Below are 57,671 nucleotides of genomic sequence, written 5' to 3' on the forward strand. Positions count from 1 at the left end.
CCGCGGGCAGAGCTTCTGCATCCCGACCCGCACGGTCCTCGACGAGCTGCCGCAACTGGCCGAACTGCTCGCGCCCGACTCCCCGTTCCCGGGCCTGCGCCCGTACACCGAGGAGGACAGCGCGTACTTCTTCGGCCGGGACGAGGACGTCACCGCGGTCGTCGACCTGCTCTGCCCGCGCGGTGCGGCGCCCGACGGCTCCGCGACGCCCGAGGGCTGCGTCACCCTGACCGGCCCGTCCGGCTCCGGCAAGTCCTCCCTCCTCCTCGCCGGTGTGCTGCCCCGCCTGAAGGAACAGGACGTCGAGGTCGTCGCCCTGCGCGCGGAGGGCCGGCTGCCGGACGCCCCATCGGTCCGGGACGTCCTGCACACCCACAGGTCGGCACGCGGCCTCGTCCTGGCCATCGACCAGGCGGAGGCCCTGCTGCTGCGCCCCGAGGAGGAGCTGCGCGCCCTGGTGGACGCCCTCCTCGATGCCTGTCGCCACCCCGGCGTGGCGGTCCTGGTGGCGCTGCGCACCGACTTCCAGGACACGGCCCTGCGCCACCCGGAGCTGAGCCGGCTGGTCGGCGGGGCACCCGCGCACCAGCTGGGCCTGATGACCCGCGAGCAGCTCACCGAGGTGGTCCGGCTGCCGCTGCGGGCCTTCCCCGGCGTGGAGTACGACAGTGGACTGGCCGACCGCCTCATCGACGACGCGACGGGCCGCCCCGGAGCCCTCCCCCTCCTCGGGTTCGTCCTCACCACCCTGTGGGAACGCCAGGTCGGCGGCAGGCTCCGGCTCGCCACCTACGACGAACTCGGCGGCCTCGGCGGGGTGCTGAGCAGCAGGGCGGACTCGGCGTGGAAGCGGGCGGTGCGCGGTACCGCGCCGCAGGCCGCGACCGGGCTGCTCCGGGCACTGATCCAGCTCCCGCCCGGCAGCGGTACGGCCCTGCGCGCCCGGCTCGCCCGCCGGGACGCGGGCGAGGAGCAGTGGGCCGTCGCCCGTGAACTCGCCACCGCCCGGGTGCTCGTGCTCGGCGCGGATCCCGAGCGGGGCGAGACGGTCGAGCTGGCGCACGAGGCCCTCATCGAGCACTGGCAGCCGCTGGCCGACCAGTTGCGGGAGGACCGCGCGTTCCTCACCTGGCGCGGGGAGCTCCGCTACGACCGGGCCCGCTGGTGGCGGGCGGGGCGGCCGGACGGGCTGCTGCTGGAGGATCCGGCGCTGCCGGTCGCGGAGCGGTGGCTGGACGACCGTGGCGGTGAACTGACATCCGAGGACCGGGAGTTCATCGAGGCGAGTGTCGGGCTGCGGGCCCGCAAGGAGCAGGAGGCCGCGAGGTCCGAGCGCCGGAAGCGGTATCTGCGGGTGCTGTGGGCCGTGGTGACCGTCCTGGCCGTGGTGGCGGCGGCGGTGGTGTCCGTGCTGTATCTGAACCTGCTGACCGAGCAGCGGCGGCTGGCGTCCGACCGGTTGGCGCAGCAGGCCGCACGTATCGACGGTACGTCCCTGACCGTCTCCTCGCTGTACGCCGTCGGGGCGTATCGGGCGGAGTCCCGGGCGGCCGCGCGGTCCGCGCTGCTGGCGCAGTACCTGCGGTTGCAGGATGTGGAGCGGGTGGTGATGGAGGGGCGTCAGGACGTCGACGACGTCGCGCTCACGGGTGACGGCTCGGCAGCGTACGCGGTGCTGGCCAACGGCGACTTCGTGCGGATGGACCTGCGGGGGAAGAAGCGGCCGAAACCCAGCCTCTTCTCGACGCGGCACGACACCGAGCGGATCGCCGTCTCGGCCGACGGGAGGAGGGTGGCCCGGGCGAGCGACTGGGGTCTGGTCACCCTCGGCGTACCGGTCTCCTCGAACCTGGACAAGTTCCGGACCATCGGCCTGCGCAAGGTCGATGCCGCCAAGAAGCACCCACGCTCCCCCTACGATCTCCGCTTCGACGGGGACGGGAAACGGATTCTCGCCACGATCCCCGGTGAGGGCGTGCTCATGTGGGAGACGAACGACGGCCGGCGCACGGGCCGCCCCCTCGTCCCACCACGCGGCTGGGACGCCGCACAGGCCTGGTTCGGCGCGGACGACACGGTGGTGGCACGGATCGTGCCCTCCGGCGCGGCAGCGGACGACGCTCGGGGCCGGCTGGTCTCCTGGGACCTGGACGACGGTTCGCTGCACCGCCCCTGGGGCGAGCGCGCCACGGCCTCCGCGACCGTCAGCGGCAACGGCCGCACCCTGGTCACCTGCACCGGGCAGGGCGCACTCGAGGCATGGCGGCTGGGGACCACCCCGAAGCGCTTCCAGAGCTGGAACAACAGCACCTTCCAGGGACTGTGCCCGCTCTACACGCCCCGGCTCGACGCCACCGGCCGCTACCTGATCAACCCCACCGGGCGCATCGGCACCGACCTGGGCCGGATGCGGTTCCTCGTCATCGACCTGGAGAGCGGCTGGCCCGCCACCTTCGACACCCCGGCCGCCGCTCCCGAGGACCAGAACATCACCGGGCGGGGTTTCGCTCCCCCGGTCGCCCTGGCCGGCCCGCCCGGCGACCTGCGTGCCATCGTCGGGGTCGGCGGCAGCATCGTCACCGTCCGCGTCAAACCGCCCACGTCCTTCGACACCAACGCCCTGCTCAACCGCATCCGCACACCGGACGGGCAGAGCGGCAGGATGGCGGTCGTGGATTCCAAGGGCACGGGACTCCAGTTGTGGAACCTGGCCGACCACCGTCTCCTCGCGAGCGCGCGACCGTCCCGGGAGCTGGCGCGTATGTACGCGGCCTTCAGCCCGGACGGGCGGCGGATGCTGACCATCGCCGAGGACGGGCGGACGGTCCTCGTCTGGCGGATCGACGGCTCTTCCCTCCGGGAGGAGCACGTCCTCGAACTGCCCGCGCCCGAAGGCATCACGGCTTCCGGCCCGGACCCCATGACGGGGCTCGTCCCCTCCTGGATCAACCTGAGCTTCTCCGACAACGACCACGCCGTGATCTCGGGGCTGTCGTACGTCTCCCGCTGGGATCTGGAGAGCGGCGAGCCGGACGGCGAGATCTACCGGCCTCCCGTCCAGGACCGTGCCCAGCTCGCCAATGAGGCGGCCGGCACCTACGCCACCGCCCTGCCCGGGAAGCCGCAGGCGGTGGTGCGGACGGTGGCCGAGATCGGCGTCTGGGACTTCACCACCGGCGAGTTCAAGAGGTGGATCAAGAGAGATGACGGGGACCGGTCCATGCGGTCGTTCGTCCTCTCCCCCGACGGCAAGGTCCTTGCCATGCAGTTCGCCGGTGGCCAGGTAAGCCTGTGGGACGTCGAGAAGAAGAAGAAACTCCCCGACCTCACCTACAACGGCGTCTACTACCTCGGCCGTTTCCTCGGCGACCGCCTGCTCCACACGACCACCGCCACCGGCGAGCAGGTCGTCTGGGACGTGGACGACCGCCAGGACACCTACCGCTACTACGTGGGGTACGGCTCGGTCCTCTCACCGAGCACCGACGGCAAGAACCTCACGATCGTCGACGGCTCCCGCACCTCCACCATCCCACTCGATCCGGAACGCTGGACGGACCGGCTGTGCGCCCTGGCGGGGCGGGAACCGACCGAAGCCGAGAAGAAGCTGGCGGTCGACCCCGACCAGGTCGAGGACGTCTGCCCCGGCTTCTAGGAACTGGCCTTCGCGAGCTTCAGCGCGTAGTCCGCCCACCACTGCCCCGCCTTGGGCCCGCCCTTGCACTCACCGTCCGACTCGCCGGGCCGCTTCACCCACAGGTACGCGTCGACCAGCGGGTCCGCCGTCTTCGTCGTCGGCGTCTCCCCCAGCGCGCGTCCCGGCGGGTTGCACCAGCGCTCGTCGGGGTTGCCGCCGGTGTAGGGGCCCTTGCCGTTGCGGCTGGTGTCGACGACGAAGTGCTTGCCGCCGACCTTGGCGGAGAGCTGCTTGCCGTAGGCGACGGACTCCTCGGTGGAGTAGAAGTTGGAGACGTTGACGGCGAAGCCGTCGGCCTGGGCGATGCCGGCCCGGTTCAGCGGCTCGAAGATCTGGTCGGGGTGCTGCCAGCCGGCGTTGCCCGCGTCGAGGTACACCTTGGTGTCCTTCAGGGACTTCAGCTTGGCGACGGCGCCCTTGAGGAGGTCGTAGCGCTCCTCGTGGAACTGCTGCGGCGTGCAGCCGTCGACGAGGTGCAGCAGCGCGTCCGGTTCCAGCACGACCGTGGCCGACCGGTCGCCGATGCCCGCCGCCACGCCGTCGAGCCACGCGCGGTAGGCGTCGCCGTCGGCGGCGCCGCCCTGTGAGTACTGGCCGCAGTCGCGGTGCGGGATGTTGTAGAGGACGAGCAGTGCCGTCCGGCCGGCCTTGTCGGCGGCCTCGGTGAAGCCCCGGGTCTGCTCCTCGGGGTTGTCCGGGCCGATCCACTCGGCGACCGGCTGCTCCGCTATCTTCCGGATCTGCTCGGCGTCCTGCTTCTTGCCGGACTTCTCCAGGCCGGCGAGCTGCTGGGCCGCGGTGCCGTCCGGGTTGACCCAGAACGGGGTGGTCCCCTTGGGCCGCTGTGTGATTCCGGCGCCCGCGTCGGCGTCCTTGTCCGATCCGTCCCCTCCGCCGGACGAACATCCCGTGATCAGCAGTGCCGCCCCCAGCACCGCTGTGGACACCCGCCTCGCGACGGCCGCCCCGGCCCCCCTGCTGCCGTACATCCAACTCCCCCTTGGGTGCACCGTTCCAAGTCTCAATCCTGACATACGTCCCGCGACGCCCACGAGGCCGAAGCCGACCTGCGCGGATGACGCAGCGCCACCGTATCGGGACTTGGTGTCATCCAACCTCTAGGCCCGGGTGGCCCATTGGTTCTACAGTCTTCTCAGCAGCGCCCGGCTCCGGCCAGAGATTCACCCGCCGTGGCTCCCGCGGCCTCCCGCGCAGCTCGCCGGGTCACTCCCGCAGCCCGTGCGCGCGCGGTCGAGGACCAGCCCGGCCGGCGACTTCAGGGGGAGCGGGTCGCCGGCCGGGTCAGGTGGCCGTCCGTCCCGGGAGCGCTAGCGGCCGGTTCCCGTCAGGTATGCCGAGACGACCACGTTCGCCGTGTAGCTGCGGGTCGTGCGGTCGAAGCTGCCGCCGCAGGTGATCAGGCGCAGTTCGGCCCGGCCCGACTTGCGGGGCCCGTAGGCCTGGTGGGCGTCGAAACGGTCGCGGGTGAGGACCTGAACGGACTCGACGGTGAACTCGGCGACCTCGGTGTCGGCCCGGACCACCCGGATCGTCTGGCCGGGCCGCATGGCGCTGACCTTGTAGAAGACGGCGGGCCGGGACCGGGTGTCGACATGACCGACCATCAGCGCGGTTCCCGGCGCCCCGGGCGCCGCCCCGCCCGCGTACCAGCCGACGACGCCCGGCTGGTCGTACGGCGGCGGATCGAGTGCCCCGCGTGCGTCCAGGCCCCGCGCCACGACGGGTGCCTGGACCCCGAGTCCGGGGATGTCGACCCGCTGCGGCAGCGCGTCGCCCAGCGGCCGGTGCGCGGGGGGCAGTTTCACGTCCGGGGGCCTTCCGGCCGCCGCCATGTCACCCGTGGCGGGCGCGGAGACGCCGTGCCGTACGTCGGTCACCTCACGGCCCCACAGCCACAGCCCGAGCAGCAGCACCACCCAGGCCACACCGGCCAGCAGGCGGCCGGTGCCCGAGGAGCGCCCCTTGATCTGATCCTGGTAGGACATGGTCATCCCGTTCCACGGCCGCGACGGAGGCCGCCCAGCGCGACGACCAGCGCGGCGACACCCGCGAGCAGCAGGCCGGTCATGCCCTGGGCCGTGCCGGGGCTCACTGCCCGGGCGGTGCCGGGGCCGGTCCCGCGACCCGCCGCCGCGACGAGGTCCGCCGCACCACCGCCACCGGCGGCGACCGGGGCGACGGGCGAGGCGTGCGCACCCGGCCGCCGCGAGACGGACGACTGCCCGTCGCGTCCGGGCTCGGAGGGTTGCCCACCACCCTCGGGGAGAGGCGGTTGCCCGGCGATCCCGGGCGCGGGGGGCTGCCCGGCCGTCCCTGGTGTGAGCAACTGCCCAGCCGGGCCGAGGGCGGGGGGCTGACCGGCCGTCCCCGGCGCGGGAGGCCGGCCGGCGGTCCCGGGCGCGGGGGGCCGTCCGACCGGGCCCGAGGCGGCTCCGGGCGGGGGCGGCTGCTGTCCCGTGTGTCCCAGGTGTCCCGTGCGCTTGCGGACGGTGAACGTGCCGGTCCGTTCGGCGCCACCGCAGGTGACCCTCACCGTGTACGTGCCCGGCACGAGCGTGGAGCGGACGCGGCTCTCGCCAACGAGTTCACCCTCGGCGATGGTGACGAGCCGCGCGTCCGCGACGAACGCCGCCGACGCGGCGACGGCCGTCCGCTCCGCGCAGTGGGCCACGCGGAGCGTGACGTCACTGCCGGGCGTGGGGAACGCCGGGATCACCGAGACGCCCCCCGGGTCCGCCGCGGACGCCGCCGGGGTCAGGGCGGCCACGGCCAGGACGCTCGTACAGACAGTGACTCTCAGGGAACCCATCGTGAACCTCCAGACGACTGGAGCCTCCCCCGCACGATGGGTCATCGCATCCTCCGGGACGCGGTTTCTGCTCCGTACGGGTGACGACGGGTTTGGAGGCGGGCGGGCCCCTTTCGAAGGTCGGCCCAGGTCAGACCCGGTCGACGAGGTCCGCGATCGAGTCCACGACCTGCGACGGCCGGTACGGGAAGTCCTCGACCTGCTCGGGCCGGGTCAGGCCGGTGAGCACCAGGAACGTCTGCATCCCGGCCTCCATCCCGGCCAGCACGTCGGTGTCCATCCGGTCGCCGATCATCGCGCTGGACTCGGAGTGCGCCCCGATGGCGTTCAGCCCGGTCCGCATCATCAGCGGGTTCGGCTTGCCCGCGAAGTACGGCTTCTTGCCGCTCGCCTGGGTGATGAGCGCGGCCACCGCGCCGGTGGCGGGCAGCGGGCCCTCGGCGGACGGGCCCGTCTCGTCGGGGTTGGTGCAGATGAAGCGGGCGCCACCGAGGATGAGCCGCACCGCCTTCGTCATGGCCTCGAAGGAGTAGGTACGGGTCTCGCCGAGGACGACGTAGTCCGGCTCGTGGTCGGTCAGGACGTAGCCGATGTCGTGCAGCGCCGTGGTGAGGCCCGCCTCGCCGATGACGTACGCCGATCCGCCCGGCCGCTGGTCGTCCAGGAACTGGGCGGTGGCCAGGGCCGAGGTCCAGATGCTCTCGATCGGCACCTCAAGGCCCATGCGGGTCAGCCGGGCGTGCAGGTCGCGCGGGGTGTAGATCGAGTTGTTGGTGAGCACGAGGAAGGGCTTCCCGGACTCGCGCAGCTTCTTCAGGAAGGCGTCGGCGCCGGGGATCGGCACACCCTCGTGGATGAGCACACCGTCCATGTCGGTGAGCCACGACTCGATGGGCTTGCGGTCTGCCATGTGCGAGATCTCCTGCCGTGCGCGGTCCAGGCAGCCCAAGCCTAAACAGTGGCCGGATCTTGCGGAACGGTCGGCTCCCGGCGTCCCGAGGGACGGGACGCCGGTCCGTCGGCCCGTCGGCTCGTCGGTCCCTCTCAGCGGCGGCGGCGTGCGAGGAGCAGGACCCCACTTCCGGTGAGCAGCACGGCGGCGGCCGCGACGACCTTGAGGCCGGTTCCGGTACGGGCGAGCTCCTCGGCGAACGGGAACCGGTCCTCGCGGGGCGGGACGGTGCCCTCGGACTCCGGTGCGGTGGCCTCCGAATCCGGTGAGTCCGGTGTGTTCGGTGAATCCTGGGTGTTCGGTGAATCCGGGTGGGTGTCGGTCCCGCCGTCGTCACCCGTATCGCCGCCGTCGACCGGGTCGCCCCCGTCGATGCCGAAGCGGTAGTCGTTCGACTGTCCGACCCAGTCGCCGTCGTCGTCGTGCCGCTGGACGACGGCGGCGTTGGCGGTGACGTCGTTGGGTACGGCGTCCGAGGTGAGGGCGAGCCGCACCCGCACGGTGACGGTCTTCCCCGGGCCGACGGTGAACCCGGCGAACCGCGCCTCGTCGTCGGCCAGTGCCCCGACGAGTTCGTCCTCGCCGGTCTTCTCGAACCGCACGGTGTGGGACCGCGCCCCGTCGAAGAACTCCAGCCGGGGCTGGGACGGCTCCAGCGCCCGCTTGGCGTCGACGAGCACCACGACGGGATGGATGCCGGTGCAGGTCCGGTCGGTCGTGTTGGTCAGATCGAGGTACCAGGTCCCGAACCCGCCCCCGGCCGCGTAGGAGTCCGGCCCGCCGTGGAGGCGGGTGGTGAGCGGGAAGGTGTGGTCGTCGGGCGCGGCACAGGCGGGCGCCGGGTCGTCCGCGTACGCGGGGTGAGCACCAGGGAGCAGGACGGCGGCTGCCGCCGCCAGGCAGAGGTGAGCGGGCGTGCAGAGTCGCATGGAGATGTGACATTGCCGGTTGAGGACGACCGCAAGCGACAGGGCCCGCGTTGCCCCCCGAACGGCGGTGCGGATCCGCCCGCCCGGCGGACGCCCGGAGCCGGTGCGGAGCGCGCACGCGTCCGCCTCCTCGAACGTTCCCCTCGCCCTCTCCCGGGCATCGGCCCCTTCAGCCATCCCCCCGCCCGAACACCGGCCCCAACACCAGCTCAGCCGCCCCCGCCGCGACGACTCGCGCACCGCCCGCCGCGACGCGTACCGGTACCGCGTCCTGCCCCGTCCGCCGGGCCCTCGCCTCCAGTACCGCGCCGACCCCGCGCACGAAGGGCTCCGGCGCCGCGCCCACCGTGCGGCCGCCCAGCAGGACGATGTCGATGTCCAGGAGCCCCACCAGGTTCGCCGCACCGGCGCCCAGGACCCGTGCCGCCTCCTCCGTGTCGCCGCGTGCCACCGCGGCCAGGCACAGCGCCTCGACACAGCCGCGGTTGCCGCAGGTGCACGGCGGGCCGTCCAGCTGGATCACCTGGTGGCCGAACTCCCCCGCCCCGGTCCGGGCGCCCCGGTGCACGCTGCCCCCGATCACCAGACCGGCCCCCAGCCCCGTACCGAGGTGCAGATAGGCGAAGGAGCCGCCCTCTCCCCCGGCGGCCAGTCCGACTGCCGCCGCGTTGGTGTCCTTGTCGATCACCACCGGCACCCCGAGCCGCTCCGCCAGCGCCTCCCGCAGCGGAAAGCCGTCCCACTCGGGGAATCCGGTCACCCTGTGCAGCACGCCCCGGGTGTGGTCGAGCGGCCCGGGCAGCGCGACGCCCACGCCGAGCAGGGAGCCGGACCCGGTGAGCGCACCGGCCTCGGCGCCCGGGACGGCGGACAGCACCCCGGCCGCCGTCTCCCGCACCGCCGCTGTCACCGCCGCCAGCACGGCCCCCGCCCCGGCCCCCAGGTCCAGCGGGGCCCGCCGCTCCCCCGCCACGGCCCCGCGCAGATCCACCAGTACGACCCGCACCTCGTCCCGGTCCAGGTGCACCCCGACCGCGTGCCCCGCCTCGGGCACGAGCCGCAGCACGGTGCGCGGCTTGCCCCCGGTCGACGCCCGGCGCCCGGCCTCCGCCGCGAGACCGTCCTCCCGCAGCCGGGCCGTGATCTTGCTGACCGCCTGCGGGGTGAGCCCGGTCCGCTCGGCGAGTTCGAGCCGGCTGATGCCGTCGGGCCCGGCCGTCCGCAGCAGGTCGAGCACCAGCGCGGTGTTGTGGCTGCGCAGGGCGAGCAGGTTCACCCCGGCCCCGAGGCCGCGCACCCCTCCCGTCCCTCCTGCCCCGCGCATGCCGCTGACCCCGCCCGTCTGCTCGTCCGCCCTGTTCACGTCCCCATTGTCCCCGGGCGCTTGCACTTTGGAAACAGCGTTGCGAAAGTGGATGCCATGACTGGCACACCCCTGCGCGTCGGCCTCGTCGGCTACGGCCTCGCCGGCTCCGTCTTCCACGCCCCGCTGATCTCCGCCGCCGAGGGCCTGACCCTCGACACGGTGGTCACCTCGAACCCCGAGCGGCAGCAGCAGGCCCGCGCCGAGTTCCCGGACGTACGCCTCGCCGCGACACCGGACGAGCTGTTCGGCCGGGCCGCCGAGCTGGACCTGATCGTCGTGGCGTCCCCGAACAAGACGCACGTGCCGCTCGCGACCACCGCCCTCAAGGCCGGCCTGCCGGTCGTCGTCGACAAGCCCGTCGCCGGCACGGCGGCCGAGGCCCGGGAGCTCGCCGCCCTGGCCGAGGAGCGCGGACTGCTCCTCTCCGTCTTCCAGAACCGCCGCTGGGACAACGACTTCCTCACCCTGCGCAAGCTGCTGGCCGAGGGCGAGTTGGGCGACGTCTGGCGTTTTGAATCGCGCTTCGAGCGCTGGCGTCCGCAACTGAAGGGCGGCTGGCGGGAGTCCGGCGACCCCGCAGAGATCGGAGGTCTGCTCTACGATCTCGGCAGCCATGTCGTCGACCAGGCCCTGGTCCTGTTCGGCCCGGCGGCCACCGTGTACGCGGAGTCGGACGTGCGCCGCCCGGGCGCCGAGGCGGACGACGACACGTTCATCGCGATCACGCACACCAACGGCGTCCGCTCCCACCTCTACGTCTCCGCCACGACCGCCCAGCTCGGCCCCCGCTTCCGCGTCCTCGGCTCCACCGCCGGCTACGTCAAGCACGGCCTCGACCCCCAGGAGGCGGCCCTCCGGGACGGACTGCGCCCCGGCCCCGACTGGGGCGTCGAACCCGAGTCGCTGTGGGGCCGGGTGGGCTCCGGCGAGTCCCCGCTGACCGGCGGCGGCCGCCCCGAACCCACCCTCCCCGGCGACTACCCCGCCTACTATGCGGCCGTGGCGAAGGCCCTGCTGGAGGGCGCCCCGAACCCGGTGACCGCGCTGGAGGCGGCCGCCACCCTGGACGTACTGGAGGCCGCCCGACGTTCGGCCCGCGAGAAGGTGACGGTGACCCTGTGACGCACAAGAGCAACCCCTCCCACCACCAGGAGCTCGGCCCGAAGTTCCAGCCGGAGCTCACCCCGAGCCTGGAGGAACTGGAGAGGGAGGAACGCCGCCTGGTGTTCCGCCAGTTCACGTACGACGACGCCTGGGCGCTCGGCTCGCTCCTCGTGGAGACGGCCCGGCAGCGGCAGGCCCCGGTCGCCATCGACATCCACCGCGCCGGCCAGCAGCTCTTCCACGCGGCGCTGCCCGGCTCCACGCCCGACAACGACGCCTGGATCGCCCGCAAGCGCCGGGTGGTCGAGCGCTACGGCTCCGCGTCCTACCTGGTCGGCGCCCGCTTCCGCGCCAAGGGCACGACGTTCGAGGAGTCCTCGCGCCTCGACCCCGACACCTACGCCGCGCACGGCGGGTCGTTCCCCATCACCGTCGAGGGCGTGGGCGTGATCGGCGCGGTCACCGTGTCCGGACTGCCGCAGCTCCAGGACCACCGGTTCGTGGTGGAGGCGCTGGAGGAGTTCCTGAGCAGGTAGAGCAAGCGCAGTAAAGCAAGCGCAGTAAAGCAAGCGGCAAGCAGAGCAGGCAGGAGCGGTGGCGGCGGAATTACCGACGGGTCCCTCCGGTTGGCACCTGCGGTACGCATGATCGAACACGGCGCCCAACCGGAGGGACCCCACCGATGACCACCCCCCTGAAGGAGACCGTCGGCCGGTACGGCATCTGGAGCGTAGGACTGCGCTCGGAGGACCCGGACCGCCGCGGCGAACTCGCCGAGGCCGCCGCCGAACTGGAGGAGCTCGGCTACGGCGCCGTCTGGCTGGGCGGCAACACCTCCGCCGCCAACGCCGCTCCGCTGATCGAGGCGACCTCGCGACTCACCGTCGGCACCAGCATCCAGAGCATCTGGGAGCACGAGCCGGACGCCACCGCCGCGAGCTTCGCCGAGCTGGAGGCCAGCCACCCCGGCCGTTTCCTGCTCGGCCTCGGCGTCAGCCACGCCAAGCGGGCGGAGCAGTACCGCCGCCCGTACTCGGCCCTGGTCTCCTACCTGGACGGCCTGGACGCCGCCGGACTGCCCGCGCACCGCCGCGTCCTGGCCGCCCTCGGCCCGAAGAGCCTCCAGCTGACCCGCGACCGCTCCGCCGGGGCGATCCCCTACCTGGTCACCCCCGAGCACACCGCCCACGCCCGCGAACTCCTCGGCGAGGGCCCCCTGCTCGCCCCCGAACTGGCGGTGGTCCCGGAGACGGACCCGGCCCGGGCCCGCGCCCTCGCCCGCGAGTTCCTCGGCATCTACCTCCCGCTGCCGAACTACACCAACAACTTCCTCCGCCACGGCTTCACCGAGGACGACCTGGCGGACGGCGGCAGCGACCGCCTGGTCGACGCCCTGTTCGCCTGGGGCGACGAGACAGCGATCCGCGCCAAGATCGACACGTTCTTCGAGGCGGGCGCGGACCACATCGCCCTCCAGGTGGTCGACGACCAGCCACGGGACGCCCTCCCGAGGAAGGCCTGGCGCGACCTGGCGTCAGTACTGGACTGACCTTCCTTTCCCGGGGGCGCGGGGAACTGCGCGACAAGCCCCCCACGGCCCGCAGCCGCCGGGCGAAGCGCAGCTCCCCACCCCTCAGGCGTTTTTGAACTCCTGCCTCTGCCGCCCCAGCCCCTCGATCTCCAGCTCCACGACATCCCCGCCCCGAAGGAACGGCTTCGGCTCAGGCTCCCCCAGCGCCACCCCCGCCGGCGTCCCGGTGTTGATCACATCCCCGGGATACAGCGTCATGAAGTGACTGAGGTACCGCACGACCTCTCCCACCGGGAAGATCTGCTCGGCGGTCGTCCCGTCCTGCTTCAACTCCCCGTTGACCCACAGCCGTAGCGACAGCCGCTGCGGGTCCGGCACCTCGTCCGCCGTCACCAGCCATGGCCCGAGCGGGTTGAACGTCTCGCAGTTCTTTCCCTTGTCCCAGGTCCCGCCCCGCTCGATCTGGAACTCCCGCTCGGACACGTCGTGCGCCACCGCGTACCCGGCGACGTGCGCGAGCCCTTCCGCCGCGGACTCCAGATACCTGGCCGTACGCCCGATGACGACGGCCAGCTCGACTTCCCAGTCGGTCTTGCGGGACGCGCGCGGCACGAGCACCGTGTCGTTCGGCCCGACCACCGTGTCCGGTGCCTTCATGAAGAGCACGGGCTCGGAGGGCGGCTCGGCGCCGGTCTCGCGCGCGTGGTCGTGGTAGTTCAGCCCGATGCAGACGATCTTGCCGATCCGCCCCAGTGGCGGCCCGATCCGCAGCCCGGTGGCGTCCAGGACGGGCAGCTCACCGGCATCGGCGGCGGCACGGACCCGGCCCAGCGCCTCCTCGTCCGCGAGCAGCGCCCCGTCGATGTCCGCGACGACGCCCGACAGGTCCCGCAGGACCCCCTCGGCGTCGAGCAGCGCGGGCCGCTCCGCCCCCGCCGTACCGACTCGCAGCAGCTTCATGATCACGTCTCCCTCGATCGCGGGCGCCCGCCGGAGGCGTGCGGCCCGGATGCGGCGGGGCAGCCATCGGAGGACTGGTCGATCCTCCAAGCTGGGAGTCCACTCCGCAATACCGCGTTCACGGAGTGGACCGTCAGGCCGACGTTGATCAGGAGGGCGGCTCGGGGTGAATGAGGTCGGCGAGGTCGCCCGCTGCGGCCAGTGCCGGGGCGAGCCCGGCGAGCCTTCGGAGCCGGATCGCGTACGCGCGGTGCTGAGTGTCGGTGCCCTCCTCGGCGATGGCCTGGGCGAGTCGGCGTGCCCGATCGATGGCGCCACTGGATACCGAGGTCACGGTGAGGAAGAACGCCCCGGTGATGCCGGTGAGCAGGTCCTGGCGGATGGCCAGGACGCGATGCAGGAGCGGGAGATCTGCCTTGTCGACGGCGGTGAAGGCATGCTCGGCCGCGATGTCCGGGTCCGTGACGATCTCGTAGACCTGGTCGGTGGAGAGGGAGTCTGTGAGCTGGAGGATAGCCAGGTGCTGACCCGCCTGGGGTTCGTCTGGCCTGGCAAGCAGTGCCCGGGCTTCCGGTGTGCTCAGAGTGCTGCGGTGCTCATCCAGAAAGTCCTTGGACTCCGTCCAGGAGGGAGCCGCGATCCACTCGGAGAGCGTCTGTCGGATCTTGTGCTGGTGCCTCGCAGTGTCCAGGACTATGTCGAGTCCTTCGACATCGACGTGTCCGAGGATGTTGATGAGGAAGTCGATGGCCGGTGTCTCGGGGGCGAGCGCCGCTACCAGTTCCAGGTGGTGCCGGAAGCCCGGTTGCCGGAGCAGGCCGGCATGCGCGCGTAGGAAGGCTTCGCTGGTGGGCCAGTCGGTCGCTTGAGCCCATTCGTCGAGCAGGTCCAGGACGCTGTCGGGGAGGAGGTCCACGGCCCAGTCGGGAAGTCGCGGATCCTGGATGCCGAGGCTCGTTGCGACACCCCGTACCTGTTGCCTGGCTCGGCTCAGGGGCGATCGGTCGCCGGCGGCGCAGGCCTGCGCCGCCCGGACCAGCTCTTCGACGGCGAGACCGGAGTCATCGTGTGTGGCGAGGTACGCGGCGTAGTGGGCTCGGAGTTCCGCTTGGGCAAGTGGGTGGAGTCCCGGGTCGGTGAGGGCGTCCTCCCAGGCCGAAGACACTGTGCCCGTCTTGCTCTGCTGGTCGGAGAGATTGTTCAGGGAGTCGGCGAGGTCGCTGAGGTGGGCGGCGGGATTGGCCCGGGCAAGGGAACGGCGGATCTCGACGGCTTCGGTGATCGAAGCGAGCGCCGCCTCCTGATCCCCGACCTCACCCTGCCGGACAGAGAGATTGTTCAGAGACATGGCGAGATCAGGCAGGTGAGCAGCAGGGCTGGCCTCAGCAAGAGTGCGACGAATCTCCACGGCTTCAGTGATCGAAACCAGCGCCGCTCGCCGGTCCTCAGCCTCGTCCTGACAGTTGGAGAGGCTGTCCAGGTACATGACGAGGTCGAGCAGGTGAGCAGCAGAGCTGGCCTCAGCAAGGGTGCGGTGGATCTCCACGGCTTCAGTGATCGAGGCCAGCGCCAACTCCCGCTCCCCGACATCACCCTGCAGGACAGAGAGATTGCTCAGAGACATGACGAGATCAGGCAGGTGAGCAGCAGGGCTGGCCTCAGCAAGAGTGCGACGAATCTCCACGGCTTCAGTGATCGAGGCCAGCGCCAACTCCCGCTCCCCGACATCACCCTGCAGGACGGAGAGATTGTTCAGAGACATGGCGAGATCAGGGAGGTGAGCAGCAGGGCTGGCCTCAGCAAGAGTGCGACGAATCTCCACGGCTTCGGTGATCGAGGCCAGCGCCAGCTCCCGCTCCCCGACATCATCCTGTCGGTTGGAGAGGGTGTTCAAGGACGAGGCGAGGTCAGGCAGGTAAGCGGCAGGGTTGGCCTCAGCAAGAGTGCGGTAGTGGCCGACAGCTTCGGTGATCGAGGCCAGCGCCGCCCGCCGCTCCCCGAGATCACCCTGCCGGATGGAGAGATTGTTCAGGGACATGGCGAGGTCAGGCAGGTAAGCGGCAGGGTTGGCCTCAGCAAGAGTGCGGTAGTGGCCGACAGCTTCGGTGATCGAGGCCAGCGCCGCCCGCCGCTCCCCGAGCTCACCCTGCAGGATGGAGAGATTGTTCAGGGCCCCTGCGAGATTGGGGAGGTAGGCAGCGGGGTTGGCCTCAGCAAGGGTGCGACGGATCTTGACGGCTTCGGTGATCGAGGCCAATGCCGCCCGCCGGTCCCCGCTCTTGCTCTGATGGACGGAGAGATTGTTCAGGGCCCCTGCGAAATCGGGCAGATGGGCAACCTGACCGGCCCTGGCAAGGGCACGGTAGATCTCGACGGCTTCGGTGATCGAGGCCAGCGCCGCATGCCGGTCCCCGGCCTCACTCTGCTGGACGGAGAGGTTGTTCAGGGACGCAGCTAGATCGGGCAAGTACGGAGCAGGGCTCGCCTGAGCAAGGATGCGACGGATCTTGACGGCTTCGGTGATCGAGGCCAGCGCCGCCCGCCGGTCCCCGCTTTCACTCTGCCGGACGGAAAGGCCGTTCAGGGACATGGCGAGATCGGGCAGACAGGCGGCAGGGTCGGCCTGAGCGAGGGCGCGGCAGAGCTCGACGGCTTCGGTGAGGGAAGCGAGTGCCGCCTGCCGGTCCCCGACAGCGGCTTGACGATGGCTGGTGCGCTGGAGCTGTTCAGCGAGGGCAGCGGGTGGGGTCGTCCCATCGCTGCGCAGGATCGACAGACGCCGAAGGTCGGCCTGCAGACCGAGTTCGGGCAGGCCGATCGTGGTGAAGGGGATGGCCTCGGCAAGGTCGTCCAACCAGGGCACCGCCGGCTCGTCGTCGAGTAGCTGATGGAGCGCGGTCAGCGCGGTGCCGCCTTGTTCCGCGGCGACGTGGAGGACGGGTTCCCAGCGGTCCACACCAGCGCTGACCCAGGCCTTCACCATGCGTGTGGCGCTGTCGGGCGCGGCCATGGCGGCGCGGTTGAGCTGGAGCAGCGCGGCCTGGAGACGATCGTCGTCCAACCCGTCCAGGATGCCGGGGAGCAGGTCTTCGTCGTCGTGGAGCTGCTGGAGGGTGAGGTGGTCCGCGATGGGGTCCGGGCGCAGGACGAGAGGTTCGTCGGGGCCGGGTTGCAGACAGGTCGTCAGGGTGGTGCGGACGGTCTCGCGCCATTCGGCGGCGTCGGCAAGCTCCTCCACGGCCCGCAGTGCGACGTTGATCTCCTTACGCGTTGTGGGTGCGCGCAGGGTGAGGCTGGCGACGGCACGGTTGAGGACGTCGAGGGGCGCGTCCGCGTCGCGGCCCAGCCTCGCGTTCTTCCTGTAGGTCTGGGCCCAGTAGGTGTGTTCATGGGTGAGGACTTCTTCGTAGAGCTCCTCACGGGTGGTGGGCAGCCGGCCGGGGCTGCGTGCGGCGAGCAGGGCCAGCAGGACGTGGTCGAGGGTGGTCCAGTCGGTGGGGGCGGCCCGGTCGACGGCATCGAGGTCGAGGTCGTGATCGGGGCCGCGGTGGAAGACGCCGGCGGCTCGGCGGAAGAGGGCGGCGCCTGCGGGGTGTTCGGGCGGCAGGTGCAGAGGGGCGCTCTCGCGGACGAGGTGGCCGTCACGGTTCCACGCCTTCTGCAGGGCGGTGAGCCACTGGCCGTCGACGGCACGGGCGGTCATGACGACGATCGCGGGTGCGGCACCGCGGTCGGTGCGGCGTTTGAGGATGGTCAGGAGGTGTTCGGCGTCGGCGGTTCTGGCGTCGGCGTAGTCGAGGACGATGAGGGTCGGTGAGACCACGGTGCCGAGCCAGTCCCGCCCGGTCGGGCGCTCGCGCAGGTAGCCGGTGTACCAGCCGTGCTGGGTGGCCAGTTGGTCGGCGAGTTCCAAGGCGAGCCGGGTCTTGCCCGCGCCGCCGACGCCGTGGACGACGGTGACGCCGGTGTGAGGCCCCGCGGCCACCGTGTGGCACCAGTCGGTGAGGATGGTCAGCTCGTCCCGGGCCTGGAAAGGCACCACTCTGTGCTCGGCCCGCAGCGCCTGCAGGGGCCGGTGGACCTGCGGGTCCAGGTCCACGTACGGCGGGCGCAGCGGCTGGTCGTCGGGGCGGTCGGCCGGGGTGTGGGTGTCGCGTTCGCGCCAGGCGCGGCGGATGTCGACCGCCAGGCGCCAGGTCCAGTCACGGGCGTAGCGGGCGCCGGCGGCAGCCGCCTCGGCGAAAGCGGCACCGGTGCCGAGGACGGGTGAGGTGGGCAGGGCGCGCGCGACGCCGACCGGGTCGATCAGCAGCAGCGGCCTCGACGGTCCCGTCAGGTCGGTCTGGACGAGTTCGTCGAAGCCGTCGGGGCGACTGGCCCACACGTCCGCGTCCGGCAGCCGGATGCCGTCGTGGTCAGGGTCGTCGATCCACACCCCGAGCAGCGCGTGGGCTGCACGTCCCGGCTGAGGTGGGTCGAGGACGAGGACGAGGGGATGCAGACCGGAGTGGAGGCATGCCCCGGCCAGGATCAGGGCGAGGTCCAGGCAGGTGGCGTGCCTCGGGCACCACAGCACCTCGCCGGGCTGGCGGATGACCTGGCGGCCGGGATCGTCGGAGGGCGCTTCGTGGGAGTAGGTGATCCCGGCACCGGCCACCGCCTCGTAGACGGCCTGGGCCTGTCCGAGTCGGCTGTCGGCAGGGGGCCCGGGCAGGTGGAGCAGGGCGGCGACCTCGTCGGGCAGCACGTACTTGGCCAGCGCGGCCGGTTCCCCTTCGAGGGACCAGCGGGGCCACGAACCGGTGGACGTGAGGGCTCTCATGGGGCCACCACCGCGAAGGTGTCGGACGCCGACAGGTCACCGACGCCGGGCACGGCCCGCACACTCACCCGCACGTCGTACAGGCCGGGCTCCGGGCCGGGCAGTTCGGTGACGTAGCCCCCTCGGTCGCCATCCCATTCCAGCCGCCTCTCCGCGATCACGGCCCGGGGTCCGTGCGCCGGGCGCAGAGAGGCCCAGACCGCGAGCCCGCCTGGGCCGGTGGTGGCCTCCGGCGGCAGGCCGTCACCGCGCAGCCGCACCTGGAGCGGGATCGCGGAACCCTGCGCGTGGAGTTCGTCCAGGTCCAGGCCGAGGGCGGCCTCGCGTTCCTTGCCGCGGGCCGCGGACAGCCTCTGCCGTTCCTCATAGACCTGGACCAGGCCGGGGATCCAGTCGGCGCCGACGATCGGGCCGTGGCGGTCGCGGGCCCGCCAGCCGGAGGTGTCGTGGCCGTCCATCTCCACCGGGACGGCGGAGATCGCCGGTACGGTGCCGTCGCCGTGGTCCTCCTCCCAGCCCGCCAGCTCCAGCCAGTCCGGCAGCTTCTTGCTGACCTTCAGTGCGCGGCCGTCCCACACCGCCGAGCCCGCGGTGCGGTGGCTCCAGCCCAGCCGGGGCACCACCTGTGGCTCGGCGCCGCTGCGCGGCATCGCCTGCCACGCCTGCTCGATCTCCTCGTGCAGCGCGAAACCCTGCTTCGCCGGCGAGCGCAGGCCGCCCAGGGGCACATCGTGGGGGTAGAGGGGAGCCGCGGAGGCTGTGTCCCAGACCATCGGGTAGCGGGGCAGCAATTCGCTGACCGACGGCCACTGGCCCAGCAGGTCGCTCACCGAGGCCAGCCGGACCCCCGCCACCCGTACGCCGTTGGCCAGCAACTGCAAGGCCTTGGGGGCACCTCGGTGAGGTGTGCCCAGGGTGATCAGGGCCCGGCACAGCGGCCAGCCTTCCAGCGGGCCCAGCCAGTACCGGGCGACCAGACCGCCCATCGAGTGGGCGACCACCACGACCCGCCCCGCCCGCTCAGACGGGGCGAGATCCTTCAGCCGGTCATGGACGTCGGCCGCGAGCAGCTTCGCGGCATGCCTGACGCCGAGGCGGAAGTCGTACGGGAACAGCACCACGTTCGCGGCCGGGTTCCGCCGATCCGGATGCCCTGTGTCGACGACCGCACCGGGCAGGGCCTGGAGGTTCGCCACCAGCCGTTCGTAGCCGGGGACGACGGTCCAGCCCGGCAGCAGCCGCTTGGAGGCGATCAGCCCCACCGCCCGCAGCGGTTCGTCCACCGCCAGTCGGCCCGGCCGGGACAGCAGGCCGGCGATGTCGCCGAAGCCCGCGTCCCAGACCACCTTCGACCGCTCAGCACCTTCCTCGGGCCGTTCCAGCACGCTGCCACCGATTCCGGGCAGCACGTACACCAGATGCCTGCGTCCCATTTCCCCCCGCTTCCCACCCGGGCCATGCTCCACGGCCCGCGCCCTGCGGGTTCTTCTACCAGTAACAGGCATCCATACGCCGGAAGTTCCGGGAATATCATCCTTTCGAAACTCCTCGGCTTGCACTGTCTATGCAGACCTGGCCTATGCAGACCCGGCCGGCGACTACCGGTACCGGCGACTACCGGTAAAGGACAGCCCGCTCCACCACACTCCACGTCGTACTGGTCACCACGTACAGCGCGGCGGCCAGCGGCACCACCGCCACGGTGACGAGCGTGAAGAAGGACATGAACGGCATCACCTTGGTCACCGCCCCCACGCCCGGCATCTGCTCCCCGCCACTGACCTGCACGGCCGGGTTGGCCGCCATCATGCGCTTGCTCAGCCGGAAGCTGAACGCGGCGACCCCGGCGACGATCACGAACAGCCCGGCGTACACGAGCCCCGCACCACCGAAGGGGCCGGCCTGGAGCGCGTCCGCCCACCGTCCACCCAGCGGCGCGGCCAGCAACTGGTGACCGAGCAGCGCGTTGGCCTCCCCGCCGATCGTGTCGCTGGAGAACAGGTGGTAGAGCAGGAAGAACGCGGGCACCTGGAGCAGCCCGGGCAGGCAGCCGGCGAGCGGCGACACCTTCTCCTCGGCGTGCAGTTCCAGTACGGCCCGCTGGAGCTTCTCGGGGTTCTTCCCGTGCTTCTTCCGCAGCTCGGCGATCTTCGGCTGGAGCGCGGTCCGGGCCTTCTGGCCGCGTGCGGCGGCCCGGGACAAGGGGTGGACGAGGAGTCGTACGAGCGCGGTGAACAGGACGATCGCGGCGGCGGCAGCGGAGGCGCCGAACAGCGGCTGAAGGAGGTCGGCGAGCTGCTCGACCAGGTGGGCGAAGACGGACATGGGTGAGCCCTCCGGGGGTCTCGTCGTGCCGGAAGCAGTGCATGGCGGCATGACGACCCGCGCGGGGTCAGCTAGGTGGAAGCGCCCCTACGCGACGGTCGCCCGGAGGGCGTGACCGGGTGCCCGGGGCCGGGTGCGCCCCCTGGCGTCGGGGTCGCGTTGAGGCAGGAAGGCCGTACGGAGATCACGGTCGCGGATGGCCGTACGCACACGGGTGCGCGGCACGACGGGCGCGCAGCGCGAGCCGACGACGACACACACCGCGAGCGCGGCCGAGGCCGCGGCGGTGGCGGCGAGGGCGACGGTGGCGTAGAGGCTGCCGGTGTCGAGCAGGGCCACTTCCACGACCAGGAAGAGCAGCACGAGAGCGGGACGCAGACTCGCCCAGCTCCGGTTCATCGACTGCCCTCCCTCTCGTACGTCCGTATGCCCTGCTGTCGGTTATACAGGATCACTCTCCCGTGCGGGCCCGGGACTTCGTACATGGGATTGAGAAAGGGCTGTCACAACTCTCGACAACACACCTGCCACACCCGATGCTTCTCGATGCCATCAACGGGCCAACCCGCGACGCCGGACCGGGGGGACCGGCGCCTGCCCCGAATTCCCCTACGGAGGAGCCGTGATACGACGCAGAACCCTGCTGGCCGCAGCAGGGGGTACGTTCCTCGGCAGCGCCCTCGCGACGGGCACCGCGCACGCGGACGCCACGATCGCCGTCAACCCCTCGACCACGTACGGCACCTGGGAGGGCTGGGGCACCTCCCTCGCCTGGTGGGCCAACGTCTTCGGCGCCCGGGACGACTTCGCGGACCTCTTCTTCACCACCAAGTCGGTGACGTACAACGGCCGTTCCCTCCCCGGCCTGGGCCTCAACATCGCCCGCTACAACCTCGGCGCGTCCAGCTGGAACAGCGTGGGCGGCGAGACGATGGTCAAGTCGCCCAACATCCCCGGCTTCAAGCAGATCGAGGGCTTCTGGCAGGACTGGAACAACGAGGACCCCACCTCCTCGGCCTGGAAGTGGTCGGCGGACGCCAACCAGCGCGCGATGCTGATGAAGGCGACCCAGCGAGGCGCGATCACCGAACTCTTCGCCAACTCCCCCATGTGGTGGATGTGCGCGAACCACAACCCCTCGGGCGCCGCGAACGGCGGCAACAACCTCCAGACCTGGAACTACCGCCAGCACGCCTCCCACCTGGCGGCGACGGCCCTCTACGCCCGCAACAACTGGGGCGTGAACTTCGCGACGGTCGACCCCTTCAACGAGCCGGCCTCCACCTGGTGGACCGCGACCGGCACCCAGGAGGGCTGCCACATGGACCCGGCGGTCCAGGCGGCGGTACTCCCCTACATGCGCACCGAGTTGGACAAGCGCGGCCTGACGAACATCCGCATCGCCGCATCGGACGAGACGAACTACGACACCGCCCGCTCCACCTGGTCGTCCTTCGACTCCGCCACGAAAGCCCTGGTCTCGCAGGTCAACGTGCACGGCTACCAGGGCTCCGGCGGCCGCCGCGACCTCCTCTACACGGACGTGGTGACGACCTCCCGCAAGAAACTGTGGAACTCCGAGACGGGCGACAGCGACGGCACGGGCCTCACCCTGGCGTCGAACCTCTGCTACGACTTCCGCTGGCTGCACCCCACCGCGTGGTGCTACTGGCAGGTAATGGACCCGTCGACGGGCTGGGCGATGATCGCCTACGACGCGAACACGCTCCAGCCGACGACGGTCCAGACGAAGCACTACGTACTGGCCCAGTTCAGCCGCCACATCCGCCCCGGCATGACCATCCTGGACACGGGGGTGAGCTACGCAGTGGCGGCCTACGACGCGACAGCCCGCCGCCTGGTCCTGGTAGCGGTCAACACCTCCACCTCCGCCCAGACCCTCACCTTCGACCTCTCCCGCTTCTCCACGGTGACGGGCGGCTCGGGAGGCGCGGTCCCCCGCTGGAACACGGTGACGACGGGCGGCGGCGACCTCTACACACCGCACTCGGACCTCCGCCTGAACGGAAAGTCGGTAAGCGTCCCCTTCGCGGCGAAGTCGCTCCAGACACTCCAGATAGACGGAGTGACGTCGTAGGCCGGCGTCGGCGTAAGCCGGCATCGACGTAGACCGCATCGACGTAGACCGCATCGGCGTAGGCCGGCATCGGCACGGCAGCGCTTCGGGGCGAACCGTGAAGCCGGGGTGGGGCGAGCGGGGGAAATCGGGAGGCCGGATGGTCTGGCCTGCGCATCTCTCACGCTCGTCACCTCCCGGCAGTACGGTGTCCCCCATGCGCCCCGACACGCCTGCCGAGAACGTCGACCACACCGCCGAGGCGGCACGCCTGGAGCGGACCGCCGGCCTTTACCCCGAGGACGCCGAGGCCCTGCTGCTGCGCGCCGCGGCCCATCTGGAAGTCTCCGGCGACCGCCCCGAGGCCACGACTCTCTACGACCGCTTGCTGTCCTCCACCGACACCCTGGAGAACCCCCACCTGGTCCGTGCCCTGAAGGCCTCGAACCTCTGGGAGTACGGCCACGAGGCCGAGGCCAGAGCGATCATCGAGGGCGTCCGGGCGGCCTCCCCGAGAGACCCGGCCCCCTGGGTGATCGTCGCGGAGGCCCTGGAGCACCACGACGAGTTGGAAGCAGCGCACGACACGTTCACGGAGGCCGTCCGCCACCTCCTGACCGACGTCCCGCAGCCCCCGCAGCCGACCCACCCCCTCCTCTTCGGCCGCCACCGGGTCCGCCGCATGCTGGGCACGCCCCACGACGAGTGGGACGCCCTGGCCGACTCGGTCCACTCCCTCCCCGTCTCCCTCGACGAACTCCACGACCCGAAGCGCGTCTGGTCCCTGGGCTCGGAGAACCCGGCAGAACTGGAAGCGGAGATCCTCCGCCTCCGAGCGGAACTGGGCGCCTACCGCGAGGCCCTCTCCCGCCCGTTCCCGGTGGCGATCCTCCACTGGCCGGCGACGGAGCTCACGGAACTCCTGGAGGCCTATCCGACGCTCGCCTCGGAATACCCCTCCCACGAGATCCACCTCGCGACCATAGAGTCCGCCCTACGGGAACTGGCCTCCTCGGGCACCCCGAACCTGGGCATCGTCACCGGCACGGTCCCCTCCTACGAGGCCTTCGCCGCCTCGGAACTCTCCTCCCCGTCCGACCCCACCCTGCTCCCCCAGTACGCGACGACCCTGGCAGCCCGGGGCCGCGCGGTGGCCTGGCCCCCGCAGCAGGAATCGGCTTGCTGGTGCGGCTCGGGCCAGCCCTACGCCCAGTGCCACGGCACGGCCGCAGCCTGAGGAAGACCGGCGACCACGGCAGAATGCGCCACCCTCTCACGGGGCAAAATGGACGTATGACCACCAAAGCACTCCTGGACGGCGGACCGGACGATCTGACAGGCAAGATCGTCCCGGTCACCCCGCCCGGCCAAGAACTCAAGATCCCCCACCACGGCGGCTACGAGCACTACAAGGTCACGACCCGCCACGAGGAGACGGAGGAGGGCTCGGCAACGGTGTACCGCTGGTGGGAACGGACGGAGGTCGCGGAGTAGCGGGGCCGCACACCAAGACGGACCCCGGGGCGCACCGCCCGATACCCACAAGCCCCACCCGCCACCCCTAGCCACACCAGGCCCGCCAGCCGTCACCGCCAGTCACCGACAGCCACTCAGGCCCGACCACCACCGCCTGCCACCTGGCCTGCCCGCCAGCCGCCGAGACGACCCGGCGTGCGCCGAAAACCCGCCGCGAACCGTCTCCGCCCGGGCCGAACAGCCTCCAGCACCGCCACCCACCTCCGACCTCCGCTTCCCCGGGCCGCCCGCTCACTTCTCTCCCGTGCTGGAGCGGCCCGGGTCAAGGGAGAGCCCGAAGGGCAATCGGCGCAGCCGACGCGGAACGCAGCGCAGCGGAGTGAAGCGCCCTTGAGGCGGGCCGCGGAGGCACGACACTGGCCGGGAAGCGGGCGTTCTGACAGCTGGAAATGATCAGTTTTTGCAACGAGTCCCTCACGCGTCGATGCTTACTGTTAGAACAGATCGAGATCGCCATGAGTGATCGTGCGCGCACAGAATGATGGGGCAGGGGAAAGCAAATGTCGGGTCAGCCATCCACCGTCAGTGCCCTGTGTGATCAACTCGACCAAAGACGGCGGACAGCGGTGATCGACCATGACGACATGCATGCGTGAGGCTCGACGACAGTGAATGACATGACGCCTTCCTCTCCAGGCGTCTCGGCCCGCATGAGCAGGCAGGCGAGCAAGGACACAGCTGTCGAACTGGCCGTGCGGCGACTGCTGCACGCGGCCGGGCTGCGCTACCGCGTGGAGTATCCCGTGCCGGGCTTGCCCCGACGGCGTATCGATGTGGCCTTCCCCCGAGCGAAGGTCGCGGTCCTCATCGACGGTTGCTTCTGGCACGGCTGCCCTCAGCACGCCACCCATCCGAAGGCCAACGCGGAGTGGTGGCGCACCAAGCTGGCCCGGAACATGGCCCGCGACAAGGAGACGAACGAGCATCTCCTTGCCGCGGGATGGACGGTGCTGCGGTTCTGGGAGCACATGCCGGCAGAAGAGGTCGCGGCGACGGTACGTGCGGCCGTGGGCCAGGAGAAACAGGATCGGGACCAGCGGAAACAGAGGGCGCGAGAGCAAGGTCACAGGAGGAACTGAGGGGGATCGGATGAATGACCGACTTGATCTCGTGGACGTTTGTTCCGGCGCGGGCGGGTTGGCGTCAGGGCTGGAAAGTGCGGGCTTCTCACCGGTGCTCTTACTCGAGAACAAGCCCCAGGCCTGCCAAACACTTCTGGCCAACCGGCCTGACTGGAAGGTCGTTTGTGAGGACCTCGTCGACTTCCTCCCGGAGGAGCACCCGGAAAGCCTGGACGTCCATCTCCTGTCGGCCGGCCTGCCGCGAGTGAAGTCCTCCGCTGCGGTGGCACGTTCGGACAGCGACCAGGAACTTCGACTTCTCACCGCCACGGTTTATCTGGTCCACTCGATCCAGCCGCGGGCCCTGCTACTGGAAAACCTGCCTGCTCTCGTCGAGTCTCCGGCGTACGCCCGCGTCCGCGAATTCGTCGAGGCCGAACTGGAGCATCTCGGCTACCGGTTTTGCTGGTTTGTGCTTAACGCGGCGGATTTCGGGGTGCCACAGGAACGCAGACAGGGAATTCTCGTGGCTCTCAAGAAGCAATGGTTTCACGCCTTCACCCCACCCGAACCGACGGTGGGCGAGCATGTCCCGGTCGGTCGGGCGCTGCGCCGATCCATGGGAGCCCGGGGCTGGCGCGACGCCGACGTCTGGGCGTCCCAAGCGTCGGCCGTGGCACCCACTCTGGTCGGCGGCTCGGACAATCGTGGCGGCGCGGATCTCGGACCGTCCGGTACGAAACGGGCCTGGGCGCGGATGGGAGTGAACGCCGGCGCGCTGGCCGACGATGTGCCGGGGCCAGAGTACGTGTGGCCGCGCTCGGACGATCCGGCACAGATGGTGAAGCTCACGGTCGACCAGGCAGCCCTCCTGCAGTCGTTCCCCCCGGAATGGTGCTTCACGGGTCGAAAGACGGCCCGGTACCGGCAGATCGGTCATGCCACTCCTCCACCAGTGGGCAAGGCACTGGGTGCTTCCATCGCGACCGCTCTGCGTTCCTCCGACTCCGTGTAGGCAAGAGGTGCCGTACACACCCCTGCGCGCCGGCTACACTTCACGCCCATGAGCCACATCGAAAACGAACCCTGCTCACCTGCACGTTTCCGCATTATTGACCTGTTTGCGGGCCCGGGTGGGTTGGATGTGGCAGCAAAGGCTCTGGGGTACGAGGCGACCGGCATCGAATGGGACGCCGGAGCCTGCGCCACCCGCAGGGCGGCGGGGTTGGACACGTTCCAGGGCGATGTCCGACGCTATCGCGCAGCCTTCTTCCCACATGCCCAGGTACTGACCGGTGGGCCTCCTTGCCAGACATTCACCGTCGCCGGACACGGGGCGGGACGCAGGGCGCTGGACGAGGTGCTCCAGTACATCGAGCGCTTGCACCAGGCTGTACATCCCGCGAACGCCCAGGACTGGACACAGATTTTCCGAACCTGGCGAAAGATCTCCGAGAAACTCAGGCTGAGGGAACTCGAGGCGAAGGAGGTCAAGGCCGAGAAGCGGACGGTCGAGGAGCTCAGAGCTCTGAAGCGCAAGGCGTTGAAGAGCAGGCTGGAGCAGCTGGGGATCTCCGCAGTTGACATCAAAAGTGCGCTGAAGAAACTCAAGTCTCCGCAGAGTCTCGACGAGTTCTCGGATGACGAGCTCACAAATTTGCTGAGGGATTACGGCAGTCTGAACGACCAGCTCGACAAGTTGAAGGACAGGCTGGAGGACTTGGGTGACGAACGGACGGGACTCGTCCTGCAACCTCTTTGGTGGGTGATCGAGCGGAGCAAGCGCCCCGGCTCGAAGCCGTACGAGGCCGTCGTCCTGGAACAGGTGCCCGCGGTGATGCGGGTGTGGGAGGAGTACGCCAAGGTACTCGCCTCCCTCGGCTATCGAACCGGCACCCAGTTGATGCATACCGAGGCCTTCGGGGTTCCGCAAACCCGGCGGCGCGCGGTTCTGATGGCACGTCTCGATCCGGCTGCCGCCGGCAACGCGCTTCGTCCGGATTGCCTGCCGAAGGTGAAGGAGACCCACGAGCGCTACCAGCCAGGAGGCCGGCAGCCGAGGGCAGGTCAAGCGGACCCGCTTCCCTTCGACACCAAGAAGAAAGCCGACGATGAGCCGGAGACGTGGGTCTCCATGGAAAAAGCGCTCAAAAAAGCACGGGCGATCCAGCCCGCTCTGCCCCGTCGCCCCGCTTTCACCGTCATTTCGAACTACGGGACCGGCGGTGTCCCCGAGGCGCGCGGCCGACGCGATCATGACGTCCCGTCCGCCACGATCACCGGGAAGGTGTCACGTAACCGCGTGGTCGAGAAGGACACCGGCGAGGACCTCGACCGCTTCACCCCTGCCGAGGCAGGGGTGCTCCAGACGTTCCCCGTCAAGTACCCCTGGAGTGGCAACGACGTGTCGCAGCAGATCGGCAATGCTGTGCCACCCAGGCTCGCCCTGCACGTGTTGCGGCACGTGCTCGAACCCGATCTGAGCCAGGCCGAGGCCAAGACAAGGCTGAAGGAGGCTGCCGCGCGCCTGGAATCCTGGAAGAAACCCGAAAGGCCGTTGCAGATCCGTCAGCACGGTTGGTGGGAGGGCCACCCGCTCACGGGCAAGTGACCGCTCCCAGTCAGTCCTGCTGCTACCGGCCCCTGACCGGGGCCGTCTCGAAGAGATCGGCGAAGTAGTCGGTGAGTGCCGCCACCGACTCCTCCGGGACGGGCTCCTCGTCGGGCCCGTCAGGCAGGGAGTGTCGCGGTACAGGGGGCGCGGACTCGGCCTCCACGACCCACTGACGCAACACCTCGGGATCCCTTGGCTCGTCCGGGGCCAGCACGTCGTAGACCAAGGTCGCTCCGGCGGCGTTGACCGCCGTCATGAGTCCCTCGATGTCACGCCCGGTGGAGGCGACGCCGCGTTCCAAGACGCGTACCAGAGCCAGGGCAGTGGGACGGTGGTCGATCAGAGCCCGCTTCAGGGCGGAGTGGATCAGATCCTGGTTGGCACAGGCCGTCACAACCGGTGAATAGTCCTTGCCGTTACGGAACATCTCCGCCGCCCACCACAAACGCGAGAAGCACTGTCGGTCGGGTGCTCCGCTGAAGCGGGCGCGGCTGATGCGCGGCTCCCTCCGATCCGATGCGGGCGCCGACAGGTGCCGCCAGGCCACGTAGTCCGGAGCGACGGCCAGAGCGAGATGGTTCCAGATCCTGCGGTCCGCTGCCTCCCGCCGTGTGAGGCGAAGGGTGGCGTGCAACCTGGGTGCGAGCCAGGCGTCGGCCTTTGTTCGATCGTCCCGGAACTCGTGCATCGCGTCCTCCACGAGTTCCCTGACCGGTTCGACCTCCCACCGGGCATCGTCCTCCGGCAGTGGTTCGACGACTTTGGCGAGATCGACGCCTCCATGACCCAGGACCCCTTTGAGCAGGTCTTCCGTGAGGAACGGGTCGGCCGCCGTCGCGGACAACAGCGCGAGCTGCCGGGGAAGATGATGCGGCTTCTCGATCATGCTCCGTCCCCTCGGTTCATCTGCTGAAGTCCACGCAGGGCGTTGGCGAGCGCCTTGCTCGCTCCGGCCCGCCGCACTGCGGCGTAGTGGATGCGAGTCTGAAGTTCCACCCATCCCGCATCGCCGGTACGACGGCGGTGGACCTGCCCCAGTGCCTCCTCGACATGGACGCCCGGGATCACGTCGGGCAGCATCTCCCGAAGCACTTCGCCCTGCCAATCGGTCGGGAAAACCGGTGAGCCGTCGGATTCGACTTCCAGATCGCCCACAGAGCTGTGGAACACCGCGGTCCAGACATCGGTGGCCATCTGTGAGATCAGCATCTCGTGGACCTTGTTCTCGATGCCTCCGCTTGCGCTGCCCAACAGGTCGGAGAGGCCCTCGATGTCCGTGTTGACCAGCACCGTCGGCAGCCGGCCCGAGGCATCCACGATCCAGGGTGCGTCGGAGTAGGCGTGCAGCCACTCCCGTGCGCTCTTGGAGAAACTCAACTGCTTCACATCGAGGCGCAGGCCACCGAGCGGCTCCTCGGCAGCCACGTCGACGGTCCAGTCGTCATCGGTCTCGGCGATCGCTCGACCGGGCACGTCGTCGACGGTGGCGACGGCATGGACGGCCAGAGTGGCTCGGCCCACGTGATCGTCGCGGAACACCTCGATGCTGCCGGACCAGTCCTTGCTCCCCGGAGCGTCCTGTCGTAGTTCGACGGCGGTTCGCACATTGGTCTCGCCGTCGGTGAGCACGGCCAGGACGCGCAGGTCGCTCCAGGGGGCATCGGGCTCGTTGGCACCCGGAGGCAGAGTGGCGGACAGACCGATCCTGGCTGACACCCAGTCCTCGTGCTGCGCCACGCCGAGGGCCACGGTCCGCTGCGGGACGGAGTACGCCGATGTGTCGAGGTGGTCTCGGGAACCGTCGGGCAGTTTCAGGGAAGCTGAGGTCGCGCGGAGGGCGATCGGGCGATTGAGCCGCTTGTAAGCGTAGAACTTCATGCCTCATTCCCCCTTGCCGACGCGAAGTTCGAGAACCAGCCGTGTGAGCGCTGTACGGACCGGGTGACCGGCGACATCGGTGGAGCCCCGGAAGACGGCTCGCCGCGCCCGAGGCATGAAGCGGAGCACACCGTCGTCCACCTCACAGCCGTCCACGGCGACGAGTTCCGCCCAGTCGAGCTTCGGACGGGAGCCAGACCGTACGTCGAGCAGCACCACCGGTGTCATGGCGGGCAGTTCGCCAGCCCGTGGCAACTTCACTTCGGCGGTGATCTGCCATTCCCCGCCCGCGCCGATGGTGGCGTCGAGTCCGTCCAGCTCCGGGAGAGCGGGCCCGGAGTTGCGCCTGGATCCGGTCTTGCGAGGCACGGTGAGTGCCTTTCGCAGCTTCGTTCCCTCCTGGCTGCCGGACCGCTTCGGCCTGGCGACCAGTTCTTTCACGGCGGCGTTGACATCGGTGGTCAATCTGGCGATGCGATGGTGCGCGGTGTGCGACCAGCGGAGGGTCAACTCCTCGGTCTGCCCCCATCGATCGTGCTCGGGGGGCTCGGCCGCTCGCAGAAACTCTTCGGCCTCCTCGGAGAAGGGGACTGCCTCTCCCGCCGCCTGGCCCGCGAGGAGCACGGCTTGGAAGGCGTTGACCCCCAAGGGCAGGCCGGCGACTCCGGACTTCTTGATGGTCATTCGATTGCCGCGCAGCGAGTGGACCTGGTTCGAGATGCCGTCCGCGTCCTCTGCGTCCGTCACCAGAAGTACGGCGGGGTGCGTGCCGAGCGTGCCACGGCGGCCGCCGGAGAGCGGCAGCCGGAGGGGGACCGTGCGGAGAGCTACCTGACCGGACTCGGTGAGGCGGTCCACGGTCGTTCCGTCGTAGAAGGCACGCAGCGCTCGGGACCGAGAGGGCTGGTGAACGGTGGGGTCCACCTTCTCCTCCTCTATGAGGACCTCGCCGTTGCGCCGTGTCTCGACCGATGCCTCCAGGAGCGGAAGTCGACTCCCGCCACCGGTCATCGCTGCCCAGAAGTCCCGTCCCAGTGCCTCGACCAGCCGTCGGTGCATCGCTCGGATGTCTCGTGTTCCGTCGTCCCGCACGTCCTCGTCGTCGGCGTCCAGGTCGACTGGGCTCTGCTCGAGGCTTGCCACATCATGAGCACCGACGATGAGGAAGGACGTGCCCGGCTCGTCGCCGTCACGCGTCAGGTAGAGGCGATCGACCGTCTCCTCGTCGGCCCACCAGGAGCGAGCCACCTCCGCACCCTGGGAATCCGGGTCGGGGCGCCCCAGCCAGGCAGGCCCGGCGTACTGGCGGCCCTTCACGGAACGCCACGGAAGCTCGAGTCGTCCGATGACACGGTGCTCGGTTCGCCCCTCGTGGGGTACGGAAAGGGTGGAATTGATCAGGACCAAGCCGAGCGCGCTGGTGGCCCACAAGGTCGCCTTGCCGAGGCCATAGGAACCGCCCGCCGTCCGCCCCGACTTGAGGCTCTCGAGCTGGCGCCGGACCACAGCTGCGAACTTGCCGTCGTCGTAGTCGTCGCCCGTGAGACCCGAGGCGTTGTAGTCGTCGACCCGGAGGAGGACCAAGCGGCCCTTCTCGAACATGTCGCGAACACCGGCGTCCACGACGCGTCCGACCTTCTGCTGAGCAGCCGACTCCGAGACCGCCGTGTAATGCGGGTGGAGTTCGTCCCAGAGGATGGCCTGACGGAAAGCGTCCAGGTGCCCTCCGGTGAGCTCATGCAGGGTGTAACGCACGCGGACCGGGCGACCGTTTTCCGTGAGGCGCTCGTCGAGGCTGTTCTGGCAGGTCTCGCGCGCCAGCACGCCCACGTCGGCATCGAAGGCGAACGCCGCGGCGTTGCCCAACTCCCGCCCGCCGTCGGCGTGCCCCGGGCGGTGGTACCAACCCACGGGCAGGCCGGCCAAGGTGTCGGTGGTGCGTGTGTGCACCGTGGCGAGATCGGTGTTCAGAGCCTGGGCGATCCGTTCGATCGTCTCCGGCCTGGGTGTGGCTCGCCCGGTGATCCATGCGGAAACCGCCGCTCGCGTCACGTCCACCGTCTCGGCCAGCTGTGTCTGGGTCATCCGCGCCAGCTTCAACTGCCGTGACAACCACGGGCCGAAGTCCTCACCTGTTTCCACGGTCACGCTCCGGTTCCGGCTCGTTCCTACGACGTCGCCACCCTACCCCTGCGGTTGACACAACGAGCAACTGTCAAAGGGTGTTTGACTCCGACAGGGGCACACCCTGTGGATCATTCGTCACCTTGGACCGATCCACCCTCTACGCCCCTTTTGCTATGGCCAAAGATTCGAGTACTTGTCGTCGGAATGCGGACCGAAAAACTCCGCTTCCCACCTCAACAGGCCACAGGAACAGGGCTCTTGCGCACGGCGATTCGAATCGGCTAGCGTCTTTCACTGGCAGCCCCACATGCCTCGGAAGAAACTTTTCTCCGACCCGTGTCGCTGGCGTGCCGTGTTGCGGTCGGCTCACCTTTCACCGCCTTCGGGACACACTCGCTCTCGCCTTTGTCCTGCCGTATACACAATCCACTTTCCCTGAAAGAGTCAGGCACCCCATTGACGCCGCCCCCGTGGCTCACGATCGCAAAACAGTGCACGATCGTGACCAAAAACGACCACTTATTCGCCCCTTCATTGCATGTCGGCTGCTCATGCAACCGCTCGGGTCCCAATCGCGTCCGTGACATCACCCGCCCCACCCCCGCTCGAGGATCGGAGACCCGTGTCAGCTGAGACGACCCCTGTGCTGCGAACCGTGATCGAGCAGTCCTCCCGGGTTCTGCAGACGTACGAAGTCGACCCGGGGCTGGTAGCGGAACACTCGAACGGCGAACGTCGCATCACACAAGGCGGTTACGGCGACCGTCAACTCTTCGAACTCGTCCAGAACGCGGCCGACGAAATCGCTGCGGAACCTGGTGGTTCCGTCCATGTCGTCCTCACCGGCTCCCACCTCTACTGTGCCAACGAAGGCACTCCGGTCACCCCTGAGGGGGCCGAAACCATTCTCCGGATGAGCATGTCCCGTAAACGCGGCGGGCAGATCGGCCGATTCGGCGTAGGAGTGAAATCGGTCCTCGTGGTCACGGACACCCCTGAATTCTTCAGTCGAACCGGCAGCTTCGGCTTCGATCGCGCATGGTCGTATGGACAGATCCGTTCCGTGCCCGGGGTCGTGGAGCGATACGGCCCCGAATTCGAAGCTCCGGTGCTGCGGATGGCGCGCCCGCTCGACGAGCGGCTGGCGCGCGTCTCCGACCCGATCCTCGACGAGCTGCTCACCTGGGCGACCACCGTCGTGCGACTGCCGCTGCTCGACGGGGCGGACGACCGACTCGGCCAGGACATGCACGGAGACCGCACGCGTCGCCCCGGTGAGCAGCGCGAGGAGTTCCCGGCAAGTTTCCAGCTCTTCTCGCCGCACGTGGCGAAGGTCGTCCTCGAGGACCGTCGACCTCGTCCTCTCGCCCGGCGGGTGCTGACCGCCCAGCAGAACGGCGACCTGCACACAGTGATCGAGGAACGGACCGGAAGGCCCAAGGCCACCAGCAGCTGGCGCGTCTTCACCGCTACCCACGAGCCCGGCCGGGCCGCTCGGGAGGACGCCGGCGAACTCCATGGTCGGCTCTCGCTCGATCTCGCTTGGGCCGTACCCGAGTTGACGAGGGAGGAGAAGAGCGGACTGTACGTCAGCCCGAAGGCTCGTGGTCGGGGACGATTCTGGTCCTTCTTCCCGACCAAGTACGAGATGTCGTTGAGCGGGATCCTCAACGGTGCTTGGAAAACCAACGAGGACCGGCAGAACCTGCTCGACTCCTCGCCCTTCAATCAGGAGATGATCAAGGAGTCCGCGGCGCTGGTCGTCGACTCTCTGCCCGCTCTCGCCCCGAGCGCGGACCCGGCCGCCTACCTTCCCTTGCTTCCCGGGCGTGTGAAGGAAGCGATCAGCTGGGCGGACGAGTTCCTCACGCGTGAGATCTGGGCCCAAGCGGCGGTACGTCCGTCGTTGCCCGACCAGGACGGAGTTCTTCGTGTCCCGGCCGAGCTGTGCTCTCACCCTCGCTTCGACAAAGACCCGGAACGGCTCGCGGGCTGGTTGCGGATGTGGCACGAGTGCCCCGGCCGCCCCAAGGACTGGCTGCACCCCAGCGTCGAGACCGACTCCCTGCGATCCGGAAAGGTCGAGCACATCCTCGGTGCGGCCGGACTCGAGCGCAGCAGCGTGCGCGAGTGGTTGGAGGCGCTGGTCGCGAGCGAGAACGTCGGGGTGTCCGCTGTGGCGATCCGCATCCTCGCGGACATGATCGAAGCAGAGAACCCCCACGTCGATGAGGCGCGGAAGGCACGGATTGTTCTCACAGAGGAACACGGTCTCGTCGCACCGGTGCCGGGCCGGGTGTTCCGCCGTGCGGATCAAGGTGGACTGCGTGAGTCCCTTGTGTACGTGATCGACGGCATCGCTCAGGACCCTTCGATGGCCCGCGCTCTCAACGCACTCGGTATCCGGGAGGCGGACGCCGAGGGCCGCTTCGTGAGCGTTCTCGACCAGGGCTTCAGCGGCTACGGTGACACTGAATGGGAACGGTTCTGGGAACTGTTCCGGCAGGCCGGGGGGCGCCGGCTGACCCACAGGGTTCTTGAGCGTGTGCCGACGCCCCGCGAGACGCTGCGCGTGCGGACCGTCGACGGGAAGTTCCGGCCGGTGCGAGACTGCATGCTCCCCGGCATCGTGGTCGACGCCGGGCGCGACCCGAGCATCGCCGTCGACAAGGAGTTCCACTCCGACGATCTCGCCTTCTTCTCGGAGATCGGACTGCGAGAGCGCCCCTCCACCGGAGTGCAGCCCGACGGCGAAGCCTGGTTCGAGGAGTACCGAGAGGCAGTCCACTCGGCCTATCTGCGGGGACTGGACCAGCGCGCGCCTCGCCCTTCCCTCAGCAGGATGAAGGTGGAGGGTTCCGCGATCGGCGGCCCGCTGCACCTGTTCCGGTCGTTGTCGGAGGAATCCCGCGCAGCCTTCCTGAAAGCACTGCCGGACGACTCGGTCGTCGACAACTGGACCCGCCAGATCGGCTCGCAGACGAGCACCCGACAAGCCGTGACCTCACCGATCCGGTGGTTGCTCAGGAAGCACGGGTTCGTCTCCACCTCCCAGGGGATCAAGCCGCTGAGGGAAGCCGTCGGACCACAGCTCGGCGCCTATCGTGACGTGTTGCCGGTCGCCGACATCTCTCCGGAGAAGGCCCGAAAGCTGCGACTGCCGACCACGGTCGACGAGGTCCCGTCCGATCGCTGGGACACGCTCCTGGCCGAGGTGTCCCGCAGCGAGGACGACGTCTTCGTCGGAACCACCTATGTGATGCTCACCCGGTTCGGCGCGGAGTTCCCCGAGGACTCTCTGACCCGGTGCCGCATCGGTGACGTCTGGGACGGCCGCCCCGATGCCGAGATCACCGTCGCTGTCGGAGCCGCCGAGTATCGGGCGCTGCGTGCCGAACAGCTTCCCGCGCTGCTCGTGTCGACCCCCGAGGACGCCGAGCTGATGGTCGAGAAGTGGGGCATGCTCCGCTACGCCGATGTGATCAGCCGCGAGACTCGCGAGGTCCCGGAGGGCGACGCAGTACTCCTTGTGGAGCTGTATCCCGCGCTGCGCCAGCGGCTGAACAGCACGAGCCGTAACAGCCTCGTGCAGCGGTGCATCGAACTCGAGGAGGTGATCCGCACGCCGAACGGTACGCAGCACACCACCCTCGACGCGGTGCGCCAGGGCAGCACGGTCAAGGTCCGTGTTCCGCTCGCCTCGGAGGCGATGCTGCGACTGATCGACCGTGAGATGGAACTCGGCCTCGGCAACGCCGGCTGTCGGGCGGTGCTGGAGCACCAGGAGCGCATGGCTCGGGACAGCGAGACCAAGGCCTCCCTCAAGGCCGTTCGCGACGCCGAGAACGTAGTCACCAAGATAGAGCTGCTGATCGGCGCAGAGGCCCTGCGATCCGGGCTGCCGGAAGGGCTGATGGAAGCCGAGCTGCAGGAGGCCACAGGTGCGGAGCCGTCCGGGCACCGGATCGCGCAGATGGCCTTCAACGCGCACGGCGACGGCGTTCTGCAACAGCATGCCCGGGACATCCAGGCCAAGTTCCCCAATGCCCCGGTCGCCTACAGCGGCTCGCCGGCCGCCGTGGCCTTCGTCTCGGACTTGCGGCTGCCGGTGTCCTTCGCCGGTTCCAGGACACCGTCCCCGCCTCCCTTCGAGACAGTGGACGGACCGCGGGACTTTCCCCGGCTGCACGACTACCAGGAGGACCTGGTCCGGAACATCTCCACCCTGCTCGACCGGCTGGCCCCGCAGCGCGGCATGTTGTCCCTGCCCACCGGTGCGGGCAAGACCCGGGTCACCGCCGAAGCCGTGATCCGTTGGGTCAAGAGGCTGGGCGACCTGCAGGGGCCCCTCCTGTGGATCGCACAGACCGAGGAGCTGTGCGAGCAGGCCGTACAGAGCTGGAAGTTCGTCTGGAACAAGGTGGGGGCGGAGCGACCGCTGACCATCAGCCGGCTCTGGAGCAGCAACGAGGTGGGGAACGTCGTGGACCACCCGCACCTGGTCGTAGCGACCGATGCCAAGCTGGAACGGTGCCTGGCCACCGAGCAGTACAGCTGGCTGCGGCAGGCCGCACTGGTGATCGTGGACGAGGCGCACACCGCCGTCTCCAAGCGCTACACCGAGATCCTCGGGCAGTTGGGACTCACCCAGTACACGACGGAACGGCATCTGCTCGGTCTGACTGCCACCCCCTTCCGCAACACCAATGAGGAGGAGACCCGCCGGCTGGTCAACCGCTTCGGCAACCGGCGGCTCGACGAGGGTGTGTTCCCTTCCGGTGACCCGTACCGGGATCTCCAGGAGTGGGGGATGCTCGCGCAGGTCGAGCACCACACGTTGGAGGGTGGTCGCATCGAGCTGACGCGGGACGAGAAGGCGCAGGCCGAACGGATGGCAGTGCTCTCCCGCGCCGCCGAGCAACGCCTCGCTGACGACCATGCGCGCAGCCGCCGCATCGTCGACGAGGTGGCCCAGCTTCGGGAGGACTGGCCGACTCTGCTCTTCGCGACGTCCGTGGACCACGCGAAATACCTGGCAGCCATGTTGAACGACCGCGGGATCCCGGCCGCGGCAGTGGACTCGACGACCAGCGCTCAAGACCGGCGTCGGCGGATCGAGGACTTCCGTACCGGACGGATCCGCGTGCTGACCAACTACGGCGTGCTCACACAGGGTTTCGACGCGCCGGCCACCCGTGTCGTGGTGGTGGCTCGCCCGGTCTACAGCACCAACGTCTACCAGCAGATGATCGGTCGAGGTCTACGCGGACCCAAGAACGGGGGGAAGGACACGTGTCTGATCCTCAACGTGAGCGACAACATCGCCAACTTCGACACTCAGCTCGCCTTCACTCAGTTCGAGCATCTCTGGAGCCGTAAGTGACCGACGTCTACCTCGACAGCCCTCCGCTCACCGACGAGCAGCGGGCCGTGGTCGAGCAGCCCTGGGACGCTCGTGTCCTGGTCACCGCCGGCGCCGGTGCGGGAAAGACGCACACGTTGGTGCGCCGGCTCGATGCGCTGTGCGGTAACCAGGACCCCGATGAGGCGCTGGAGGCCGCAGAGGTTCTGGTGCTCACCTTCTCCCGGGCCGCCGCCCGGGAATTGCGCGAACGCATCGCGCGGCACGGGGAACGGGCCCGTCGTGTACGCGCCCAGACTTTCGACGCCTGGGCGTACGGAGTGCTCGTCCAGGCGTACTCGGACCGGGAGTGGGGTGGGGTCTCCTTCGACGAGCGGATCAAGGCCGCGGCAGAGGCGATCGAGAAGGGCGCGCTGGAGACCGGCGACACCGCACCGCCCGCCCATGTGGTGATCGACGAGGTGCAGGACCTGTTGGGGCACCGCCGGGAACTGGTGGAAGCCCTGCTCGACCGCTACCAGGACAGCTGCGGCTTCACCGTGGTCGGTGATGCCGCACAGTCCGTCTACGGCTTCCAGATCGAGAACCTGGCCGAACGAGTCGACGAGACGGGCCGATTCTTCGAATGGCTGCGCTGTTCGTACCCCGATGACCTGGTGGAGCTGCGCCTCACCCGGAACTTCCGGGCCGTCACCTCCGAGGCACGGACCGCGCTGGCGCACGGCCCCCGGCTTCAGCAGGTCAGCGATACGGACGAGGCAGCGACGCTCTACGAGGAGCTGCGTGACCTGCTCCTGGATCCTGTGAACGGAATGGGGGATCTCACCGACCGATTCGTGTTGGACGGGCTGCGGAACCACTCCGACTCATGCGCGATCCTCACCCGTGACAACCGACAGGCCCTGGTGGTCTCCGGCCTTCTTCACCAACACGATATCGAGCACCGGCTGCGGCGGCCCCTGGAGGAGAGGCCGGTGCCGTACTGGGTGGCGGAGTTGCTTCGCCGCACCGAGGCCACCGGCCTCACCGAGGACCGATTCCGCTTACTGCTCGCGGAGATTCCTCTGCCGTACGAGCCGAATGCGAGCGCCTTGTGGACGGTACTGCGCCGGTTCACGCGCGCGACCGGCCGCAACGTGATCGATCTGGAGCGGCTGCGCCGTCTGGTCGCCGAGAGCAGGTTCCCCGACGAAGCGGCCGACCCGGAGACGGCACGGATCGTGGTCTCGACCGTGCACCGTGCCAAGGGACTCGAGTTCGACCGGGTGATCGTTCTCACTCCACCGACCATCGCCGAGCTCCACAAGCAGCACAAGGACGAGCTGGACCTCCCGGCTGAGGCCCGAGCCTTGTACGTGGCGATGACGCGCGTCCGCCAGGACCTCTACCACGCCCATTCCCCCGAGCTGCCGATCCTCAAGAGAGCGGGTGGCCGCAAGAACGGCCGCCGATACGTCGGCGGATGGCGGTCGTACGACAGATTCGGGATCGTCGCCGAGGCCGGCGACGTCAGCCGCGACAACCCTCCCGGCCACGAAAGCGACGCTGTGGCAACCCAGGCGTACCTTTTGGCGCACGTCGGCCCGGGACAGGAAGTGGTGCTGCGCAAGCGCCACGACCTGCCGATGGGTGAGTGCCAGAGTCCGCCGTACGTCGTGGCGCACGACGGGCGGGAGATAGGTGAGGCGTCGGAGCGGTTCCGCGAGGAGCTGTTCCAGGTGCAGAAGGTGAACCGGACGTGGGAGCCCTGGTGGCCGGAGGAGATCCACGGTCTTCGGATCGACACCCTGGAGACCGTGACGGGCAGCACCGCCGCCGGAGCCAACGCCGGACTGGGCGAGCGAGGCATCTGGATCGCCCCGCGGATCACCGGCATAGGCCGGTACCGCAGAGCCGACAACAACGAGGAGCAGGGCTCATGACGCACATGGCAGGCCGACACTCCGAGCACTATCGGGTGCGGGACGAGGAACTCCTGGCCGGGCTCCGCCGTGAACTGCTCGGTCCCGCCGACGGCGCCGCGCCCCACGACCGGGACGAGGTGCTCACCCAGGACGCGCCGATCGACCGATACCTCACCGGCGTGCTTTACCCGCAGGCCTCCAAGGAGCGAAAGGTCGAGATGGCCGCCGAGCAGGACGGCCCGGACACCGCTTCCGTGACTTCCCGCGACGTCGAGGAGTCCGACATCACGCAGGATGTCGGCGCCTCTGGAGACAGGCGTCCCTCCTCCATGGGCCTGACCTTCGCTGTCGCCCCGACCATATGCAGCACGATCGTGGTCTCGAGCCGCGCGGCCGTCTATGAACCCACGGACGCCGACGGTATCCCGCTCCCCGCCCGCCGGGCCGAAGCCCGTACCACCGCCGAGCAGAGGGAGCGGTGGCGGCGAAGGGAACTGCGACTCCCCGACCAGACCATCGACGTGACCGCACCCGCGCCCGACGAACCGATCACGCTCCTTGCCGAGAAGGTCGCTCTGCACGTCATCGTGCGTCGCCCCGACCGCGAGACCGGCACAGTCTCGGTCACGGTCACGTTGATCAACCAGCAGAAGATCGGCGAGCGGGATCTGCAGGACGCCTTCTCCTTGTTCCAGTGCGGGTTGACAGTCCGGGCCACCGACGGCTCCACTGCGTTCGTCGAGCGTTCGGCCCCGGCCTCCGCGCACGACCCGGAGATCGCCACGAGTAGGCTGCTGCACCGCCATGCCCCGACCTTCGCCGTGGGACACGGCTGCTCGGCCGCATGGGACTGGACCCCACCGCCGATCGGCGTGACCGACGCCGTCTCTCAGGCCGCTGTGCCTGAGGTCCGGAGCGATTTCGTACCCAGCGTGGAAGTGCTGCTCACCGACTCCAACCCGGAGATCGACAGCTCGTCGCTGTCCATGCTGGGGCTGGGCAAAAATTCGGACGCCGACATCCTGGCCGCTCTGGAAAGGCTCGCCACGGGTTACCAGCACTGGATCGATCGCAAGTCGGCCGAGGCGGACGCCCTGATGGGCGGTCCCCACGGGGAGCCCGCACGCGACCAGGTGAAGGCGTGCCGCGAGGCGCTCGGCCGAATCCGCGAGGGCATCGAACTGCTGCGGGACAAGTCCGACTTGATGTTGGCGTTTCGGCTGGCCAATCGCGCCATGGCTCACCAGCGCGCCCGCAGCAAGTGGGTGAAGGACGGACGCATCGGCGCTCCCGACCCTGCGGCCGGCGAGTGGCGCCCGTTCCAGATCGCCTTCGTGCTGCTCTGCATGGCCGGCATCGACGACGCCGAGCACCCCGACCGGAAGATCTCCGACCTGCTGTGGTTCCCCACGGGTGGCGGGAAGACGGAGGCCTACCTCGGGCTGATCGCCCTGACGTCCTTCCTGCGGCGCATCCGCAAGGGCGCGGACGGCGGTGGCGTCACCGTCCTCATGCGCTACACGCTGCGGCTGCTCACTCTTCAGCAGTTCGAGCGGGCGGCGACCCTGCTCTGCGCCATGGAGCACCTTCGGCGCCACACTCCTGAACTCGGCCATGAGGAGTTCTCCGTCGGCATGTGGGTGGGGCGCTCCGCCACCCCCAACACACTGGCCGAGGCGGACGCCAGGCTCGAAGAGCTGCGCGCGAACCTCGACAAGCGGCTCGCCACCGAAAACCCCGTTCAGTTGCACGCCTGTCCTTGGTGCGGGACCCGCCTCGACGCTCGGGACTACGAGGTCGACGAGGACGCCAAGCGGATGCACGTCCGCTGCCCGGGCACGGAGTGCGACTTCGCCGGCGGTCTCCCCGTCCACCTGATCGACGAGGCGGTGTACGACGCGCGCCCCACACTCGTGATCGCCACCGTCGACAAGTTCGCGTCGATGCCGTGGCGTCCGGCGACCTCGGCGCTCTTCAACCGCGACGACCCGAACGACGGCACCCCTCCCCCGGAGCTGATCGTCCAGGACGAACTGCACCTGATCTCGGGTCCCCTGGGCACCCTGACCGGCCTCTACGAGACTGCCGTGGACGCGCTCGCCGACTGTCCCAAGGTGATCGCCTCCACGGCGACCATCCGTCGCGCCGCCGACCAAGGCCTGCACCTCTTCGCCCGGGACGTACGCCAGTTCCCGCCCGCCGGTCTGGACTCCCGCGACTCGTGGTTCGCCGTGGAGACCCCGCGAGAGGAGAAGGCGAGCCGCCGCTACGTCGGCCTCCTGGCGCCCGGCACCAGTCAATCCACCCTGCTCATCCGTACGTACGCCACATTGCTGCACCGGGCCAAGCACGCGCAGACCGAGGACGAGGTGCGCGACGCGTATTGGAGTCTCGTCGGCTACTTCAACAGCCTCAGGCTGCTCTCCGCGGCCGAGCTCCAGGTCCACGACGACGTGGTGGCATATCTGGAACTGCTCGCAGAGCGTGAGGGCGTGCAGGTGCGGTCGATCGCGAACTACTCGGAGCTGACGAGTCGGGTCGACGCCAGCGAGATCCCGACCCGACTCAAGGGCATCGAGAAGAAACACCCCGACGAGGACGCCGTGGACGTCCTGCTCGCCACCAACATGATCGCGGTGGGCGTGGACGTGGATCGTCTCGGCCTCATGGCCGTCATGGGTCAGCCGCAGACGACCGCCGAGTACATCCAGGCCACCAGCCGAGTCGGCCGCGCGCACCCGGGCCTGGTCGCAGTCATGCTCAACTCGTCGCGTCCTCGCGACCGTTCCCATTACGAGAGCTTCCAGCACTTCCACTCTGCTCTCTACCGCGAGGTCGAGTCGACCTCCGTCACCCCCTTCTCCGCACGTTCCAGCGAACGGGGCCTGCACGCGGTGATCGTCGCCCTCGCCCGCATCATGATCCCTGCCGCCCGGCCGAACGAGGGCGCCGGCAAGGTCGAGTCCTACGCAGACATCCTCGAGGGCGATATCAAGTCAGTGCTCATGGACCGCGTGAGCGCGGTCGCCCCGGAGGAGACCGAGGCCGTGTCCCGGGACTTCGACGAGTTCGTCGAGTGGTGGCGCAAGGAAGCCAGCAATCACAGCGGCTTGCTCTTCGAACCGAAGCGGGGCAATCGTGCTCCCTCACTTTTGAAGCCGTACGACGACGAGTCCGAGCGCGAGGCGTACTCCACGCTGTGGAGTCTGCGCGATGTCGACGCCGAGACCGCCCTGTTCATGGAGGGAACCCGATGACCCCGCCTCCCGCCCGCCGTCGCCGGACCGCCGCCGGAGGAGGTACGCCCGCCCACAATCTTCCGCGGCGCGGTGCTGTACGTCGCGCGCAGGCGATCACTACGTATGGCGTCGGATCGCTCATCGCCGTCGATCAGGAATCGTTCATCGTCTCCGGACTGGACGAGGCCGAGCAGAGCTGGAGCGGCGACGAGTCCCCGCGGATCTACGAACGCCGCCTGGCCCGAGTGCTCGGCGTCGACTACTTCCGTCTGCCGCCCGCGTCCGACGACACGAGCAAGGACGGTCTCCGGGTCCGACGCTTCCCTCTCATGCACTCCTGCCCCGAGTGCACCGAACTGCAGCGACACGGCGACTTCAACCCGCCCGCCGGCCGAAGCATCTGCGGCACGTGCGAAGTCGACCTCGTGCCGTCCCGTTTCGTCGTCGCCTGCGAGTCCGGACATCTCGGGGAGTTCCCGTACTGGCAGTGGGTGCACCGCTCCACCGACCGCGATGCCGCGTCGCTCGGACCATGCGGAGGCAGATTGAAGCTGCGCTCGTCCGGGCGCACCTCCTCGCTCCGCTCGATCCTCGTCTCCTGCACCTGTGGACAGGCGCCCGAGGTCTCGATGGAGGGCTCCTTCCGCAGGAACGCGCTCAAGGACCTGGGGCTCAAGTGCCGAGGCACCCGCCCCTGGCTAGGCACGTCGGCCCCGGCAAAGGACTGCGGCCTCCCCCTGCGCACACTCCAGCGCGGTTCGTCCTCCGTGTGGCAGCCGGTTCTGAAGTCGGCGCTCTCCATCCCGCCGTGGAGCAACGGCCGCGCGGATCCCCTCGCCGAGCACTGGGATGCGCTCCGCCAGTACGACAGCCGGGAGCACGTCGAGATCTACCTCAAGGGCGCCTTCAGGGGCAGCGAATGTCCTGTGCCGTTGGACGAGGTGATGATGCTGCTCGCCGCGGAGCGCGAAGAGGATCCTGACAGTGAGGCTGCCCCCACCTTCGACCACCGCTACCGCGCCCTGCGTAACAAGGAGTACGAGCGTCTCCGCTCCGGCAACGACGAGAGCGAGCACTCCCGCGACGAGCAGTTCCTCTGCGAGAGCCCGCTGGGCGACCAGAGCGTACTCGACCCACTCGGCGTCACTGGCCCGATGCTGGTCAAGAAGCTCCGTGAGGTACGCGCCCTGAAGGCGTTCACCCGACTCATCGACGCCGAGTCGACCACCGATTCCAAGGAGATGCCACTCTCCGAGAACCCCCTGCGCTGGCTTCCTGCCATGGAGGTGCGCGGCGAGGGCGTCTTCCTCCGACTGGACGAGGACCGACTCGCCACCTGGGAGAAGGCGCCGGCGGTGGCGGCCCGAGTCGAGCGGATGCGCACCGCCCACCAGCGGGTGCTGGAGCAGCGTGCAGACGACCCGAGCCGGGTCGTCCCCTCCCCGGCCACCCCACGCATGGTGTTGCTGCACACTCTGGCCCACGTCCTCATCAACGAGTGGAGCCTCGATGCGGGCTATCCGGCCGCTTCCCTGCGTGAGCGCCTGTACGCAGCGGACGACATGGCCGGAGTGCTCATATACACGGCGACCAGCGACTCGGCGGGCAGCCTCGGCGGTCTCGTCGCACAGGGCGAACCGGAGCTCCTCGATCGCACGGTTCGTTCTGCCGTCCGCCGCGCCGAGTGGTGCTCCTCCGACCCGCTCTGCATGGAGACCGACACTTCGGGGGGTACCGAGACGAACCTGGCCGCCTGTCACTCGTGCGTGATGCTCCCGGAGACCAGCTGCGAGCACAACAACATTCTGCTTGATCGTGCGCTGCTCGTCGGTGCCACGGAGGATCCCGAAATGGGGTTCTTCGCGGGGATACTGGACCGCTAGCAGCCAACCGGGTGCCTTCACAACCCACGCTGCAGGGCCACATGCTCGGCCTCGAAGCGCATTTGCGCCCGGTCGAGCATGTCGTCCGTGTCTCGGCCGTGGGCTTGGAGCCAATGGAGGAAGTCGGTGATCACCGCGATAACCGTCTCATCTGCCACGGCCGAGGCCAACACGCCGGCGGCCGTGCCGCGTGGCGAGTGCGCCGCAGCGGCGTAGAGACGGAGAAGAGCCTCGGCCCGCACCACACCGGGCGCGTCTACGTGCCCAGTGGGTGTGGTGAGCTTGGTGGCCAGTTCGCACCATGTGATCTTCCGGTCCGGGCGCAGCAGGACACCCCAGCGATCGGCGATCGCGTCCACGAGTGCCATGCCCCTCCCGTCCTCGCAGTCCCCGGTGCTCGTATCACGAAGGACGGGCAGCGCCCGCGTGTCGGGGTCATGCACCTCGATGCGCAGGTGCGTGCCTCTGAGGGAGACGGCAAGCGTCGCGGGAGTGCCGTGCCCGACATGCGTGATGACGTTGGACACCAGCTCACTGACGCACAGTTGAGCCTCGTCGGTGATGTCGTGCAGTCCCCAGATCCCCAGGTGCAGTCGCATGATCCGGCGCAGGGAAGCCACCTCTACGGGTTCGGCAGTGAAGGCCAGCTCCCACGGCTTCCGTGACATGCATGCTTCCTGGCCCACATGGACCCCTCTCATCGCAGTCGACACCAGCGAACAGCGCAGTGTCACGACTGCTCACTTTGAGTTGTGTTGTCGACCACTGTGCTGGCATCACATCCCGTCGTGCAATGTGCACGACGGGAATCCCACTTCCGTGTGATTGGCACGCACATCACTTGGCGCAAGACTGAACACCCGCTACGTGGAAGAGGGTTGGAATGGCCGGTTCACCGACGGCACGTCGTCGCCGTCTCTCGATCGAGCTGAAGAAGCTCCGCGAGAAGAGCACACTCACGTGCGCCCAGGTCGGTGCGGCTCTGGACTGGAGTGGCTCCAAGGTCAACCGGATGGAGACGGGCAGCGGACGCATCCAGCCGTCGGACATCGACGCGCTGTGTCGCTTCTACGGCACGAGCCAGGAACTGCGCGAGTTCCTCAAGTCACTGGCCCGGCAGGCAAAAGTGCGCGGCTGGTGGCAGGTCCACGGCGCCGGTGTCCCCGAGTGGTTCAACATCTACATCGGCCTCGAACAGGACGCGTCGACATTCCGCCAGTATCAGTGCGAGGTCGTGCCCGGCCTCATGCAGACGGAGGGGTACGCGTCCGAGCTCCACAAGACCGGCGCTCACATGTCGGCCGAGGACATCACCAGGGCAGTACAGGTCCGCATGGAACGTCAGGCGATGCTGACTCGACCTGACGCTCCTGACGCTTGGTTCGTCGTGAACGAGGGCGCCCTGCGCCATGTGATCGGGGACCGCGCGTCGATGCGGGAGCAGATGGAACGTGTCCTGGAGACGGCCGAACTGCCGACGGTGACCTTGCAGGTACTCCCCTTCGACTCCGGGACCTACCCGGCCACGGGTTCCTTCACCATGCTGGGTTTCCCGGCCCCGGAAGATCCGGACATCGTCTACCGAGACGGCATCACCGATGCCATGTACCTGGAGGGCGAGCATCATGTCCGTGAGTACACGAGGGCCTTCGACGGCCTCCGGGCTGCGGCCTTGAGCCCTCAACGCTCCACTCTGTTGATCGAGTCGATCTTGAAGGATTACGCGCGGTGACCATACAAGGATCCACTGGAAGCGCCCGCCCGGCATGGTTCAGGTCGTCCTACAGCAACGGGGCCGGAGGCGAGTGCGTCGAGTGCGCGCACACCGACGACGGCATTCTCGTGCGCGACTCAAAGGCCGCGAAGGCGCAGGTGGTAGCGGTGGGAAGCGCTGCTTGGCGGCCTTTCGTCCAGGCAATGATCTCCGGCAGCGCGGCACGTTAGCAGTCATCTCCCGCCTCGCCACTACGTCGATCGGTCGGGGGCAGGACGGACCGCGACACCTGCCCACCGAGACGAAAGCCATGGCCGGTCCCCAGTCGTTCGGTCACGCCGGGCGAGGTGGCTCGCTCAGGTTCGCCGACCCTGAGCATGGTGTCGCCTTCGGGTACGTGATGAACCACATCGAAGGCCCTGACGACGTCCGGGCGGCCTCACTCGTAGAGGCGATGCGAAAACCGCTGGCGTAGGAGGCCAGGCCTCTGCCCGTCCCGTTGGCCAGGCAGTACTCAAGGCCGCCCGGTTCTCATGAGGTTGGCGGTTCCGGGGCGAGCGTCAAGAGCGCCCTTCGGGCGTCGGCTTCGCCGATTGCGCTTCGCTTCACTCTTGACACTCGTCCCTCCACCGCGGGGATTTGGCCGACCGGGCGGCCCAGAGGTGGGGCGGCGGGGACGGCGAGGCAGGGGCTCGGGAGCGTCGCCGAGTGCGGGTACCCGGTGGCGTTCAAGGGTGGCAACGAAGCTGCTCGCGGCTGCCACCACCGCCATCGCCGCCCTCCCGGCGGCGGCGTGGTGTCAGCGTGCGAACTTTTCGATGGCTGCTGGGGTGACGGGCGTGAAGAAGTTGACGAGGTTGCCGTCGGGGTCGCGGAAGAGCAGCGATCGGTTGCCCCAGGGCATCGTGGTGGGCTCGTTGACGAAGTCGGTGACGAAGCCGGTCAGGTTCTGGTGGACGCGGTCCACGTCGTCGACGAGGAACTCAATGATCACGCTGTGGTTGTCCGCCGGGCGGGCGGAGCCCGGGGCGAACAGCGGGACGGTGCGGGTGCCGGCGATCGCGAGGGTCGCGCCCGCTGTCCTGAGCTCGGCGAAGTCCTCGGTGGCCCGTATCGCCCGCACCCCTGTGGCTCGCTCGTAGAAGTCGACGAGGCGTGCGACGTCGCTGGTGATGATGCGGATCGAGACGAAGTCCATGGGGATCTCCTTGGCGGTACCGGAGGCTTACGCGTCGCAGGCTAGGAGAAATAGAGGACAGAATCGGTCCTGTATGCGCGTTACGCTGCGAACATGCCTCGACCCACCGGCCGCGTGCTGACACTCCTGGAGCTGTTGCAGTCGGGCGGCACCCGGACGGTGGCCGAGCTCGCCGACCGTCTCGGCGTCGAAGGGCGCACCGTGCGGCGGTATGTGAACCAGCTGATCGACCTGGACGTGCCCGTGGAGTCGGTGCGCGGCCGCTACGGCGGGTACAGGCTGGCCCCCGGGTACCGCTTGCCTCCGCTCATGCTCAGCGACGACGAGGCGCTGGCCGTGCTGCTCGGCCTGGTCGCCGGCCGCCGGGCGGGGCTGACGACGACGGAGTCCACGGCGAGCGAGACGGCGTCGGCGAAGATCCGGCGGGTGCTGCCCAAGCACGTCGCCCGTCGGCTCGACACACTCCTGGAGGCTCTCGCCTTCACGGATCAGCCCGGCGAGTTGGATCGCCCGGACGCCGGGGTCCTGCTCACCATCGCCGATGCGGTGCGGCACCGTCGGCCGGTCTCGCTCCGCTACACCGACCGCGACGGACGGCGCAGCGAACGCATACTGCATGCGTACGGGATCGTCGCCCATGCGGGCCGGTGGTACGTCACGGGAAAGGACGCCCAGGTCGGCGAGGACCGAACCTTCCGGCTCGATCGCATCGCAGACCCGAGGGCCCTGCCCGGCTCGTTCGAAGCGCCCGTGGGTCCCGATCCGGCGCAGCGCGTGTTGTCGGGATTCGCCACGGCCGAGTACCAGCATGAGGTGACCTTGCGGATCCACGGGACGGTTGAGCAGATCCGCGCGCATCTCCCCGCCGGCGTCGCGAGGCTGGAGGAGCACGAGCCCGCGGCCGGGCAGGACCCGGCGGCCGAGCGCTGGCTGCGCGTCGAGCTGCGGGCGCAGCGGCTCGACTGGTTGCCTCGGATACTCGCCTCGCTCGACCGGCCGTTCGTCATCGAGCGCCCCGCTGAACTGCGCGACCTCGTCATCGCGCTCGCCGATCGCCTCGCGTCCTACGCCCGCCAAGCCTGACGGTGAGGAACCGATGTCACTGCAGAGGGACGCTCGCGGCGTATCCGGTGCACGCATCGCACCTGGTGAGCAGGTCGTGCTCGCAGTTGATCACGTGGACGAGGAATCGTTCGGCGTCCTCGAGTTGTGCTCGTTGCGTCCGGATCCGGTGGAGTTGCCGCTCGATCACGCCCGTTCTCTCGGGTTCACGCCGGTGAAGGACCTGCCGGATGTCCGGCAGGCTCATGCCGACGCCCTGGCACGCCCGGAGGACCCGCAAGCGGTGGAGGTGCTCCTCGCTGTATTCGCGCCGGCCGGACGGGGTGCGGTCGGGCACGACGACACCCTCGTCGTCCCAGTGTCTGAGTACATGCACCGCCACTCCGAGACGGTGAGCGGCTTCTCCGATCTTCATGAGGCCATTGTCCTTGCTTGACCTCAGGTCGACCTGAGGTTCTAGCTTCGTCGCATGAACACGAGGGAATCGCGACTGCCGGATCCTGTCCACATCGACGTCGACGGGGTGGGCGTCGCCACGTACGTTCTGAATCCCGAACGGCGGGCTCCGCTGGGGGATGTGGTGTTCTGCCACGGCACGCCGTGGTCGTCGCAGGTGTGGGCGGATGCGGCACGGCACCTGAGCAGCAGCCATCGAGTGTTCCTGTGGGACATGCCTGGGTACGGCCGATCGCCGAAGGATCCGGAAGTGCCGGTCGATCTCGCCTCCCAGATGTCCCGCTTCTCTCGACTGCTCGCGTGCTGGGGCCTGGACAGGCCGTACGTCGTCGCGCACGACATCGGAGGGGCCGTGGCGCTCGGGGCTCACCTCCTTCACGAGCGTGAGTACGCGCGTCTGTTCCTCTGGGACGTGGTGACGCTGGATCCGTGGGGATCGCCGTTCTTCCGTCTGGTCGCCGACCATGCCGATGTCTTCTCGCAACTGCCGGCCCCGCTGCACACGGTGTTGGTCAAGGAGTACATCGCCGGCGCGGCACGTCACCGGTTGACCTCCGACTGGGTGGACGCGTTGAGTCAGCCGTGGTTGGGGGCTTCGGGTCAGCCTGCGTTCTACCGTCAGATCGCTGCGCAGCGGTCTGAACACACTCGACCGCTGGTGGAACGTCTGCGGCAGGTGAGGTGCCCGGTGACGATCGGCTGGGGTGAGCTGGACCCCTGGATTCCTGTCGGCCAGGCGGCTCAGTTGCAGGACCTGCTCCCCGGGGATCCGCCCGTGATCACGCTGAGCGGCATCGGGCACCTTGCCCCTGTCGAGACGCCGTCGCGTGTCTCTCGCGCTCTCGGCGAGTGGCTCGCCTGATCTGCGGAGCACGGTTCATCGGGTGATCGGGGTGGCGCCCGTCGCCGCGACGGACAGCTCCCAGAGCCGTGCTGCCGAGTCGGGGTCGATGGCGTAGGCGCGGACACCTCCGTCGTCCATGGGCTCGTCGAGGGCCGAGACGCGCGCGATGTCGCAGTTCTCGAGGTAGAGCCCGCCGCGGTGGTCCAGGAGTGGGGATGTGGCGGCCCACAAGCCCGTGGCGGCACCCTGCGAAGGCGTCTTGAAGTCGGTGCCGATCACGGTGCCGTGTTCGTCCACCCAGCCGCGGTCGATCTGCTCCTGGAGGGTCATCTCGCGTTGGAGGCCGGTGATGATCTTGCCTGGGTGGAGGGTGAAGGCACGGACGCCGTGAGGGTGGCCGAGGGTGTCCAGGTGCACCGCGAACAGGGCGTTGGCGGTCTTGGACTGGCCGTACGCGAGCCACTTGTCGTAGCCGGTACGGAAGTGCGGGTCGTGCCATCGGATGTCGGTCAGGGTGTGTCCGGCGGAGCTGTTGACGACGACGCGGGCGCCGTCGGCGGCGGCCAGGAGCGGGTAGAGCTCGGATGCGAGGAGGAAGTGGCCCAAGTGGTTGGTGGCTAGCTGGCCTTCCCAGCCGGGGCCTACGCGTCGTTCAGGGGTGGCCATGACGCCGGCGACGGCCATGAGGAGGTCGAGCTTGTCGGTGGAGTCGCGGATTCGCGCGGTGGCGGTGCGCACGCTGTCGAGGTCTGCCAGGTCCATGGGGATTACTTCGCAGCCGGGCACTTCCTTGAGAGCGGCGCGGGCGGCAGCGGGTCGGCGGGCCGGGACGATGACCCGGGCACCGGCGGTGGCCAGGGCGCGGGTGGTCTCCAGGCCGAGTCCGGAGTAGCCGCCTGTGACGAGGGCGGTCTTGCCGGAGAGGTCGAGGCCGGCCGTGACGTCCTCGGCGGTGCTGGCCGCGGAGAAGGGTGTGCCGAGCGGCTGCTGATGGGTGGTGGGCATGGCGGTGACGCTATGAAGTAGAGCGAGGTCTAGATCAAGTCCGGGGCAGTGGGTTCTAGGCTGGACGGCATGGCGACTACCGAGCCCCGTGCACAGGCACTGAGCATCGGCGAGGTGGCCCGGCGGACCGGGCTCAGCGTGCATGCTCTGCGTTTCTACGAGCGTGAGGGTCTGCTGGTCGGCCCCGTCCGGCGCACCGCGGGCGGCCGACGGCGGTACACCGAGGTCGATGTCGACTGGCTGCTGATCTGCGTCAAGCTGCGCGAGTCCGGGATGCCGCTCGCGGAGCTCAAGCGGTTCGCCGAGCTGGTGCGGCAGGGGCCGGGGAACGAGGCCGAGCGGCTCCAGCTCCTCGACGCCCATCAACAGCGCGTCGAGGCGCAGATTCGGGCGCTGGAGGAGTGTCGCTCCGTCATCGCCTGGAAGACGAGCGTGTACGCCGAGCACCTGGCCCGTGGGGAGGCCGGTGGCCTCTGGGATCCGACGGCCTAGCCTGCTCGGCAGGGGCGCCCTTCGGGCTTCGCGTCCGCGCCTACCGAAAGCCGAGGTGCGGATCGGTGCCGACCAGCTCACCGCTGAGAGCCCACAGGCGGGCGGCGACCGTCGGGTCGGCCATGTGCGAGGGGACGGGCTCACGCCGCGGTAGACCACGCAGGCCGAAGACCCTCGGCCCCCACAACTGCCCTCCCTCCACCTCCGGGTCGAGGACGGCACGGACGACCGGCCATGCTCCGGCGTCCTTGCCCTGTACCAGGAGCGCGGCGGGCAGGGTGCGCAGCCGTTCGCCGGGGGTCGTCACGCTCACCGGCGGGCGGGAGGGGGTGAGGGAGTCCAGTGCGCCGCCGGGGTGGGCCACCACACTGAGCACGGTGCTGCCGACGGTACGCAGGCGGCGGTCGAGTTCAAAGCCGAAGCTCATCTGCGCCAGCTTCGACCGGCCGTAGGTGCGCTTGGGCCGGTAGTCCTGGGTCGACTGAAGATCGTCGAGGTCCAGTCGTTCGGACCGCGCCGCGAAGCTTCCCACCGTCACGACGCGGCCCGCCGGCGCCGCGGACAGCAAGGGGGCCAGCCACCGGGTCAGCGCGAAGTGGCCGAGGTGGTTGGTGCCGAACATCAGCTCGTGACCGTCCCTGGTCTCCTGACGCGGTGGGTCGTCGAGGGCGACCCCCGCGTTGTGGACGACCGCGTCGAGGTGATCGAGGTCCAGCCTGTCCACGGCGGTCTTCAGGGACGGCAGGTCGGCGAGGTCCAGTCGGAGGTGCCGCACCTGTGCGCCGGGGACGCGCGAGCGGATCGAGGCCATGGCGGCGTCGGCCTTCGCACGGTCCCGGCTGCCGAGTACGACGACGGCGCCGGTGGCGGCGAGCTGCTCCGCGGCGAAGTAGCCGATCCCGGCGTTCCCCCCGGTGATCAGGAAGATCCTGCCCTCGGCGGACGGCAGCCGGTGAACGTCCCACGGTCGGCTCTGGGATGCGGAGGACACGACGACAGGCTCCTTGCGCTCTGGGGCGGCGTGCTCATGGGGAGCACCAACGCGCCCAAGGTCGCAATCTCCACCGACATACCGGCGACAGATTCCCTACATGCCTCCGGAGAGCTCGTCGCCCAGGGGGTGGCCGTCGTGCGGGGTACGGGCGCCTACGGTGTCGGCGTCAGGTCGGCTCGGCCGAACAGGAGGGCGTAGCCGGCGGGGAGTTGGGCGAGGATGCGGGTCACCAGGGCGTCGCCGATCAGGGGCGGGAGCACGCTGAGGACCGAGCTGACGTCCCAGCGGGCCGTGGCGGGGGTGGCACCGGCGGTGCGGGACGCGACCTCGTCGACGAACTCCGCGGCGGTGAGCGGGTGGGTGGCCGGGATCTGGGAGGCGATCAGCCGGGCGGCCTCCTCGGGGAGGGCGCGGGCGAGGTCGACCCGTTCGTCGCCGATGACGTGGGCGCCGAGGGCCGACAGGACGGTGCGGGTGGTCCGTTCCGCCTTCTGCCGGGTGGCGTACTGGCCGGACCTCTGGACCGCCGCGACCAGTCGGGTCCAGTCGTGGTCGTCGTCGCGGTTGTGGTCGTGGTCGGTCGGGGCGGGGTGCCTCGTCGTCACACTGGGCACTGTCGTCGTGCTCATGTGCGGGGTTTTCCTCCGGGTGCCGTGTCGGGGCGCGCCGCCGGCGGGGTCGGCGCCGGCGGCGCGCCGTCGTCCTCGTGGGGGTGCGGTCAGCGGTTGAGCTGCTTGGGGGTGTCGCCGCCGCTGATCTGGATGCGGCGGGGCTTGGCCTGCTCGGCCACCGGGATGCGCAGGGTGAGGACACCGGCCTCGTACGAGGCGTCGATGCGCTCGGTGTCCAGGGTGTCGCCGAGGAAGAGCTGGCGGGTGAAGGTGCCCGTGGGGCGTTCGGCGACCAGGGGCTCCGCGCCCTCGGGGGCGGGGGACCTGCGCTCGGCTCGTACGTTCAGGACGTTGCGTTCGACGTCGAGCTCGATCGTCTCGGGGTCGATTCCGGGGAGATCGAAGTGGACGAAGAAGTCGTCCCCGGAGCGGTAGGCGTCCATCGCCATCGCGGAAGGGCGGGTGGCGGGGCCGAAGACCTGCTGGGTGAGTCGGTCGAGCTCACGGAAGGGGTCCGTGCGCATGAGCATCACTGTTCACTCCTCTCTTCAGGCGTTGCCTGTGCGATGCCCTACGGTCTACGTCTTCTTATATAGCTCGGAGGAGGAAAGTTGACAAGCCCTGGCTCAGGTTCGCAGGGCGTGTGTCCTGCGCCCTGCCGCGTGTGCCCCGCGCCGTGGGAGTTAGCCTCAAGATCTCGAACAAGTGCCGTAGGCAGAACGCAGGAGGCAGACATGGCCAGGGTTCCCAGCGCGGTGGTCGCCGCGAGTGGTCTCGTGGGTGGGTACGGCGTGGCCCGCTGGACCAGGCAGCGGCCGCTCGGCGGGGTCGTGCTCGCCGTCGCCGGGGTGGCGGCCGCGCGGCAGTGGCGGGAGCAGGCCGGTGGGGTGGCCGCGGCGGCGTTGTCGGCCGCGTATGTCGGCGCCTTCGCGGGCTCTCATCCGCTGGCCAAGAAGGTGGGTGCGTGGCCTGCCGTGTTCGGGGTGGCGGGGGCCGTGGGGCTGGCGTCGTGGGCGGTGGCGGATCGGCGCGGCTGACCGGCCGACCCCGGACGCACCGGGGAACGGCATACAAAGAACCCGGCCCTGTCACCCAGGGCCGGGTTCTTGTCGGAGCGCCGGGCAGGCCTTGCACCTGCATTTCCCCGCAGGAAGCGGGGCGTCTTTCCTTGGACCACCAACGCACTGTCCGCCGACCGGAGTTCCGGCGACTGGACGCAGATCAACTATAGCGCAGTTTTTGTTATCGGCTTCGCCGTCCGGGCGTCTCCTCACCGTCCCCCGCAGGTACGCGATTTACGACGCTGAGGTACGACGACGTGACACGACAGATCAGCCGCCGGAGCATGTTGAAGGCATCGGGTGCGGCGGCAGGCGCCCTGGGTGTGGGGGCGACGGCAGCGGCGACGCCGGCCACCGCCGCCGACTCCCCCTTCGCACACCCCGGGCTGCTGCACACCCGCGCCGACCTGGGCCGGATGGCCGCCAGGGTGAAGGCGGGCGCCGAGCCGTACACGGCCGGGTTCGCCAAGCTCACCGCGAACCGGCACGCGCAGAGCGGGTGGCGGGCGAACCCGCAGGCCGTCGTGTACCGGGGATCGGGTTCCCCCGAGAACTACCGGATCCTCTACAACGACATTCACGCCGCCTACCAGAACGCCCTGCGGTACCACGTCAGCGGGGACGAGGCCCACGCCGACACCGCCGTGGCGATCCTCAACGCCTGGTCGGGGAAGCTGACCCGGCTGGAGGGCAGTGCGGACCGGTTCCTCGCGGCCGGGTTGTACGGCTATCAGTTCGCCAACGCCGCCGAGCTCGTGCGTGAGCACCCGGACTTCGCGCTCGGGCGGGCGCAGGAGCTGATGTCGGGCGTCTTCCATCCGCTGAGCGACGACTTTCTGAGCCGTCACAACAACGCGGTCGTCACCAACTACTGGCCCAACTGGGATCTGACGGCCGTCGCCTGTGTGCTCGCGACCGGGATCTTCTGCGACGACCGGGCCGTCGTCGAGCGGGCCGTGGAGTACTTCAAGCACGGGGACGGGATGGGGTCGGTCCGGCATGCCATTCCCGTCGTGCATGACGACGGGCTGGCGGAGTGGGTCGAGGCCGGGCGGGACCAGGGGCACGCGCTGCTCGGGGTCGGCCTGATGGGCACGGTGTGCGAGATGGCCTGGAACCAGGGGATCGATCTGTACGGGTACGACGACAGCCGGTTCCTCAAGGGGGCGCAGTACGTGGCCAAGTGGTGCCTGGGCGGGGATGTGCCGTACACCGCCAACACGCGGAGGAAGGGTGCGATCGGGGGGTGGTCGGGGAGCGAGACCGCGTCCGGTGTGGCGGTGGCCGATCCGGCCATGACCCGGCCCATCTGGGCGATGATCGCGCATCACTACACCAGACGGCGGGGGCTGTCGGCCACCTACGTCACGCGTGCGGCGGCCAAGGCCGCGCCCGAGGGCGGGGGTGGGGACTACGGGCCCAACAGCGGGGGGTTCGATCAACTGGGCTTCGGAACCCTGGCGTTCACTCGCGGGCGGGCCGATGACGTGTCCGCGCCGCCGAGTCCGGCCGCTTCCGGCGACGCCGGGGGTGGCGTCCGGCCGCAGTCCGGGGCCGGTGCCTCCGCCGTCCCTGACGCGGGTCGTGACCTCGCCGCCACGGGGGCGGAGGACGTCGTCGGATGGGCAGCGGCGGCGGGGGTGACGGCCGTGGCCGGGGGGTTGCTGTTGCTGCGACGGCGGGGCGGGACCGAGTAGCGCCAGGGTGACCGCCATGTCCCTTGTGTGACAGGGGAGTTGGGGTAAGGCTGTGGTTCGTCTGTGAACTTCTGTTCTACGGAGGAACACCTGTGCCATTCAACACCCCATCGGTCCCACGCCCGGAGAGACGCGGGCGACTGGCCGTCGCAGCGCTGGTCACCGCGCTGTTCGGCCAGTTGCTGACCGGGACCGCGATCGCCGCGCCCTCGCCCTCGCCCGAGGACAGGGCCGAGGACAGGACCGAGGCTTCCTTATCCGGCCGAATAGCCTGGGCGCCCTGTGAGTCGCCCTCCGGCGAGGGCACCTTCGAATGCGCCAGCGTCAAGGTGCCCGTGGACTGGAAGCGGCCGAAGGGCGCGACGTTCGATCTGGCCCTCGCCCGCCACAAGGCCACCGACCCGGCCCGCAGGATCGGTTCGCTGCTCGTCAACCCCGGTGGGCCGGGGGGCTCCGGGGTGGACTTCGCGTTCTCCGCCCCGAACAGCTTCTCCGCCGATCTGCTGGCGCGGTTCGACATCGTGGGCTTCGACCCGCGCGGTGTCGCCCGCAGCAACCCGGTGAAGTGCGACCTGGACCGGGTGCTCGCCCAGGACGCGCTGCTCTATCCGGACAGCGCCTCATCCTTCGCCGCCCTCCGCACGGCCAACCGCGCGCTCGGCGAGAGCTGCCGCGACCTCACGGGCCCGCTCGCCGACCACATGGACACCGGAAGCGTCGTCCGCGACATGGAGGCGATCCGCGCGGGGCTCGGCGAGCGGCGGATCAGCTACTACGGCGTCTCCTACGGCACCGCGATCGGCCAGCAGTACGCCGAGCGCTACCCGCACCGCATCCGCGCGATGACGCTCGACTCGAACATGGACCACAGCCTGGACGCGTGGGGCTTCCAGAAGACCGAGGCCGTCGGGGTGGAGGGGGCGTACGGTCAGTTCGCCGACTGGTGTGCCCGCACCCCGTCGTGTGCGCTGCACGGCCGGGACGCCCGCGCGGTGTTCGACTCGCTCTACAAGCGGGCGGAGGCCGGTGAGCTGGTCGAGCCGGGCGACCCGCCCCAGCCGATCCGCCCCCGGGATCTCCAGGCCTTCGCCCAGCGGGGCATGTACGACCCGGCCGGCTGGTCCGGGTTCGCCGAGACGCTCGCCCAGCTGGACTCCGCCGGTCCCGCGGCGGCACGGGCCTTCGGAAAGTTCGGGGAGCCGACGGAGTACCCGTTCAATTCGGTGATGTGCCAGGACTACGACTTCGAGGTCCCCTCGTACGGCACGCTCGCCCGGTTCGAGCGCGCGCTCGGCCGGCTCGCCCCCGTGACCCGGTTCAGTTCTCTGGGCTGGACCGTCCAGAACGGCTGCCAGGACTGGCCGAGCAAGGTCAACAACCCGCAGCGCCGGCTCAAGGTGGACGGCACCCCGCCGATCCTGGTGACCAACAGTCGGTTCGATCCGGCCACTCCGTACTCCTGGGGCGCCAACGCGGCCCGGCAGATCGGACGCGAGGCCGTGTTCCTCACGTACGACGGCGTCGGCCACGGCGACTACTGGCTGAGCCCGTGCGCGCGGGACGCCATCGACACCTACCTCGTGACCCTGAAGACCCCGCGTAAGGGCACCCACTGCCCGGCGGTGTGGCCGGCCGGGCCCTCCGCCCAGCGGAAGTCGCCGTCCGGGGGCCTCGTCAACCCGCTGCCCGAGCTGCTGGGCACGGGGACGTTCGGGTGAACCTGGTGAAGCGGCCGGGCGCGGTGCGGCCGTGAGTGTGGGGGCGTGGTTCCGGACGACCGGAACCACGCCCCCATCTCCCACCGCACTCCCCCGCGGTCTGCTACGCCGTCGCCGGCTTCGATCCCGGGGAGCCGGGCCCCTGATCGCTGTCGGCTCCCCCGCTCGTCGCCGGGGCCTCGTCCGCCGCCGTGAGCGGCTTGGCGATGTCCTCCAGGGAGCGGCGTTCCGCGCGGACCGCGAGGAGCGCCGCCGCCAGGCCGGCCAGGCACATCAGGGCCGCGCCGATCTGGAAGGCGAGGACCGTGTCGCCGACCTTGCCGGTGCCGGTGAGGTCGGCGAAGAGGAGGGGTCCGCTGATGCCGCCGGCGGCGGTGCCGATGGCGTAGAAGAAGGCGATCGACATCGCGCGGGTCTCCATCGGGAAGACCTCGGAGACGGTGAGGTAGGCGCTGGACGCCCCGGCCGAGGCGAAGAACAGCACCGCGCACCAGCAGGCGGTCATGGTGGTGGCGCTCAGGGTGCCCTGGTCGAACAGCCAGGCCGTGCCGAACAGGAGCAGGCCGGACAGGAGGTAGGTGCCGGAGATCATGATGCGGCGGCCGACCGTGTCGAAGAGCTT

The 57,671-nt window shown here is 69.6% G+C and carries 44 protein-coding genes (2 of these 44 running past the window's edge); 22 read left to right on the forward strand and 22 right to left on the reverse strand.

Annotated features, from left to right (window positions below; all coding sequences use genetic code 11):
• Positions 1 to 3,655 carry the 3' portion of an nSTAND1 domain-containing NTPase gene (locus ABEA82_RS03975; protein ID WP_345659927.1) on the forward strand. The gene continues 575 nt to the left of window position 1, outside the view, so 3,655 of the gene's 4,230 nt are visible here — the last part of the coding sequence; the start codon falls outside the window, past its left edge; it ends in the stop codon at positions 3,653 to 3,655.
• Here ABEA82_RS03975 and ABEA82_RS03980 read toward each other — a convergent pair.
• The 6 genes from ABEA82_RS03980 to ABEA82_RS04005 form a co-directional block, all read right to left on the reverse strand.
• Entirely contained in the window at positions 3,652 to 4,686 is a 1,035-nt protein-coding gene (locus ABEA82_RS03980) for a glycoside hydrolase family 6 protein (protein WP_345659928.1), read from the reverse strand. The genes ABEA82_RS03975 and ABEA82_RS03980 overlap by 4 nt on opposite strands.
• Positions 4,687 to 5,025: 339 nt before the next feature.
• Complete coding sequence (locus ABEA82_RS03985) at positions 5,026 to 5,709, reverse strand: class F sortase (RefSeq protein WP_345659929.1); 684 nt, start codon at positions 5,707 to 5,709, stop codon at positions 5,026 to 5,028.
• Complete coding sequence (locus ABEA82_RS03990; RefSeq protein WP_345659930.1) at positions 5,706 to 6,527, reverse strand: hypothetical protein; 822 nt, start codon at positions 6,525 to 6,527, stop codon at positions 5,706 to 5,708. The genes ABEA82_RS03985 and ABEA82_RS03990 overlap by 4 nt, the downstream gene beginning before the upstream one ends.
• A 130-nt stretch (positions 6,528 to 6,657) precedes the next feature.
• Positions 6,658 to 7,437: an HAD-IIA family hydrolase gene (locus tag ABEA82_RS03995; RefSeq protein ID WP_345659931.1), complete on the reverse strand. Its 780-nt coding sequence runs from the start codon at positions 7,435 to 7,437 to the stop codon at positions 6,658 to 6,660.
• A gap of 134 nt (positions 7,438 to 7,571) precedes the next feature.
• Positions 7,572 to 8,408 (reverse strand): hypothetical protein, encoded by an 837-nt coding sequence (locus ABEA82_RS04000; protein ID WP_345659932.1) that lies wholly within the window; start codon positions 8,406 to 8,408, stop codon positions 7,572 to 7,574.
• 169 nt (positions 8,409 to 8,577) lie between these two features.
• A complete protein-coding gene (locus ABEA82_RS04005) occupies positions 8,578 to 9,732 on the reverse strand; it encodes an ROK family transcriptional regulator (RefSeq protein ID WP_345660117.1) in 1,155 nt (384 codons plus the stop codon).
• A gap of 96 nt (positions 9,733 to 9,828) precedes the next feature.
• Between ABEA82_RS04005 and ABEA82_RS04010 the strand changes: the two genes are divergently transcribed.
• The 3 genes from ABEA82_RS04010 to ABEA82_RS04020 all read left to right on the forward strand — a co-directional run bounded on the left by ABEA82_RS04010 (position 9,829) and on the right by ABEA82_RS04020 (position 12,427).
• Positions 9,829 to 10,896, forward strand: coding sequence for a Gfo/Idh/MocA family protein (locus ABEA82_RS04010; protein WP_345659933.1), 1,068 nt, complete (start codon positions 9,829 to 9,831; stop codon positions 10,894 to 10,896).
• The gene (locus ABEA82_RS04015; RefSeq protein ID WP_345659934.1) at positions 10,893 to 11,414 is read left to right on the forward strand and encodes a heme-degrading domain-containing protein; all 522 of its coding nucleotides are present in this window, start codon (positions 10,893 to 10,895) and stop codon (positions 11,412 to 11,414) included. The genes ABEA82_RS04010 and ABEA82_RS04015 overlap by 4 nt, the downstream gene beginning before the upstream one ends.
• Positions 11,415 to 11,560: 146 nt before the next feature.
• Positions 11,561 to 12,427 carry an LLM class F420-dependent oxidoreductase gene (locus ABEA82_RS04020; protein WP_345659935.1) on the forward strand — a complete coding sequence of 289 codons (867 nt, stop codon included), beginning with the start codon at positions 11,561 to 11,563 and terminating at the stop codon, positions 12,425 to 12,427.
• 84 nt (positions 12,428 to 12,511) lie between these two features.
• Here the strand turns inward: ABEA82_RS04020 and ABEA82_RS04025 are convergent, their stop codons facing one another.
• The 5 genes from ABEA82_RS04025 to ABEA82_RS04045 all read right to left on the reverse strand — a co-directional run bounded on the left by ABEA82_RS04025 (position 12,512) and on the right by ABEA82_RS04045 (position 20,915).
• Positions 12,512 to 13,369 (reverse strand): fumarylacetoacetate hydrolase family protein, encoded by an 858-nt coding sequence (locus ABEA82_RS04025; protein ID WP_345659936.1) that lies wholly within the window; start codon positions 13,367 to 13,369, stop codon positions 12,512 to 12,514.
• A 148-nt stretch (positions 13,370 to 13,517) separates the two neighbouring features.
• Entirely contained in the window at positions 13,518 to 18,191 is a 4,674-nt protein-coding gene (locus ABEA82_RS04030; RefSeq protein ID WP_345659937.1) for a hypothetical protein, read from the reverse strand.
• Positions 18,188 to 19,624, reverse strand: a complete 1,437-nt coding sequence (locus ABEA82_RS04035; RefSeq protein ID WP_345659938.1) for a lipase/acyltransferase domain-containing protein — start codon at positions 19,622 to 19,624, stop codon at positions 18,188 to 18,190. Before ABEA82_RS04035 ends, ABEA82_RS04030 begins: the two co-directional genes overlap by 4 nt.
• A 181-nt stretch (positions 19,625 to 19,805) precedes the next feature.
• The gene (locus ABEA82_RS04040) at positions 19,806 to 20,516 is read right to left on the reverse strand and encodes a YidC/Oxa1 family membrane protein insertase (protein ID WP_345659939.1); all 711 of its coding nucleotides are present in this window, start codon (positions 20,514 to 20,516) and stop codon (positions 19,806 to 19,808) included.
• An 87-nt stretch (positions 20,517 to 20,603) separates the two neighbouring features.
• Positions 20,604 to 20,915, reverse strand: a complete 312-nt coding sequence (locus ABEA82_RS04045; RefSeq protein WP_345659940.1) for a DUF6412 domain-containing protein — start codon at positions 20,913 to 20,915, stop codon at positions 20,604 to 20,606.
• Between the two features lie 223 nt (positions 20,916 to 21,138).
• On the opposite strand from ABEA82_RS04045, the gene ABEA82_RS04050 reads away from it, so the two are divergent.
• The 6 genes from ABEA82_RS04050 to ABEA82_RS04075 all read left to right on the forward strand — a co-directional run bounded on the left by ABEA82_RS04050 (position 21,139) and on the right by ABEA82_RS04075 (position 27,801).
• Entirely contained in the window at positions 21,139 to 22,614 is a 1,476-nt protein-coding gene (locus tag ABEA82_RS04050; protein WP_345659941.1) for a glycoside hydrolase, read from the forward strand.
• Positions 22,615 to 22,810: 196 nt separating this feature from the next.
• Positions 22,811 to 23,830, forward strand: a complete 1,020-nt coding sequence (locus tag ABEA82_RS04055) for an SEC-C domain-containing protein (RefSeq protein WP_345659942.1) — start codon at positions 22,811 to 22,813, stop codon at positions 23,828 to 23,830.
• A 56-nt stretch (positions 23,831 to 23,886) separates the two neighbouring features.
• On the forward strand, positions 23,887 to 24,087 hold the full coding sequence (locus tag ABEA82_RS04060; RefSeq protein ID WP_345659943.1) for a DUF5988 family protein: 201 nt from the start codon (positions 23,887 to 23,889) through the stop codon (positions 24,085 to 24,087).
• A 692-nt stretch (positions 24,088 to 24,779) separates the two neighbouring features.
• Positions 24,780 to 25,208, forward strand: coding sequence for a very short patch repair endonuclease (locus ABEA82_RS04065; RefSeq protein ID WP_345660118.1), 429 nt, complete (start codon positions 24,780 to 24,782; stop codon positions 25,206 to 25,208).
• Between the two features lie 10 nt (positions 25,209 to 25,218).
• On the forward strand, positions 25,219 to 26,205 hold the full coding sequence (locus ABEA82_RS04070) for a DNA cytosine methyltransferase (protein ID WP_345659944.1): 987 nt from the start codon (positions 25,219 to 25,221) through the stop codon (positions 26,203 to 26,205).
• Between the two features lie 48 nt (positions 26,206 to 26,253).
• Positions 26,254 to 27,801 carry a DNA cytosine methyltransferase gene (locus tag ABEA82_RS04075; protein ID WP_345659945.1) on the forward strand — a complete coding sequence of 516 codons (1,548 nt, stop codon included), beginning with the start codon at positions 26,254 to 26,256 and terminating at the stop codon, positions 27,799 to 27,801.
• A gap of 22 nt (positions 27,802 to 27,823) precedes the next feature.
• Here the strand turns inward: ABEA82_RS04075 and ABEA82_RS04080 are convergent, their stop codons facing one another.
• From ABEA82_RS04080 to ABEA82_RS04090, 3 genes are read right to left on the reverse strand one after another with little or no spacing between them, the layout of a single operon-like run.
• A complete protein-coding gene (locus tag ABEA82_RS04080; protein WP_345659946.1) occupies positions 27,824 to 28,690 on the reverse strand; it encodes a DUF6339 family protein in 867 nt (288 codons plus the stop codon).
• On the reverse strand, positions 28,687 to 29,682 hold the full coding sequence (locus ABEA82_RS04085) for a hypothetical protein (protein WP_345659947.1): 996 nt from the start codon (positions 29,680 to 29,682) through the stop codon (positions 28,687 to 28,689). Before ABEA82_RS04085 ends, ABEA82_RS04080 begins: the two co-directional genes overlap by 4 nt.
• Positions 29,683 to 29,685: 3 nt before the next feature.
• Positions 29,686 to 31,767, reverse strand: a complete 2,082-nt coding sequence (locus ABEA82_RS04090) for a helix-turn-helix transcriptional regulator (RefSeq protein ID WP_425588477.1) — start codon at positions 31,765 to 31,767, stop codon at positions 29,686 to 29,688.
• A 580-nt stretch (positions 31,768 to 32,347) separates the two neighbouring features.
• On the opposite strand from ABEA82_RS04090, the gene ABEA82_RS04100 reads away from it, so the two are divergent.
• Genes ABEA82_RS04100 through drmB form a run of 4 tightly spaced genes read left to right on the forward strand, consistent with a single transcriptional unit; the run spans position 32,348 to position 44,197 of the window.
• Positions 32,348 to 37,192 carry a DEAD/DEAH box helicase gene (locus ABEA82_RS04100; protein WP_425588471.1) on the forward strand — a complete coding sequence of 1,615 codons (4,845 nt, stop codon included), beginning with the start codon at positions 32,348 to 32,350 and terminating at the stop codon, positions 37,190 to 37,192.
• Entirely contained in the window at positions 37,189 to 39,093 is a 1,905-nt protein-coding gene (locus ABEA82_RS04105) for a UvrD-helicase domain-containing protein (RefSeq protein WP_345659950.1), read from the forward strand. Before ABEA82_RS04100 ends, ABEA82_RS04105 begins: the two co-directional genes overlap by 4 nt.
• Positions 39,090 to 42,332 (forward strand): helicase-related protein, encoded by a 3,243-nt coding sequence (locus tag ABEA82_RS04110; protein ID WP_345659951.1) that lies wholly within the window; start codon positions 39,090 to 39,092, stop codon positions 42,330 to 42,332. Before ABEA82_RS04105 ends, ABEA82_RS04110 begins: the two co-directional genes overlap by 4 nt.
• Positions 42,329 to 44,197: a DrmB family protein gene (drmB, locus tag ABEA82_RS04115; protein ID WP_345659952.1), complete on the forward strand. Its 1,869-nt coding sequence runs from the start codon at positions 42,329 to 42,331 to the stop codon at positions 44,195 to 44,197. Before ABEA82_RS04110 ends, drmB begins: the two co-directional genes overlap by 4 nt.
• Positions 44,198 to 44,214: 17 nt before the next feature.
• On the opposite strand, the gene ABEA82_RS04120 is transcribed toward drmB, so the two are convergent.
• Positions 44,215 to 44,865 (reverse strand): ATP-binding protein, encoded by a 651-nt coding sequence (locus tag ABEA82_RS04120; protein ID WP_345659953.1) that lies wholly within the window; start codon positions 44,863 to 44,865, stop codon positions 44,215 to 44,217.
• A gap of 215 nt (positions 44,866 to 45,080) precedes the next feature.
• Between ABEA82_RS04120 and ABEA82_RS04125 the strand changes: the two genes are divergently transcribed.
• On the forward strand, positions 45,081 to 45,929 hold the full coding sequence (locus tag ABEA82_RS04125) for a helix-turn-helix domain-containing protein (protein ID WP_345659954.1): 849 nt from the start codon (positions 45,081 to 45,083) through the stop codon (positions 45,927 to 45,929).
• Complete coding sequence (locus ABEA82_RS04130) at positions 45,926 to 46,141, forward strand: DUF397 domain-containing protein (protein ID WP_345659955.1); 216 nt, start codon at positions 45,926 to 45,928, stop codon at positions 46,139 to 46,141. The genes ABEA82_RS04125 and ABEA82_RS04130 overlap by 4 nt, the downstream gene beginning before the upstream one ends.
• 569 nt (positions 46,142 to 46,710) lie before the next feature.
• Here ABEA82_RS04130 and ABEA82_RS04140 read toward each other — a convergent pair.
• Entirely contained in the window at positions 46,711 to 47,109 is a 399-nt protein-coding gene (locus ABEA82_RS04140) for a VOC family protein (protein WP_345659956.1), read from the reverse strand.
• A 93-nt stretch (positions 47,110 to 47,202) separates the two neighbouring features.
• Here ABEA82_RS04140 and ABEA82_RS04145 point away from each other — a divergent pair, with 93 nt between their 5' ends.
• The gene (locus ABEA82_RS04145; RefSeq protein ID WP_345659957.1) at positions 47,203 to 48,192 is read left to right on the forward strand and encodes a helix-turn-helix transcriptional regulator; all 990 of its coding nucleotides are present in this window, start codon (positions 47,203 to 47,205) and stop codon (positions 48,190 to 48,192) included.
• Positions 48,193 to 48,208: 16 nt separating this feature from the next.
• Here the strand turns inward: ABEA82_RS04145 and ABEA82_RS38635 are convergent, their stop codons facing one another.
• Positions 48,209 to 48,586, reverse strand: coding sequence for a MerR family transcriptional regulator (locus tag ABEA82_RS38635; protein ID WP_425588472.1), 378 nt, complete (start codon positions 48,584 to 48,586; stop codon positions 48,209 to 48,211).
• Positions 48,587 to 48,640: 54 nt separating this feature from the next.
• On the opposite strand from ABEA82_RS38635, the gene ABEA82_RS04155 reads away from it, so the two are divergent.
• The gene (locus tag ABEA82_RS04155; protein ID WP_345659959.1) at positions 48,641 to 49,489 is read left to right on the forward strand and encodes an alpha/beta fold hydrolase; all 849 of its coding nucleotides are present in this window, start codon (positions 48,641 to 48,643) and stop codon (positions 49,487 to 49,489) included.
• A gap of 15 nt (positions 49,490 to 49,504) precedes the next feature.
• On the opposite strand, the gene ABEA82_RS04160 is transcribed toward ABEA82_RS04155, so the two are convergent.
• Positions 49,505 to 50,476 (reverse strand): SDR family NAD(P)-dependent oxidoreductase, encoded by a 972-nt coding sequence (locus ABEA82_RS04160; RefSeq protein ID WP_345659960.1) that lies wholly within the window; start codon positions 50,474 to 50,476, stop codon positions 49,505 to 49,507.
• A gap of 69 nt (positions 50,477 to 50,545) precedes the next feature.
• Here ABEA82_RS04160 and ABEA82_RS04165 point away from each other — a divergent pair, with 69 nt between their 5' ends.
• Positions 50,546 to 50,968 carry a MerR family transcriptional regulator gene (locus tag ABEA82_RS04165; protein ID WP_345659961.1) on the forward strand — a complete coding sequence of 141 codons (423 nt, stop codon included), beginning with the start codon at positions 50,546 to 50,548 and terminating at the stop codon, positions 50,966 to 50,968.
• A 40-nt stretch (positions 50,969 to 51,008) separates the two neighbouring features.
• Here the strand turns inward: ABEA82_RS04165 and ABEA82_RS04170 are convergent, their stop codons facing one another.
• The 3 genes from ABEA82_RS04170 to ABEA82_RS04180 all read right to left on the reverse strand — a co-directional run bounded on the left by ABEA82_RS04170 (position 51,009) and on the right by ABEA82_RS04180 (position 53,103).
• Positions 51,009 to 51,959 carry an SDR family NAD(P)-dependent oxidoreductase gene (locus ABEA82_RS04170; RefSeq protein ID WP_345659962.1) on the reverse strand — a complete coding sequence of 317 codons (951 nt, stop codon included), beginning with the start codon at positions 51,957 to 51,959 and terminating at the stop codon, positions 51,009 to 51,011.
• Positions 51,960 to 52,114: 155 nt separating this feature from the next.
• Entirely contained in the window at positions 52,115 to 52,591 is a 477-nt protein-coding gene (locus ABEA82_RS04175; protein ID WP_345659963.1) for a DUF2267 domain-containing protein, read from the reverse strand.
• Positions 52,592 to 52,680: 89 nt separating this feature from the next.
• Positions 52,681 to 53,103, reverse strand: a complete 423-nt coding sequence (locus ABEA82_RS04180) for an Hsp20/alpha crystallin family protein (RefSeq protein WP_345659964.1) — start codon at positions 53,101 to 53,103, stop codon at positions 52,681 to 52,683.
• A gap of 204 nt (positions 53,104 to 53,307) precedes the next feature.
• Between ABEA82_RS04180 and ABEA82_RS04185 the strand changes: the two genes are divergently transcribed.
• The 3 genes from ABEA82_RS04185 to ABEA82_RS04195 all read left to right on the forward strand — a co-directional run bounded on the left by ABEA82_RS04185 (position 53,308) and on the right by ABEA82_RS04195 (position 57,049).
• Entirely contained in the window at positions 53,308 to 53,610 is a 303-nt protein-coding gene (locus ABEA82_RS04185) for a hypothetical protein (protein WP_345659965.1), read from the forward strand.
• Between the two features lie 308 nt (positions 53,611 to 53,918).
• Positions 53,919 to 55,331, forward strand: coding sequence for an alginate lyase family protein (locus ABEA82_RS04190; protein ID WP_345660120.1), 1,413 nt, complete (start codon positions 53,919 to 53,921; stop codon positions 55,329 to 55,331).
• Between the two features lie 92 nt (positions 55,332 to 55,423).
• Positions 55,424 to 57,049 (forward strand): alpha/beta hydrolase, encoded by a 1,626-nt coding sequence (locus tag ABEA82_RS04195; RefSeq protein WP_345659966.1) that lies wholly within the window; start codon positions 55,424 to 55,426, stop codon positions 57,047 to 57,049.
• Between the two features lie 103 nt (positions 57,050 to 57,152).
• Here the strand turns inward: ABEA82_RS04195 and ABEA82_RS04200 are convergent, their stop codons facing one another.
• Positions 57,153 to 57,671 carry the end of an MFS transporter gene (locus tag ABEA82_RS04200; RefSeq protein ID WP_345659967.1) on the reverse strand. 1,011 nt of this gene lie beyond the right edge of the window, so only the last 519 of its 1,530 coding nucleotides appear in the window; the start codon falls outside the window, past its right edge; its stop codon occupies positions 57,153 to 57,155.

Origin of the sequence: Streptomyces venetus, assembly GCF_039540295.1 — a bacterium.
In the GTDB taxonomy this organism is placed as follows: domain Bacteria; phylum Actinomycetota; class Actinomycetes; order Streptomycetales; family Streptomycetaceae; genus Streptomyces; species Streptomyces venetus.

Bases quoted from the DNA above. Each gene is read 5' to 3' on its own strand.
- ABEA82_RS04035 (WP_345659938.1), bottom strand. From the start codon at position 19,624: ATGGGACGCAGGCATCTGGTGTACGTGCTGCCCGGAATCGGTGGCAGC.
- ABEA82_RS04055 (WP_345659942.1), top strand. From the start codon at position 22,811: ATGCGCCCCGACACGCCTGCCGAGAACGTCGACCACACCGCCGAGGCG.
- ABEA82_RS04040 (WP_345659939.1), bottom strand. From the start codon at position 20,516: ATGTCCGTCTTCGCCCACCTGGTCGAGCAGCTCGCCGACCTCCTTCAG.
- ABEA82_RS04025 (WP_345659936.1), bottom strand. From the start codon at position 13,369: ATGAAGCTGCTGCGAGTCGGTACGGCGGGGGCGGAGCGGCCCGCGCTG.
- ABEA82_RS04160 (WP_345659960.1), bottom strand. From the start codon at position 50,476: ATGCCCACCACCCATCAGCAGCCGCTCGGCACACCCTTCTCCGCGGCC.
- ABEA82_RS04000 (WP_345659932.1), bottom strand. From the start codon at position 8,408: ATGCGACTCTGCACGCCCGCTCACCTCTGCCTGGCGGCGGCAGCCGCC.
- ABEA82_RS04190 (WP_345660120.1), top strand. From the start codon at position 53,919: ATGTTGAAGGCATCGGGTGCGGCGGCAGGCGCCCTGGGTGTGGGGGCG.
- drmB (WP_345659952.1), top strand. From the start codon at position 42,329: ATGACCCCGCCTCCCGCCCGCCGTCGCCGGACCGCCGCCGGAGGAGGT.
- ABEA82_RS04165 (WP_345659961.1), top strand. From the start codon at position 50,546: ATGGCGACTACCGAGCCCCGTGCACAGGCACTGAGCATCGGCGAGGTG.
- ABEA82_RS04070 (WP_345659944.1), top strand. From the start codon at position 25,219: ATGAATGACCGACTTGATCTCGTGGACGTTTGTTCCGGCGCGGGCGGG.
- ABEA82_RS04075 (WP_345659945.1), top strand. From the start codon at position 26,254: ATGAGCCACATCGAAAACGAACCCTGCTCACCTGCACGTTTCCGCATT.
- ABEA82_RS04060 (WP_345659943.1), top strand. From the start codon at position 23,887: ATGACCACCAAAGCACTCCTGGACGGCGGACCGGACGATCTGACAGGC.
- ABEA82_RS04145 (WP_345659957.1), top strand. From the start codon at position 47,203: ATGCCTCGACCCACCGGCCGCGTGCTGACACTCCTGGAGCTGTTGCAG.
- ABEA82_RS38635 (WP_425588472.1), bottom strand. From the start codon at position 48,586: ATGAAGATCGGAGAAGCCGCTCACCGTCTCGGAGTGGCGGTGCATGTA.
- ABEA82_RS03995 (WP_345659931.1), bottom strand. From the start codon at position 7,437: ATGGCAGACCGCAAGCCCATCGAGTCGTGGCTCACCGACATGGACGGT.
- ABEA82_RS03985 (WP_345659929.1), bottom strand. From the start codon at position 5,709: ATGACCATGTCCTACCAGGATCAGATCAAGGGGCGCTCCTCGGGCACC.
- ABEA82_RS04090 (WP_425588477.1), bottom strand. From the start codon at position 31,767: ATGACCCAGACACAGCTGGCCGAGACGGTGGACGTGACGCGAGCGGCG.
- ABEA82_RS04005 (WP_345660117.1), bottom strand. From the start codon at position 9,732: ATGCGCGGGGCAGGAGGGACGGGAGGGGTGCGCGGCCTCGGGGCCGGG.
- ABEA82_RS04045 (WP_345659940.1), bottom strand. From the start codon at position 20,915: ATGAACCGGAGCTGGGCGAGTCTGCGTCCCGCTCTCGTGCTGCTCTTC.
- ABEA82_RS04175 (WP_345659963.1), bottom strand. From the start codon at position 52,591: ATGAGCACGACGACAGTGCCCAGTGTGACGACGAGGCACCCCGCCCCG.
- ABEA82_RS04180 (WP_345659964.1), bottom strand. From the start codon at position 53,103: ATGCTCATGCGCACGGACCCCTTCCGTGAGCTCGACCGACTCACCCAG.
- ABEA82_RS04100 (WP_425588471.1), top strand. From the start codon at position 32,348: ATGTCGGCTGCTCATGCAACCGCTCGGGTCCCAATCGCGTCCGTGACA.
- ABEA82_RS04185 (WP_345659965.1), top strand. From the start codon at position 53,308: ATGGCCAGGGTTCCCAGCGCGGTGGTCGCCGCGAGTGGTCTCGTGGGT.
- ABEA82_RS04010 (WP_345659933.1), top strand. From the start codon at position 9,829: ATGACTGGCACACCCCTGCGCGTCGGCCTCGTCGGCTACGGCCTCGCC.
- ABEA82_RS04155 (WP_345659959.1), top strand. From the start codon at position 48,641: ATGAACACGAGGGAATCGCGACTGCCGGATCCTGTCCACATCGACGTC.
- ABEA82_RS03990 (WP_345659930.1), bottom strand. From the start codon at position 6,527: ATGGGTTCCCTGAGAGTCACTGTCTGTACGAGCGTCCTGGCCGTGGCC.
- ABEA82_RS04030 (WP_345659937.1), bottom strand. From the start codon at position 18,191: ATGAGAGCCCTCACGTCCACCGGTTCGTGGCCCCGCTGGTCCCTCGAA.
- ABEA82_RS03980 (WP_345659928.1), bottom strand. From the start codon at position 4,686: ATGTACGGCAGCAGGGGGGCCGGGGCGGCCGTCGCGAGGCGGGTGTCC.
- ABEA82_RS04085 (WP_345659947.1), bottom strand. From the start codon at position 29,682: ATGAAGTTCTACGCTTACAAGCGGCTCAATCGCCCGATCGCCCTCCGC.
- ABEA82_RS04020 (WP_345659935.1), top strand. From the start codon at position 11,561: ATGACCACCCCCCTGAAGGAGACCGTCGGCCGGTACGGCATCTGGAGC.
- ABEA82_RS04120 (WP_345659953.1), bottom strand. From the start codon at position 44,865: ATGTCACGGAAGCCGTGGGAGCTGGCCTTCACTGCCGAACCCGTAGAG.
- ABEA82_RS04080 (WP_345659946.1), bottom strand. From the start codon at position 28,690: ATGATCGAGAAGCCGCATCATCTTCCCCGGCAGCTCGCGCTGTTGTCC.
- ABEA82_RS04110 (WP_345659951.1), top strand. From the start codon at position 39,090: ATGACGCACATGGCAGGCCGACACTCCGAGCACTATCGGGTGCGGGAC.
- ABEA82_RS04140 (WP_345659956.1), bottom strand. From the start codon at position 47,109: ATGGACTTCGTCTCGATCCGCATCATCACCAGCGACGTCGCACGCCTC.
- ABEA82_RS04125 (WP_345659954.1), top strand. From the start codon at position 45,081: ATGGCCGGTTCACCGACGGCACGTCGTCGCCGTCTCTCGATCGAGCTG.
- ABEA82_RS04065 (WP_345660118.1), top strand. From the start codon at position 24,780: ATGAGCAGGCAGGCGAGCAAGGACACAGCTGTCGAACTGGCCGTGCGG.